The sequence below is a fragment of the Streptomyces sp. NPDC102402 genome (assembly GCF_044765765.1).
Taxonomy (GTDB): domain Bacteria; phylum Actinomycetota; class Actinomycetes; order Streptomycetales; family Streptomycetaceae; genus Streptomyces.
This window is the reverse complement of the sequence record NZ_JBIWKR010000003.1, coordinates 112,655-170,325: the sequence shown is the minus strand read 5'-3', so window position 1 is coordinate 170,325 and position 57,671 is coordinate 112,655. Positions and strand designations below refer to the sequence as shown.

The window sequence follows — 57,671 nt, the reverse complement described above, 5'->3', positions numbered from 1 at the left end:
GCGGGAGATGGGCGTGACCGTCCTGCACCTGCTCGAACAGCGCGTCCAGGAGCCGGGGCACGTCGGCATCCGGATCACCGTCGACGGCTCGGAGGTGCTCATCGAGGACCTGCGGGAGCAGGAACCGGTCAGCGCCCACGGCACCGTGGACGAGGTCGGCATCCCGTTCGCGGAGGGCCTGGCCCGCATGCTGGCACCGCTGCGCCTGTCCGCGGAATCGCTCGTCGACGCGCCCCTGTCCGGTCCCGTCGACTTCGCGGGCCTGCTCGGCATCGGCGACGTGGCGCGGCTCGACCTGGCACGCCTCTGGGCCCCTCGCGGTGAACGCGCCTTCCTGCGCGTGCCCATCGGCATCAGCGACTCCCACGAGCCGGTCCTCCTGGACCTGAAGGAGTCGTCCGAGCTCGGGATGGGCCCGCACGGCCTGTGCGTCGGGGCCACCGGGTCCGGGAAGTCGGAACTGCTTCGCACCCTGGTACTCGCCCTGGTGACCACGCACCCGCCGGAGGACCTCGCCCTGGTCCTCGTCGACTACAAGGGCGGCGCGACCTTCGCGCCGTTCGCGGACCTGCCGCACGTCGCGGGCGTCATCACCAACCTGGAGAACCAGGCAGGTCTCGTCGAGCGCGTGCACGCCTCCCTCGCCGGCGAGGTCAAGCGCCGGCAGCAGGCGCTCAAGGACGCGGGCAACGTCGCCGACATCGGCGACTACGCCGCGCTGCGCGCCGAGAAGCGGCCCGACCTGGACCCGCTGCCGCACCTGTTCGTCGTCATCGACGAGTTCGGCGAACTCCTCACCGCCAAGCCGGACTTCATCGATCTGTTCCTGTCCATCGGCCGCATCGGCCGCTCCATCGGTGTGCACCTGCTGCTCTCCAGCCAGCGCATCGAGGGCGGCAAGCTCAAGGGCCTGGACACCTATCTCTCGTACCGGCTGGGCCTGCGCACCTTCTCCGCCGACGAGTCCCGTACGGTCCTGGACACCACCGACGCGTTCCACCTGCCGCCGCTGCCGGGCTTCGGCTACCTCAAGGTCGACACCAGCCACTACGCGCGCTTCAAGGCCAGCTACGTCTCCGGGGGATACCGGGGCCCTGTCCAGCGCGCGGACGAGGAGGAGACGGGGCCGCTCGCCCTCACGTACGAGGCGTTCAACACCCTCTCCGCGACGGACGATCCCGGCCCGCAGGAGCAGGCGTCGCGGCGCCGTGAGACCGGTCCCACCGAGCTGGGCGTCGTCGTGGAACAGCTGGAGGGTGCCGCCGGACCGGTGCGCAGCATCTGGCTGCCGCCGCTGCCCGCCGCGATCACCCTGGACAAGGTCGCGGGGCCGCTGGACGCCGGCCCGCGCGGTATGCAGCTCGCCGGGCGCCGGGGACCGCTCCAGGTGCCGCTGGGCCTGCTCGACGACCCGACGAAGCAGTGGCAGGGCCAGTGGTTCCTGGACCTCACGGTGGCCGGCGGCCACGCCGCCTTCATCGGGGGCCCCCAGTCCGGCAAGACGACACTTCTGCGCACGCTCGTCCTCTCGCTGGCGCTGACCCACACCCCGCAGGAGGTCGGCGTCTACGGCCTCGACCTGGTGGGAGGCGGCCTCCAGGCGCTGTCGGGACTGCCTCACGTCGGCGGTGTCGCGGGCCGTGCGGACCGCGAACGCGCGGGGCGCACGGTCGAAGAGGTGCGGAACATGCTCGCCACCCGCGAGGACCTCTTCCGCGAGTACGGCATCGACTCCGTCGAGCAGTTGCGCACCCTGCACGCGGCGGGCCGGCTGCCCCAGCTCGCCTCCGCCGAGATCGTGCTCGTCATCGACGGGTTCGGCGCGCTGCGCGACGACTTCGACGACCTCGACAACGCCGTCGTCGACATCCTCAAGCGCGGCGGCGGCTACGGGATCCACGTCGTCGCGGGCATGCTCCGCTGGAACGACGTACGCATCGCCACCCAGTCGGCCTTCGGCACCCGCCTCGAGCTGCGGCTGAACGACCCGGGCGAGTCCAGCATCGACCGCAAGCTCTCCCAGACCCTGTCCCCGGACGAGCCCGGCCGCGTCCTCACCGACGGCAAGCTCTTCGCCCAGGCGGCGTTGCCCCGTACGGACGGGCTCGCCGACCCCACCGGCCTGGGTGCCGTCCTGGAGCGCACGGCCCGTACGGTCCGCGCCACGTGGAGCGGAGAGGTCGCCCAGCCGGTACGGGTCCTGCCGCAGGTCCTGGAGCCGCACCTGCTGCCGGGTCCGGCCGCCGAACCCCGGCGTGTGCCGATCGGCGTCGACCAGACGGCACTGGACCCCGTCTTCCTGGACCTGTTCGAGCACGACCAGCACCTGCTGGTCATGGGCGACAGCGAGTGCGGGAAGACGAACCTCCTGCGGGCCGTCGCCGCCGGCCTCATCGACCGTTACGGCGAGGACGAGCTGGTCTTCGCCGTCATGGACCCGCGGCGCAGTCTGCGCGGGGCCGTCCCCGAGGAGTTCAGGGGCGGATACGCCTACAACGCCAAGCTGTGCGCCGGCCTCTCGGCGGGGATCGCCACCGAGCTGGAGAAGCGGCTGCCCGACGACAGCACGCGCATCGAGGACCTGGAACCCGGCAACTGGGGCAGCGGCCCGCGGATCGTGGTCCTCGTCGACGACTACGACGTACTGACGACCGCCGGTCAGTCGCCGCTCGCACCGTTCCTGCCGTACATCCCGTCGGCGGTGGACATCGGCCTCCACTTCGTCCTGACCCGCCGGGTCGCGGGCGCGTCCCGCGGGATGTACGAGCCGCTGGTGCAGGGCCTGCGCGAGTCGGGCGCCTCGGCGGTCCTCATGGCGGGCGACCGCAGCGAGGGCCAGCTGTTCCCGGGCGTGTACGCCACCCAGCAGCCGGCGGGGCGCGGCGTGCTGATCCGCAGGGGCCACGCGAACCGCCTGATCCAGACCGTCCACACGCCCGCATAGCAGCCGGCACCCACGCCACGAAGGACCGAACGGACCACATGACCAAGGACGTCATCGCTCTCACCACACGCATGCCCGACCCGTGGAGCGTGCTCGTGGGGCTGCTCTCCGGGGGTCCCGACAAGCTGGTGGACACGCACGGCGACGGGGCCGTCGTGCAGCTCTGCGACTCCGAGGGCCGCCCCCTGGTCTCGGTCGAGGCGCCGTTGCTCGTCCAGGTGGCCGGCGAGGCGGAACGTCTCCTCGGGGCCACGGCGCCGCCCCTCCCGTTCTGGTGGACGGAGGCCCGCGCCACCACCGGTGTGACCGAGGCCGAGCAGATCGCGGGCACGTTCGCCGCCCGGCTCGCCCACCTCGCCGGTGGCTCCGCCTGGCCCCCGGAGGCCGCCCGTTCGCTGGCCGTGGTGCCCACCGACGGTGTGAGCGTCGCCCCCGCTCCGGCTGCTGCGGTCCCCGCCGTCGACGTGCTCACGGAGAAGGTCGCCGTCGTCATCCAGGACCGCCCTGTGGTCGCCCTGACGGCCTGGCTCGCGGAGGCCTACCGGGCTGCCACGGAGGCCGGCCTCGGGCTCCAGGTCGTCGCTCCGCCCGGGACGACGCTCTCCCCCGCCGTGCGCCACCTCCTGGGAACGTGGCCGTCCCGCTGGATCGTCCAGGACGAACGGGACGGCTACTACGACGGGCTGTCGGGGGCGGTGCTGCGCTGGCAGGACGGCCTCTTCGCGCCGGTCGAGGGACCAGGTGCGACCGCCGACGAGCCTGACAACCTGGTCGCCTCGTCCTACGGGGAGGTGTCGGACACCGGCGAGCGGCAACTGGCGGTCACGTTCCGCTCCGTCCACCCCGCCGACGACCGCCTGGTGCTCGGCGGCGGCCTGGAGTCGGTGTGGCGCGAGCTCACCGGTGCGCCCCCCGCGGGCTGGGGTACGGCGGAGCCCGCGAACCTCCCCTGGTCACCGCAGCGCCTCACGGACCTCGCCCACGAGCGGTCGCCCCGGCCGACCTGGGCCGTGGTCGTCGGCAGCCCGGACCGGCCCGGACTCGCCACCGTGCGCGTCACCCGGACCACGGCGGGGGTGGAGGAGGAGGTGACACTGGCGTTCGGCTACGGAGCCGACGAGGAGATACCGCTGGACGCGCTTCCCCGGGCCGCCGAGGTGCTCGCCACCCGCCACCGGCTCCAGTCGATGCTCGTACAACTCCGCAAAGCCCGCCGCGATCTCGCGGTGCCGCCCCGCTTCGAAGGCCCAGGCGTCCCGGTGGCCTTCGTGCTGGGCGCCGAGGAGGTCCGCGCGATACCCGGCGACCGCGCCCGGCGGACTCCGCTGGCCTCGAAGCCCGTTCAGCTCGGCCCCAGGGCACGCCCCGCGCTGTACTACCCCCTGCGGGACGACCCCTCGGACCTGACGGGCTGGCAGGACTTCGAGCGGCTGACGCGGCATCTGAAGGGTGCGTGACGGGGCCTGCCCCTGGGATGTATTGGGATGGTCACAGTGACCTGATTGCTGATTGCATCAGCGATGTCCGGTTGATAGACATGGCCATTCGTACGGTTGTTCAATCTGCTGGTGGGGGACCTGATGAAGTTCGACATGGGGGCATCGGTTCTGACGAACCTGATGTCGCGCTCCTCGGAGTCGAGCACGGATCTGGGCACGCTGATCAATCAGCTGATCCAGGCCGCGCAGCCGCTGGAGGGCAAGTTCAACGGTGCCGGCAAGGCCGCGTTCGACTCGTTCAAGAACCGTTCGGACGAGATCACCGCGGCACTGAACGGATCCCTGGCCGCGCTGCTCGGCGGGCAGTCGGGGATGGACGCGGCGTTCGGTGAGGGTGACCAGGAGCAGGGCGAGAACGCGAGGACGCAGATGGCGTCCGCGAACTTCGACGCCGCCCGCTTCTCCGGTCGCGGCTGACCGCCCCACCTTCCACCTTCAGGCTCGGATCTCATTCCACGGGGAGTAATCGACTATGGCCACGGACAGCGACCGCCGTTCGTACGACACGGGTGCGTCGACAGAGGCGCAGGGCAACATCCAGGCGGTCATCGCCCGCCTGGAGCAGGTGATCTCGGCGCGGGACGCCCAGGTGAAGGCGGCAATGCTGGACTTCGCCGCGGACGGGGTGGCGGACGAGTACCACGGCAAGGAAATCCGCTGGAACAACACCTCGAACGAGGTCAGGAACATCATCCAGCTGCTGAAGACGACGCTGGAGAAGAACGACGGAACCGCGCAGCAGACGCTCGCGCGCGCGAAGGCAGCGGTCGACAACATCGGCTGACGTAGGGCGCATCCGGGTTGGAGGAACGTTCCCTCCGGCCCGGACGGGACAGCGAGACGGTTCGGCGCAGGGGTACACGGGGGTGGGCGTTCATGACAGCGTGGGACATCAAGCCGCAGGGAGTGCAGGGCCAGTTGAAGGTCACCGGCACGCATGCGGGTGACCTGGAGAAGGCTCTGACGGCTCTGGTCACGACGATGTCGGAGGCGGCGACGGCTGCGGGGACGGCCGTGCCCGGCACGGACGCCGCACAACCGGTGCAGGGTCCCGTGCCGGTGGGGGCGGCCCCGCTGTCGACACCCACGCTGGGTCCGGTGGCCTCGGCGCTGAGCCAGTACCTGGAGCTGCGCCGGGGCTACCTCACGTCCATGTCGGAACGCATCCAGGCCGCCGTACTGGGAGCGGCGAAGGCCACCAACGAGTACGTGGCTGGCGACCTGGACGCGGCGAAGCACGCGCAGGACGCGGCCAAGGCCGTGCGGCTGGACCTGCTGAAGGACGCACCCGGGGGGAACAGGTGAGCGACGACAAGCCGATCCCTCTGGAAGGCATCCCGGTCTTCACCGGAAACCTGGCGACCCTGGACGTGAAGGTCACCGAGCTGACCTCGGCCGGATCGACGATCGCGACGGCCACCGGTGACATCCACAGCAGCTTCGGCGGCCTCCAGGCCTTCTACCAGGCGCCCGAGGCGGAACAGCTGTTCGCGACGACGAAGCCGGTCGAGACCAGCGGGCAGACACTGAAGGCCGACCTCAAGACCATCGCCGGCGCACTGAGCACGTACTCGGACGAGGTCTACCCGCTGGTCGAGAAGCTCAGGGAGATCAAGCGGGACGCGGGAGCGTTCCTCGTGAAGATCAACGCCGACGACAAGTGGCGCGAGGACGGCGACCTGGTCGAGGAGAACAACAACCGCCGCGACGAGATAGCCGAGACCCTGGCCGCGTTCCAGGACGCCGAGATCACCTGCCACAACAAGATCACCGCCCTGGTCTGCGCCGTCCCCCTGAAGAAGAGCGACGGCTCCGACAGCAAGCACCAGTACGGCTTCGACGCGGAGACCCTCAAGCAAGCCGAAGGCCTCCCCTGGGGCGACCCGCTCGTCGAGTCCACTCCGGGCTGGCAGGTGTGGGAACACGCCTGGGACTTCACCAAGGGCTTCTTCGTGGACGGGGTCTGGGGCACGGTCAAGGGCCTGGGCACCCTGGTGGGCTTCGACGGCTGGGACGCGGCCGGCCAGGCCTGGAAGGGCCTGGCCCAGCTCGGCACCGGCCTGGTGGTGACCGCCGTGGCGGGACCGGCCTACTGGACGGCGAAGGACGAGGACCTGCCCTCCTGGCTGCGTGACTCGCGTACGGCGATGAAGGAGACGGGCAAGGCGCTGGTGGCCTGGGACCAGTGGGGCGAGAACCCCTCCCGGGCAGCGGGCGCGGTCACCTTCAACGTCGTCACCACCGTCTTCACCGGCGGCGCCGGCGGCGCGGTCGCCGGCGGCGGCAAGGCCGCCCTCGCCGCCAAGGCCCTGTCCGCGGCAGGCAAGGTGGGCCGCTTCGTCGACCCGATGACGTACATCTTCAAGGGCGCCGGCTTCGGCCTGACGAAGATCGGCGACGCGATGACCGGCCTCAAGGGCCTGGGCACCATCGAGATACCACCCCTGCCCGACAACGTCTTCACCCTCCCCGAAGGCGCCGTACGCCTGCCCGACGGCACCATCGACATCCCCGCCGGCGCAACCCTCCCTGAAGGCGCGGTCCGACTCACCGACGGCACGGTCCGACTCCCGGAAGGAGTCATCGCCCTCCCGGAAGGCACCGTCAAGAACCCCTTCGACGAGGGCGCCGCCTACGCCGACATCAAGGGCAACCTCTACGACGAGAGCGGCAACCTCGTCCAACGCGCCGAGGACGCCCCCAAGGCCGCCGACAAGACCGACACGAACACCACCGACCCGGACCACGCCCGCGTGGAAACCCCGGTACGACAGCCGGTACTGGTCGGGGCGGGGGCACGCGTGGGCGACGACCTGGGCGCTGCGGGGCGGGCCGGAGACGACGCGCAGGGTGGCCAAGCTGTCAACCAAACGCCGGGCAGCAGCGTCGGCGACGGCATGCCGAGCAGCCACGCGAGCGATATGTCCACGAACAACCTGGACAACACCCCCCGCAGCGGAAGCCACGCCGAAGGCTCCTCGGGCACCGGCCACGGCGACGGAACTTCTGCTGCAGGAAGCCACATGGATGGCCACGGCGGCGGTGCCCACAATGAGCCCCCGTCCAGGGGCGGCGGCGCCCACTCCCCGCAGCCCTCGGGCTCAGGCGATCTGGGCGCCGCTGCCCACGGCACAGACAACGCGGCGCGGCCGACGCACCCCTCAGGCGGCCGAGAGCTGACCGCCGAGGAAATCAAGGTCAAGCAGGACGAATTCGTCAGGCTAGCGAACAGCCCTGACAAGTCCTGGTTCGATCTGTACTACCGGTCGGACGGTCATCGCCGTAGCGTGCGCGCCAAGATCGACGGGGTCGAGCTGCCCATACTCGCAAAAGACAGCAACGGATCCTGGATCTCCAAGCACGACCTGCCGTCGGCCCCGTCCGAGAGCCGGTACGGCCGTGACCCGCTGACCCGCGGGAGCACCCCGGCTGACCAGATCGACCATCTTGACGATGTCGCGAAGGACCGCAAGGTCTCCGTGGACCTGTCCAACGCCGAGCGTGCGCACAAGATGGCGCCGACCGCCCAGACACTGGCTGATGTGCAGCGCGCCCGGCGAGAGTTCTTTGATCATTTCGATGACCAGACATCCAACAACAGCAGCTACTCCGAGCGGCTGGGTGAGGACGCCGCGCGGCTGCACGTGGTGTCCGAGCGGTTCAAGGGTGCTGTAGAGCAGCCTCTACCAAAGACGCCGAACGGCGCCAACATGTTCGACCAGCTGTACCGGCGACCGGACGGCAAACTCGTGATCATCGAGGCGAAGGCGCCAGGTTCGGGACTCATCTGGCGCAGGGGCAAGGGCGCCGCCGCAGACCTAATGGTGCAACAGGGCACCAGACACTATCTGGAGACCATCATCGCCGAGATGGAAGCTCGTCCTTTGCTCTCGGTGACGGACAAGACAGGTGCGGTCTGGACCAACGCCGAACTGGCGGCCGAGCTGAGGCCGGCACTTGAGAACGGAAACCTGGAGTATGCGATGGTGAAGGCCGTCGAGGGCAAGGGCAGGTACGCCGGTGCCGTCCTCGAGTACTTCAAGGTCTGAATGCGACAGGGGAGATCCAGTGGTCACGAGCGTGTCTCGACAGAGCTATCCGACGGCTGCGATGGAGACAGTCGTTCCGGTCATGGAAAGGTCTCTGGCCACTTCGCTACAGACCATCGAGACCTCACACGGCACCAGGAGCGCTTCGCTCACGACCTCCTTGAACGTGGCACGCGTCCGCTGCGTTGGGGACCCGGATGCAGTGAAGGTTGAAACTTGGGAGTCCTGGCTGCTCAGCATGCAGGTGCACTCGGCGGTCTTCGCCGCCGCGTCCACCGACCAGAAAACGGTCATCTGCCAAATCGGCCAGGAGAAGCGGCAGCTTGCCACTACCGGTCCACAGCTCTACCTCAATGCGGGGACGTGGATCAACGCCTTCTGCCTGGCACTGATCTGCCGGGAGACAGCCCGTCTCGATATGCTGGCGCGAGTGCCCATGTCGCTGCTGCGTGACTGCGGTGGCGAACTTGATGAGTACGTCTACTCCTGGGTTGCCACCCTCCAGAGCTTCTGGCTGCGCCGCGACGACGTCAGCCAGCACTTGGTGCGGGCCGTGGACCTGAGCGCTCCGGAGGCAGCTCGTATCCTCGACGCCGAGACCATGGGCAAGCTGAAGTACCCCCCGATCATGATGTTCTATCGCTACCTGCGTAACGATGCGGCGGGATTCAATGAGGCCCTGAACGACGCTCTGCGCTGGCACAAGGAGTACTGGACGGCCGACGAGGACCGCACCCAGAACATCGAAGGGGTCGTGGCCATCGCTCCGCTGGCGGTGGCGTGCCTGGCGAAAGCTGAAGGCATTCCGATCGAGGTCGAGTCTGGCTATCTTCCGGACGCTCTCCTGGACTTCGCCTGGCGCGGCGAGTTCGACGCGTAATCTCCCCAAGGACCAACGCAGCGCGGCGGCTCCGATCTCGGTCGCCGAATGCACCTGCGAGGTGCGCAGTCACCCCCAGGTGCAACTGTTGGCATGAACACACACAACGTTGGTTGTGAGGTCAGGCCTGCCGTACCTCCATGATCAGCGAGCCTGCGGCGAAAGGCAGTCGCCGAAGAGCCTGAGCGCGGTCGGCGCCGACAATCTGGCGCCGCATCCGTGCGAGGCGACTTCGGAACCGCCTGGCAGGAGTTCGGCCCAAAGCACCCGAAAACAAGACTTGCAGATGTCGGACCGGCTGCGGGCCATCAACTGGACTGACAACTCCGGGGCCTTCGACCATCCGCATTCACGTGCTCTGCTCATGCGTGAGTACCTATGCCGGTCAGCTCTGCGGGCCAAGGCCTACGACGCCGAGACCTCCTGGCCGTTCTTCGACATCGCCGAACACATCGACGCCGAGATCACCATCTCGCCCCACATCGCTGAAGAACTGGAGGATCTCCTGGAGGAGCTCGCCCCCGCTTCCCTCAGGACCACCTGCCGCGGTGCCGTCCGCTGGGCGGCCCTGCGGGAAGCCCGCGACGACCTGTCGACGGATCTGCCGGATCCGTACGAGCCGCTGCTGGCCATGTACGAGCGCGGCGGCGGCTACTACCTTGAGGAGTATCTCGACCTCAACGGCGTGATGATCCCGTTGCGAGACGTGGAGAGCAACGCCTCCGCACCTGCATTCCTGACGCTCGCCCCGGCCGCTCTCGACGCGCTGGACGCCGAGGGGGGAGATGACGTACTACGCGAAGATCAGCGGCGGGTACCCTCGGCACAGCCCGCGCGGGATCTTCCGTCGGCGAGTCGACGATGGTCGGACGTACGACGAAGCCTTCACCCGCAATCTCCGCTGAGAGCCGACCGAATAACTGAGGCTGTACGATCTCGGCCACAACGACATCGACCATGTCCGCATCACCGGGATCGAGGCTGCCGCCTTCATTGAAGCGCTGACGAAGAAGCTCGTCGGCTCTCCATGAATCCGCAGACACACTCTCCGCTCAGGGATTGCCTCCGGGCTCCTCCGGCCGCTCAATCGTTCGGGCAGGAGGGCACTGTCAACCTTGAGCGCGCCCCGCCTCTTGACGAGGCAACACGCGCAGCCCATGGCGCGGAGTACGAGGCCGCCCGTGATGTTCCAGCCAGTAGCCGGACCCCCGCCGAAAGCATGGCGATCACCCGTGAACGCGTCCGGCTGGCCAATGAAGACCCCGTCTGGCGTGCCGAGCACTACGACAAGTGGGGCCCGGTTACAGGAACAGTGCAGCAGAACTGGTCGATGGTCAGCTCCTGCCGAAGCTGGTCGAGAAGCCGGGTGGCGGCCGGATGGCCGAGTCCTCGATTCTGCACGCGCACCCAGGCGGGTTCCATCTCGACACCCTGGAACGGGGCCCGTCCACGGTCCGACCCGACGACCTCAAGCAGCTGGACAAGGCCGCGGCCAAGCGCATGGCCGGCATGGAACTGACCAAGTGGGAGAAGCTCTTCGAGAAGGACCCAAGCTTCGCCAACGCATACGGCCTGGCCCATGCGCAGGAGAACTTCAACGTGCTCGACGAGGGCGCGGCGAACAACAGTAAGCTCGGTGAAGCCCTTGGTGAGAAAGCTGCCCGTCGGCACATGCTCAGGCAGGTGGAGTTCGAAGGAGCTCGCGAGCTGACCGACCTCCCGGAGACCGCAAACGGCTCGAAGAGGTTCGACCAGCTCTGGTGGGACATGGACGGCAACCTACTGATCGTCGAGGCCAAGAGCCACAGCGGGACCTTGGACTGGCGCCAAAGCAATGGCCATCCCAGCGGCGGCACTTTCATGGTCAAGCAGGGAAGCCTCGATTACGTTCGCACCATCGTGGACGACATGAAGGATCGTGTACTCGAATCACCGGGTGAAGCCAAGTACATCCGGGAGATCGAGGATGCCATCAAGGACAAGACACTGCGTTACGTCCTCGTGCAGGCCTCTGAAAACACCGGTACGTGTGCTGGAGCCGTACTCAAATACTTCAAGCTCTTCTGAGGAGAGACGCCTTGACTTCGCGCATCCCCCGTCATCCCTTCCCCGTAGAGAACGCGGAAGTAGCGCTCGCCTCGCTCAAGGAGAGCGCGGAGCGGTGGATCAGTGGTCTGGAAGCCGAGTCGAGTGGCTTGGGTGAAGCCTTGGACACCACGCTCATGGTGGCCAAGGTGCGCTGCCTGACGGACCCGCAGGGGTCGATCTTTCCCACGTGGGATGCCTGGGTGGACACAATGCAGGTTGGCTCGGCCGTGTTCGCCGCCGCGACCGCTGCCGAGGGGCAGGTACGGTGCCGGATCGCGTACAAGGACCGTACACTCCAAGCCACTGGCCCGCCGCAGTACGTGACACCGGGTACCTGGCTGACCGCCTTCTACCTGGCCGTAGTGTGCCGGGAGCGGGACAGGATCACGGCCCTGTGCCGCGTGCCACTGCCACTGCTCAGGGACAACAGTGCGCACTTCGACGAGTTCGAGTACGCCTGGATCGACGCGCTGCAGACCTACTGGCTTGGTGGTGACGGCCTCAGCGCGAAGCTGGTGGCCGCAGTCGACGGTACGGACCCGGCAGTCGCGACTCATCCGGAAGCTGCAGGCAAACTGATGTATCCGCCGATGGAGATGTTTCACCGGATCGTTCGTGGGGACCACGCCGGCTTCGACCGGGCCCTCACCGCAGCTCTGGAGTGGCACAAGGAGTACTGGACGGAGGAGGGACGGGCAGCCCGTATCTCAGGTCTCGTCGCCCTTGCTCCGCTCGCCATGGCCTGTTTCGCCCGGAACGAGGGCATCCCGGTCGAGGTCGAATCCGAATACCTACCCGCCACTCTCCTCGCCGGCAACTGGTGCGGCGAGTTCCCGACGTAGACGATTACCCCAGGCCAATGCAATGGCACCGGGCGACCTGACACCCCACGGGGACGTCGACGACGGAACATCGGGCGGCACCCCGGACAATGTGGGCGACAGCGGCCACTTCCCGTCCTCGGGCGGCACGGCTCCCAACGTCACTGGCGGTTCGACTGCGGACAGCGGAGCCCACCGCGCGGAGTACGAGGCTGCCCGGGACAAGCCGGCTGGCGAGCGGACACCCGCAGAGAGAGCTGCCATAACCCGCGAACACGTCCGGCTGGCGAACGAGGACCCCGCATGGCGGGCGCAGTACTACGACAAGTGGGGACTCGGTAAGCGCAACAACGCAGAGAGCCTGGTCGACGGCCAACTCCTGCCGAAACTAATCGAGAAGCCGGACGGCAGTTGGATGAGCGCCAACGAGTTGCCGTACGCCAACTCGGAGAAATTTCATCTCGAGGACCTCGTAAGGGACCGCGCCACAGCTGCCCCTCAGGCGCTTACACACCTCGACGATGTCTCGGCCAAGCGCAAATCCAGCATGGACCTGACCTCTGCCCAGAGGGCATTCGACGCCGCCCCGACCGATGAGGCTGCTCGAGCGCTCGCCGATGCACAGCAGCACTTCGACGCGACTGCCGGGCCGGGCGTCTCCAACAACAGCAATCTCGGCGAAGCCCTCGGCGAAGCCCTCGGCGAAGAGGCCGCCCGCAAGCACATGCTCCCGCGTTACGTCCTTTCCCAGGCTACTGAGAACACAGGCCAGTACGCTGGGGCTGAGCTGAAGCATTTCAAGCTATTCAAGGAAAGGAGTAAGGCAGTGGTCACCAGAATCCCCCGTATGCCCCTTCCCACAGGAAGGGCAGAAGAGGGCATCGCCGTTCTCCAGGAGAACACGCAAGAGTTGATCGACGATTTGGAGGAGGACTCCACGGATTTGGGCGACGCCCAAACCATCGCGCTCACTCTGGCCCAGTCTCACTGCCTGCTGGATCCACGTGCCGCGATCTACCCAACGTGGAATGCCTGGGTTACCGCGATGCAGGTCAGTTCCGCCGTTTTCGCCGCAGCAACCGCGACCGGCGAGCATGTGCAATGCCGCATCGCCCACAAGGACCGCACACTCCGGGCCACCGGCCCCCAGTGGTACGTGACGCCCGGAGCCTGGACCACTGCCTTCTATCTGGCGGTGATATGCCGTGAGAAGGACAGGATTACCGCCCTGTGCCAAGTGCCGCTCACCCTTCTGCGAGAGAACGGCTCGCAGTTCGACGCATACCAGTACGCCTGGATCGACACTCTCCAGACCTACTGGCTCGGCGGGCCCGACCTCGTCGATGAGCTGGTGCGTGCGGTCGACGGCACCGACCCAGAAACCGCCTCCGACCCTGAAACCGCGGGCAAACTCCAGTACCCACCGATGGAGATGTTCCACCGCTTCATCCGCAAGGACCACGCGGGCTTCACCCAGGCGCTCACCACCGCCCTCCAATGGCACAAGGAATACTGGGGCGAGGAGAGCCGCATCTACCAGGCCTCCGGCCTGGTCGCCCTCGCACCCCTGGCCATGGCCTGCATCGCCCACGACGCGGGAATCCCCATCGAGGTCGAATCCGACTACCTGCCCGCCACCCTCCTCGGACGCAACTGGCTCGGCGAGTTCCCCACGTAGGCGACCAGGACTGCAACTACCGGCCCTTCAAAGCCAGTTCTTGAGCGCGCTTTCACGAGTGGCTGGCTGATATAGCCATCACTTGGAGCTCGTAACACGTTGCGGTGACGGAGCCGGGCAAAGCGCTGGTGGCCTGGGACCAGTGGGGCGAGAACCCCTCCCGGCCAGCGGGCGCGGTCACCTTCAACGTCGTCACCACCGTCTTCACCGGCGGCGCCGGCGGCGCGGTCGCCGGCGGCGGCAAGGCCGCCCTCGCCGCCAAGGCCCTGTCCGCGGCAGGCAAGGTGGGCCGCTTCGTCGACCCGATGACGTACATCTTCAAGGGCGCCGGCTTCGGCCTGACGAAGATCGGCGACGCGATGACCGGCCTCAAGGGCCTGGGCACCATCGAGATACCACCCCTGCCCGACAACGTCCTCACCCTCCCCGAAGGCGCAGTACGCCTACCCGACGGCACCATCGACATCCCCGCCGACGCAACCCTCCCTGAAGGCGCGGTCCGACTCACCGACGGCACACGAAATCCTGGACTCAGCAAATTCAGCAGCACGCCGAAGCGAGAGCATCGGAGCCTAAAAGGATTCCAACAGCGTGATGCGTGATGCGGCCGAGGGATATGGCGAGAAAGCCGCCAAACGCCATTACCAGTTCGATCAGGTTTGGAAGCGTAAGGATGGCGGCTACGTCGCAATTGAGGCGAAGAGCAGTGTCCGCACGGAACTGGGCGCCCGAAATCTACCAAACGGACGGCGCGTCTCCCAAGGCACCAGGGATTACTTTTTGGACATAATTTCCGAGATGAAGAAACGAAGCGAGAATAATATCGACGAGCTCACCCTGGCGGACGACCTGGAGGCCGCCCTTGACGCCGGCAAACTAGAATACGTGGTCGTGAAGGGCGAAATAAACAGTGGCGAGTACGCTGGCTACCAAATGAGACAGTTCGATATCACTGACAGGAGCGCACCGTGACCAGGACCGTCCCCCGGCACAGCGAGCCCGGGCCCAACTCTGCACGGTGGGCCGAGGCTCTCGGCGAGAGTCTGGCCAAGTCGATCACCCGCCTCGAAACATCGCCGCGCATGATCGACGCCGCGTTTCGGACGGCCCTCCTCCACTTGGAGGCGCGTTGCACGATCGATCCACGGGCGGCGGAGCTGGAGACGTGGGAAGCCACGGTCTCTGCACTGCAACTGGGGTCGGCGATGTTCGCCGTAACAGGTGCGGCTGAGGGAACCGTGGAGTGCCGCATCAATCACGAGGTCCGGGCTATTCCTGCCGTGGGCCCGCGTTCGTATGCAGATGCAGGGAACTGGTTGACCACGTTCTGGTTGGCGATCATCTGCCGTGATCAGACACGGATGACACAGCTGTGCGACATCCCACTGGAGCGCTTGCGGTCCCCCGCGGGCCAGTACGACGAGTACATCTACCACTGGGTCGACACTCTGCAGACCTATTGGCTGCGGCGCCCTGGGCTGGTGGAGAAACTGGTCGCCGCGATCGAGGAGTCTTATCCCGGAGCGATCTCGGCCGCTCCCAGGGATCTCCTGCAGGGCGTGCTGTACCCACCGATCAACCTCTTCCACCGGTTCGTCCGTAAGGATGAGGAAGGCTTCAACCAAGCCTTGGTGGAAGCTCTTGAGCTGCACAAGGCGTACTGGACGGCCGACGAGGACCGCTCGAAGGACCCTGACGGACGAATCAGTCTGAGCCTCCTCGCGATCAGCTGCCTAGCGTACGACGGCGAGATCCCAATCGAGGTCGAGTCCGAGTACCTGCCCGCCACCCTCCTCGGGCGCAATTGGCTCGGCGAGTTCCCCACGTGAGCGACCAGACCTCCAGCGGCCCGGCCTCCAGCGCTAGCTTTTGACCGGCCACTCCAGCGTTTCACCGCTGAAGCCCTGGGTGAGCTCAACGGCCTCCGCCTTCTCGCCCCTGGTGATCAGGAACGCCGTGCAGATCTTCGCCGACTCCCCCGCGTTCAGCTTCTTCTCGGAATCCGGGGCCGGGCAGTTCGGCCAGGTGGCATCGCCCATGAGGACGAAAACAGCCTTGGTGCGGTCCCCTCGGTCCGTCCTGATGACCAGGCTGTTGTCCATCTCGTCGATCTTCATGGCCGTCTTGCCGCTCTTGTGGGCGAGCGTGGACCACACGTAGACCGGAGTCCTCGGGCCCGGCAGTTCGGCCGTGTCCAGGCCGGAGCTGTCCAGGTCGGCCGCCGTGCCCATCTGCACCTTCGTGGGCGTGACCGTGTACTTGCTGTCCGCCGACGTCGTCAGCATGCTGTCCTGCAGCGGGCTGGGCTCCCCCAGGCGGAAGGACGACTTGTCCTTCGTCGCGTCTGGGCTGGGACTGTTTCCGCCCTTGGCCGGGGCCGAGTCGTTACAGCCGGTCAGCGCCACAGCCAGCGCCAGGGCACCCGCTGCCGCAGGGACGTTCCGTATCCATGTGATCGCCATTGTCGTTCCCCCGTTGTTGCCTCGCTGTGCGACAGTCAGGCAGTCCACAGCCCAAACAAGCGATCATGTCAGAGCGGAGCCGCCGGCCTGGCGGCGGGGAGCGGCGACGTTCACACTGCGCTCCGGGGCGGTCACGACGCCGAGTCGGGGACGCTCTTCCAGATGCCCGACACCGCCCGGCGGGGACCTCGGCTGCAACGTCCCGACGGGCCGGGCCCCGCCCGATCCTGCCTTGACCGAGAGCTCAGCCTTTGTTGAGCTTGATGGCAACGGTCTTGCACGGCTTGTCGGCGAAGGTCTGGTTCCTCTCGCCCCACCCGGCTCGAAGGGCCGAAGCCGCCGACACGTCGTCCGGAGCAGCGAAGAACTCGATGATGATGCTCACCCGGACATCATGCCGAACCGCCCACGACCGTGACCGGCCGGATCTCCTGACCGGCCGGATCTCCTGACGTGCCGGATCTCCTGACGTGCCGGATCTCCTGAGGTACCGGAGCTGCTGACGTAGCGGAGCCCGAGTTGCGGCAGCGCCGCGCGGGCCGGGGCGTGTCTACTCGGGCAGGTACGCCGGAGCGGCGCCGGATTCGTCAGGCTTGAGGGACATCCGCACCAACGTTCCTGACTCGCTGATCAGTAGTTCCGGCACGTGGTCCTCGTAGAAGCGGATCTGCCCGATGACGCCCTCGGTGCTGCTGTGCCGCGCCAACTGCTCCAGCAGCGGCCCCAGGTCGGAAAGACACTCAGCGTGCACCTCCTGGCGTGCGGTGAGAGCCCATCCACCGTCTGTCCGGTGCAGCTCACCCACCAGCAGGCCCCCGATGCGCGATGCCGGCCCACGCTCGGCGAGGAGAGGGAACACGTCAGCGGGAGCCTCTGCCGTTCCCTCCGCCGGCCCGGCGCCCGTACCGCCCGTACCGCCCGTACCGGCAGCAGTGCCGAGGTGCCGTTCCAGGGCGTCCACGAACGCGCTCGGCACCGTGGCGCGGAGGTTCAGTGAGAGCTCGACTGCGTACATGTCACCCATCCCGGCACCCTATGCGTGCGCGGGGGGCGGGGAAAATGGGCGGCGGCCACAAGAAGGGTCTGCTAGGAATACGGATTCCTCCTCAGCCGACAGGACTTGGACGCCATGCCCCGCGCCATCACACTCATCCGTTCCACCGCCCTGTCCGACGTGGCCGAATACGCCTACGCCGCCACCGCTCCGGCCGACGCACGGCTGATCTTCCTCGCCGGGGCGTGCCCGCTGAACGAGGACGGGTCGACGGCGGCCGTCGGCGACTACGCCGGCCAGGCGGCGACGGCCCTCGAGAACATGAGGACCGCGCTCGCAGCGGCGGGGGCCGGTCTGGAGGATGTCATCAGCACACGCGTACTGGTGGCCTCCACGCGGCAGGAAGACCTGGTGGCCGCCTGGCAAGTGGTCCGGAACGCCTTCGGCGACCACGACGTCCCGAGCACGTTGCTCGGCGTCACCGTGCTCGGGTACGCCGACCAGCTCGTGGAGATCGAAGGCGTCGCCGCCGTACTCGACTCCTGACTGCGCGGCGGCCGGACCTCCACCTGACGCGCAGCGACGACAGCGCGTGCGAAGTCGCCCCAGGGCCCGAACGACTCGTACTCGGACCTCGGACGGCAGACCACGGATCGTGGCTCCTCGGTCCCCGGCTGTGGAGAGCACGCACGCCTCCTCGACCTCAGGAGCGGAAACCGATGACGCCGTGGCCTGGTCGTGCTGCTGCATGCCGCATCCAGTCGACGCACTGCATGACGGCCTCCACGACCTCGGGCTCCAGGGGCGGGGCCTGTCCCGACGCGTCGACGGCGCGCTTGGTGGCCTCGAACTGCTGGAGCGCTCGGGCGATATCGTCCGGCGCCCACTCGCCGCACCCCGGCGTGTGAGCGTAGGGCAGCGGAGCAGGCGGGGCGCCGTGGCTGAACGCGTCCACCGACACAGCGGTGACGCCCAGCGCCTTCAGCCCCTCATCGACGACGGACAGCCAGTCGCCCTTGTGCGGAGTGAAACAGTCGTTGGGCAGGAACGCGCCGGTGAGCGAGCACAGCCGCGCGTAGGCGTAGCCGTACTGGAAGGCGTGCCTCCGGTCATCGCTGAAGGGTCCGGCGTGGACGACCGCCCGCAGCGCCTCGTACGCCGTGGGGGCGCCCTTCTCGATCTCGTAGCCGTGGTAGTCGTCATCACGAACCAGGTCATCCCCGAAGTCATCGCGTATCACCTTCAGCAATCGGTCGTCGCGGGATCCGATCAGGGCGTGCGTAGCGGCCACGTCGAGCAGATAGACACTCAGAGAGGAACTCATGGCGATGAAGCTATCGAAGCGTTCGGCAGCGGACCCGGCCTCCGGGCTCCCCTGTCAGTGAGCCCGGTCGCTCTTCGGCCCGACGCCTTTGATCCTGGTCGGAGTTCCGTCCTGGGTGAAGGAGTGACGGAAGGTGAAGGCCTGCGGCGCCACGCCGTGTTCGTGGAGGTGTTCCAGTCTGGAGACCCCCTCCTGCCAGGTGGGTGTCATGTCGTCGGTGACCCACCAGAGCACGTGATTCGGGTGTCCTGTCCTCTCGAACCAGTCGTGACGCCTGTTCAGCGCCTCACGGTGCAGACCGGTGTAGATGGCGTCGAAGGCGGGGCGCAGGTCGGTCCAGAGCGAGAGGGTCGCGGCCAGTGCGGTGGTCTCCACCGTACGGCCCTTGCCGTACCAGGCAGGGGTGGAGAACTCCCCCCATACGCCCCAGTCCGCGTCGAAGAGCAGGCCCTGGACACCGTCCGCCGCTTCGGCGTGAGCGAGGTACCCGGGGTGCTGGCCGATCTTCCGGTAGACCGCCTCACCGATGTCGTAGAACTCGCGCGTGAGAGGTGCGGGATCGGCGAGAGGTGACTTCAGGACGCCGAATGTGTACAGCGCAAGACGGGGCATGCGTCTCTCCTTGGTCGGGGGTACCTGGTACGGGCGCACCGGGGTCCGGCGGCTCACGCGCGAGGGGACGAGGGGTCGCGTGGACGAGGGGACGAGGGGACGAGGGGACGAGGGGTCGCGGGGCGTGACCGGCCTGTCCCTTCGACGCCGTTTCGGCCCGGGGTACTCCTGGGCGACCGTGGGTGATCGCCGAGGACCACGTGAAGGTAGCTGCCTCCGCGGGCGTTGTCGAAGTTGCGTTATCTCGCTCAACGTGGCTTCCCACAGGCGCCGTTGAGCCGCTGATAGCGGTGACGGACGGGAGCGCTGCGCGGTACAGGTGATCCACTTGGGCCGAACTGTTCCGCACGGGAGCTGTGGCCGGAGCCTGGCCCGCGAGGCCGCCCGGCAGGGCATCGCCCCGCGGCTGTCGGCGTCGGCCACCGGCCGAGGCGGCGGAGGCCCGATGCGGTCATCGTGCCGGCACGAGCGGCTACGCAACTGGAGCGCGCCGGGCCCGTCAGGCTTGTGGGGCATCCGTGCCGGCGTTCCCGACGCGCTGCTCAGTAGCTCCGGCACATGGCCCTCGTAGCGGCGATCCGCCCGATGACGCCCTCCGTTCCGGAGTGCCTGGCCGACCGCTGCGGAAGCGCGACAGATCGGCAAGACACTCCGCGTGGACGTCCTGACGTGCTGTGAGGGCCCACAGCGCCGTGGCACGGAGATTCGGAGAGAGCCCGACGCGGCCCCGCCGGTGTGGCGCGGGTCACCGGAACCCAGCGGGCCGACCGGAGAGGTGGGTGGTGTGAGGTGTGATGAACAGGGAGATCGGGAGCGGATGCGGGCACGGATCAGGGCGGGTGACCGCGAGGCGTTCGCCGCGCTCTACGAGGAGTACGCGCGGGCGGTCTACAACCACGCCTACCGGCTGACAGGCGACTGGTCGACCGCCGAGGAGGTCTTGTCCGAGACCTTCCTGGCGGCCTGGCGCACCCGTCACGCCGTCGAACCGGAGGGCGACACGCTGCGGCCGTGGCTGTTCGGGATCGCCACGAACAAGGCGCGGAACGCCAACCGCGGCATCGGCCGACGCCTGGCCTTCCTGGCCCGCCGCCCCGCCCCGGAAGCGGTGGCGGACATCGCGGACGCCACGGCCGGACGCGTCGACGACGCACGGCGGCTCGCCGCGGTCCAGCGGGCGCTGGGTGGGCTCCGGCGCCAGGAACGCGAGGTGCTGGTCCTCTGCGTCTGGTCCGGCCTGGACTACGCCGAGACAGCCGAGGCCCTCGGTGTTGCGGTGGGCACCGTGCGGTCGCGGCTGTCCCGTGCCCGCACCCGGCTGCGCCGGCTCACCGACGAGGAGCTCGGCGGCACTCCGGAAGGGCACGGGAGAGAAGCGCCGGCCGGCGAAGCGGTCCGGACCGGAAAGGAACCCGGCTCCGGCCGCGGAGAGGTAGGGAGCAGGGCCGTGTTCGTGGCCCTGCCCATCCAGGAGGAAGCCCGATGAACGACCGTACCTCCGGCCCCGAGCAGGCCGAACGCGAGGAACTGGCCCGGCTGTTGCCGGCCCCGGCCGAACGGGACCTGCCCCCTGGCCGCCATCTCCACCACAAGGACATCCTGATGCGTCTGATCGACCAGGACGGCGACCACACCACCGCACGACCCCGCCCCCGCCCCCGCCTTCTGCGCCCTGCCGTCCTGCTACCCGCCGCCGGACTGGCCCTGGGCGCGCTGCTGCTGACCACGCTCACCGTGACCGGCCAGGACGGCGCTCCGGCACCGTCCGCCACGGGCACGGGTTCCCGGACCACGCCCCAGGACGGCGCGGCCGTACTGCTCGACCGGATCGCCTCGGTAGCCGGGAAGAGCGACGAACAGCCGGTCACCGGCGACCAGTTCGTGTACGTCAAGACACTGCAGGCCGGGAACGAGGGCAGATTCGGTGGTCCGGCGAAGCTGGGCAAGTCCCACCGGCGCGAGGTCTGGATGGCGCAGAAGGCGGGGCCGGTGATCGATGTCGGCCTGATCCACGAGGAGGGCTCGTACGTCCCGATCACCGTCGGGGTGCCGGACGGCGAGACCCCCGTCGGCTATCCGGCGGGCCTCGACCGGCCGACGTACGCGTGGCTGGCCTCGCTGCCCACCGACCCCGACGTCCTGCTCCGGCGGCTCACCACCGAGATCACCCGGGACCAGGACGCGCGCGACACCCCGGCCGAGGACCGGGACCAGGACCAGGACGCCTTCGACACGATCGGTGAGCTGCTGCGGGAGACGGTGATGCCGCCGAGGACCGCGGCCGCTCTCTACAAGGCGGCGGCGAGGATCCCCGGCGTGACCGTGGACCCCGACGCGGTGGACGCGGCCGGCCGGCACGGGATCGGCGTGGCCCGAGACGACACCCGGGTCGGCTGGCGCACCGCCTGGGTCTTCGACCCGACCACCCTGGAATACCTGGGCGAGCGCACCTACCTCATCCGGGACACCACCATGGGCAGGAAGGGCACTCTGCTCAGCAAGTCGGCGGTCCTGGAGCGCGGGGTCGTGGACGCCCTTCGCGAGAGGCCGTCGGCCGTGACGCCGTCGACGACCTGACCCCGCAGGGGCCTGCCGGGGCGCGACCGGACCGCCCCGGCACCGGCCTCGCTCCGTACGACGCACGCCGTACGGCACGCGCCGCACGCAGCACGGCACATGCCCCTCCTCACGCCCGGTCGCGGGCGGGATTCAGCCGGAGTGCCGAGACGAGGAAGAACACGCCTCCGAGGAAGGCGTATCCCGCGAGGTTCACCAGCGTGGGATCGCCGCTGCCGGCCTGTGTGACGAACGACGTGCCGGCGAGCACGGAGATGGCACCACTGATGATCATCGGCCACTGGCCGCCCAGTGAGCGGCGAACGGCGCCCGCGACGAGCTGGACGAGCCCGGAGGCGACAGCCCAGGCTCCCCAGATCTGGAGGACGTCCGGGATGCCGGACGTGACCGCGACCGCCAGGCCGATCACCGCCAGCGAGCTGATCGCGATGTTCACCAGCAGAGCGGGCGCCGTGGCGCCGTTCGCCTTGGCCGACCGGACGTCGACGATCGCGGCCGCCACGTCGAACAGGGGGTAGAGCAGCAGGAGTGCCACGCTGAGCGGCCCCAGGGTGTCGGCGGTCGCGAAGAGGAGGCCGGCCCAGACCGCGGCGAACGCGAAGCGCCCGAAGTACAGCTTGCGCAAGGTCGCGGGAACGCTGGGGGACGTGGTGCTGACGAGAGTGTCCACGGAAGGTGCCTTTCGGTGACGGCGCAGGGACGCACAACGGCCGACCCATCCATCACGCCATGAGGGAGAACGTTCGGTCTCGTTGAATTAGAGGCCTCCGCTCCAGACCTGTCAAGACCGAACGTTCTCCCTCGATTGCTTGGTAGTCTGGCCGCATGAGCCGGAGCACAGAAGGCGGCAGCACGTCCGAGGCGCGAGAACGGCTGCTCTCCACAGCGACCAGGATTTTCTACGCGGAGGGGATCCACTCCGTCGGCATCGACCGGATCACCGCGGAGGCGAAGGTGACCCGGGCGACGCTGTACCGGCACTTCGCGGGCAAGGAAGAGCTGGTCCTCGCATATCTCGACCAGGCCGACCAGGGGATCCGGGGACAGATCGCCGCCGCCCGTGCGAGCGGCGGACCGGCCGCCGACAGGGTCCGCGCCGTGGCCCGGTCCATCACCGAGGGCATCCGCTCCCCGGGCTTCCGCGGCTGCGCCTTCCTCAACGCGGTCGCCGAATACGCCGATCCCGCGCACCCGATCCACCGGGCCGTCCTGGCCCACCGGCAATGGTTCCTGGAGACCTTCACGGATCTGCTGGCAGAGACAGGCGACGCACCCGCCGAGCCGGACGCACGGCACCTCGTCATGCTCCGGGACGGCGCCATGGCAGCCGGCTGCCTCTTCGACCCCGGGCTGGTGTCCGAGACCTTCCTGCGAGGCGTCGAGGGAATCCTCCACGCACGCGGCGGGCCGGCTCCCGCGCCGGGCACCACCGCCTCCGGCGCCACGATCCCGACCCCCTGACCGAAGCGGGTCCCGGCGTCAAGGCCGGGCATCCTCCCGCCCGTTCAACACACCCCGCCGGGCCGGTACGGACGCACGGCTGGAACGGCGGTCCGGCGGTCCGGCGCAGTCCGGCGGTCCGGCGCAGTCCGGCAGCCCACCGGCTCCACAGCAGCCCGGCGGTTCGGCGTAGTCCGGCGGTCCGCCGGTTTCCACAGCACGGCGAAGAGGCGCAGGCACAGGCACAGGCACAGGCCGCCACCTCCGCCCGGTCGGCACACCCACGCCCACACACGCGCACGCGCACGCGCACACACCCGCGCACGCACACACACCGACCTTCACCGCCGCACGAGCGGCCCCGTACGGCACCGACCACCCCCACCCGGAATGTCGCCCTTTCCAGCATGTGCAACCGGGGGTTGACCATTCCCTCCCCCGCGCCTAGGTTTCTCGCAACCCGCTGGTACATCGATTAACCACCCCGGTTAACGTCCTGGTTGGAGACATCCCGCTGTGCGCTCACCCCTGAGTCGGCGCGGTTTCCTTGCCGCTGGTTCCGGCCTCGCCGCCGCTACCGCGCTGCCCGCAATGTCCGGCTGTTCCACGCTCGCCTCGGCCGATTCCGACCCCGGCACCCTCGTCGTCCACACCCAGCTCGGGACCACCGCCCCCGGCTCCCCCACCTACACCGCCGCCGTGAAGGCCTTCGAGAAGGAGAACCCGGGCCTCCGGGTCAAGAACCTGGTCAACGGCGACGACCTCCCCCAGGTGTACGAGACCTCGCGACTGGCCCGTAAGGAGCCGGACGTGGTCATGGTCAACCTGTACGACAAGACGCTCGCCTGGACCGATGTCGGCGCCACCGTCGACGTCAAGGGCTATCTCGACGACTGGGGCCTTCGTGACCGCGTCCTGCCCGCCGCCCTGACGGAGTGGACCGACGGCCAGGGCAGGCTCCGCGCCTTCCCGTACTTCGCCGCGAACTGGCCCGTCGCCTACAACACCCACCTGCTCGACCGGGCCGGCGTCGGCTCCGTCCCCACGACCGGGGACCAGCTGATCGGCGCCGCGCGCAAGCTGCGGGCCAAGGGCATCGCACCCGTCACCGTCGGCGGCAACGACTGGACCGGGCAGAAGCTGCTCGCCCAGATCATCCAGACCTTCCTCACCCCCGAGGAGGCCCGGAAGGTGTACACGACGGGGGACTTCAGCGGCAGCCGGGGCGCCCGTGAGGGCATCGACTACTTCGTGACGCTCCGCGACGCAGGCGTCTTCGCCGACAAGGCGCAGGGGCTGACCTCCGACACGATGACCACGCAGTACAACACGGAGGCGGCGGCCGTCCAGTCCGCGATGTCCTCCGCCCTGGCCAAGGTCCCCGCGAAGGCGGCCGGGCACACGGAGATCGGCGGCTGGCCGCTCGCGCCGGGTGCCGCCCACGAGAAGCCGACGATCCTGCGCTCGTACACCCTCATCGGCTTCTGGATCAGCCCGAACGGCGTGAAGAAGCTGTCCTCCGTCGAGAAGTTCCTCCGCTTCATGTACCGCCCCGACGTGGTGTCCCGCTTCATCACCGAGAGCGGCCGCGACATGGCACTGGTCACCGACACGGTCAGCAAGGACTTCCCGCTGGTCGCCAAGGCGCAGCAGCTCGGCGACCGGGTCGGCCAGGCGCTCCTGCCCGACCTGTACGTCCCGCCGACCGCCACCCAGCCGCTGATCACCGCGACCAGCACCGCCTTCACCCGGGGGACGAGCGCGGCCACCGTGCGCTCCGCCCTGGAATCCGCCTACCGCACGGCCTGATCCGCGCGCCCGAGCCTTCTGCGAGTCCTCCTATGACGATGCTCTCGTCCGCCCCGGGCGGCGCCTCGGTCCGCGGCCCGGCCGCTCCCACCCCGTCCGCCCCCACCACGAAGCGCCGCACGCAGGGCGGGACCGTCCTCGCCCTGCCCGCGCTGGTCTGGTACCTGGTCTTCATGGTCGGCCCGCTGGTCGCCATCTTCGTGATCGCCGCCCTGCACTGGCCGGGCATGCTCCAGCCGGTCTCCTTCGCGGGCACCGGCAACGTCCGCGCCGTGCTCGACGACCCGGTCTTCTGGGACGCGGTACAGAACACCGCCGTACAGCTCGCCGTGGCCGTGCCCCTGATGATCGTCGGCGCGTACATGCTCGGCTACTACGTCGCGCAGAAGCCGCCCGGCCACCGCGTCCTGCGGTACCTGCTCTTCATCCCCGGACTGATCTCCACCCCCGCCAAGGCGATGGTGTTCTACGCGGTCCTCTCCCCGGACGGCCTGCTCAACGGGGCGCTGGACAAGGTGGGGCTCGGCTCGATGACCGACGCCTGGCTCGCCTCGCCCTCCACCGCGCTCGCCTCCCTCATCCTCCTCGACGTGTGGAGCGGCATCGGGTTCACCGCCGTCCTGTTCGCCGCCCGCCTCGGCTCCGTCCCCGACGAGATCGGTGAGGCCGCGCAGCTCGACGGCGCCGGGCACTGGCGGGCCATGTGGCGCATCCACTTCCCCGTCATCCGTGACTTCGTCGGTGTCGTGACGATGCTCCAGTTCCTCTGGACCCTGTTCGGTTCGGCGCAGAACGTGCTGCTGCTCACCCAGGGCGGCCCGGGAAGTTCGTCGACGACGCTCTCCTTCCTCGTCTACCAGAAGGCGTTCATCGCGGCCGACCTCGGTTACAGCCAGACCGTCGGAGTGGTCCTCTTCCTGGTCGGCCTGGCCGGGCTGCTCACCATCCGTCGCGTCTTCCGCCAGAACTACTGATCGGAGCTGGTCCCATGAAGTTCGGAAGGTCCTGGCTGCCGGCGCACATCCTCGCCTGGCTGTACATGGTGCTGCTGGTCGTCCCCCTCTACTACCTGCTGGTCTCGGCGTTCAAGACGAACGACCAGATCTTCGGGAGCCCGTTCGCCCTGCCCACCTCCCTCTCCACCGCCAACTTCACCGAGTCGTTCTCCTCGGCGCACCTCGGGCCGGCGATCCTCAACTCGATGCTCGTGACGGCCCTCGCGCTTGTCCTCACCCTGGCCCTCGCGATACCGGCGGCCTTCGCCATCGCCCGTACGGAAGGGCGGCTCGGGGCCCTGGTCGAGCGGGTGTTCTCCCTCGGCTTCCTGGTCCCCACGTTCGCCGCGCTCTTCCCGACGTTCCTGCTGGCGGCCGCGACCGGGCTGTTCCACACCCGCGCCTTCATGGTGCTGTTCCTGCCGGCCACGGCGATGCCGCTCTCCGTCGTCATCCTGGTGCAGTTCATGCGGACCATCCCGCGCGAGATGGAGGAGGCGGCGCGCATGGACGGCGCGTCCACCTTCGCCGTCCTGCGGCACGTCTACACACCGATGTGCATGCCTGGCATCGCGACGATCCTGCTGCTGAACTTCCTGACCTTCTGGAACGAGTACCTCTACTCGCTCGTCATCATCGGCCCCGACCCGGACCTGCGGACCGTGCAGGTCGCCCTGCCCACGCTGAAGTCCCTCACCGGCACGGACTACGGCATCCTTACGGCGGGCACGGTGCTGACTCTCGTCCCGGTCTGGGTGGTCTACACCGTGCTCCAGAAGCGGATGCAGCAGGCCCTCGTCAGCGGAGCGGTGAAGATGTGAACCAGCCTCAGGAAGCACGTACCGTCGCACGCCCCACCATCAAGGCAGTGGCCGCCGCAGCCGGGGTGTCCACCGCCGCGGTCTCCCAGGCCGTCAACGGCACCGGCCGGATCTCGGAGGCCACCCGCCGCCGGGTCCTGGACGCGGCAGCCGAGCTGGGCTGGTCCCCGAGTGCCTCCGCGACGGCGCTGCGCCGGTCGCGTACGCGGACGATCGCGCTCGTCGTCCGGCGCCCCACCGACGTGCTGGGCTCCGACCCGCACTTCAGCGAGCTGATCACCGGTCTGGAGGGCGAACTCGCTCCGCGGGGCTACGGTCTGCTGCTCCACCTGGTCGCCGACATGGCCCAGGAGAACGCTCTGTACGAGCGTCTGGCCGCGGAGGGCCGGATAGACGGCGCGGTGCTGACCGACGCCCGTGCCGACGACCCCCGCCCGGACCTGCTGCGGGGCCTCGGCCTGCCCGCGGTCCTGCTGGGCGCCCCGGACGCGGCCTCTCCCGTGCCCCGGGTGGGCCTGGGCCGGCAGGGCGCGGGCGTGCGGGAGGCCGTGACCCATCTGCTGGAGCTCGGCCACCGGCGCCTCGCCTATGTCGCGGGGCCGGCCGAACTGCTCCACACCCGGCTGCGGTTGCACGCCTTCGAGGAGGCACTCGCCGAGGCGGGGCTGGCGCCCGTCGCCGTGCGGCACAGCGACTTCACCGAACGGGCCGCCGTCGACGTCACCGAGGAACTGCTCTCCCTGCCCGACCGGCCGACGGCCCTCGTGTTCCCCAACGACTCCATGGCCGTCTGCGGCATCGGCACGGCGCAGCGCGCCGGGCTCCGGGTGCCTGGCGACCTGTCGGTGGTCGGCTACGACAACCTCTCGCTCGGCCGCTGGGTCCACCCCCGGCTCACCACCGTCGACCAGCAGGTGCAGCGCGTCGGCGCCGCCGCCGCCCGCACCCTGCTCGCCGGATGCGGGGAGGACGTACCGCCGCCGGTGCTCGACGGCAGGCCCCGCCTGGTCGTACGCGAATCGACCGGCCCGCTGACACCCCCGACCTGAACCGCCGCACCACCCCGCACCCCCCGCACATCGAAGAGGACCCGAACACCATGCGACGCCACAGCGCCCAGCTCACCCACGACTCCGCCGTCCTCCCGTGGCTCGGCACCAACTTCTGGTCCCGCACCGGTGGTCCGCTGATGTGGCGGAACTACGAGCCGGGGACGGTGCGGGAGGAGCTGGCGGTGCTCCGGGAGCACGGTCTGAACATGACCCGGTCGTTCTTCTACTGGCCCGACTTCCACCCGGAGCCCGGCCGGATCGACGAGGAGCTCTGCGACCGCTTCCGGGACTTCCTGGACGCCCACCACGAGCTGGGCATGGGCACGGTCCCCACGTTCATCGTCGGCCACATGTCGGGAGAGAACTGGGACCCGGCGTGGCGTGGTGACCGGGATCTGTACGAGGACGTGTGGCTCGTCGGCCGGCAGGCGTGGTTCGTCTCCCAGATGACCCGCCGGTTCAAGGACCACCCGGCGGTCACGGGCTGGCTGATCACCAACGAGATGCCGGGTTACGGCCGGATCTACCAGGTCGATCCTCCGTCGAGCGATGTGGTCACCGCCTGGGCGCAGTTCATGTGCGACGCGGTGCGCGCGGCGGGCGGCACCCAGCCGGTGTCCCTGGGTGACGGTGCCTGGGGCATCGAGGTGACCGGCCGGGACAACGGTTTCTCGCTGCGGGAGACCGCCGAGTACGTCGACTTCGTCGGTCCGCACGTCTACCGCTCCGACACGGACCGGCCGCGCCAGCACTACCGGGCCGCGTTCGAGTGCGAGCTGGCCGCCGTCACGGGTCAGCCCGTCGTGCTGGAGGAGTTCGGGCTCTCCACCGACACGGTCTCGGCCGCGAACGCCGGGATCTTCTACCGGCAGACGCTGCACAACTCGCTGCTGGGCGGGGCCACCGGCTGGATGGCCTGGAACAACACGGACTACGACGACCTGTGGGAGCAGTCTCCCTACGACCACCACCCCTTCGAGATGCACTTCGGGATCACCGACAGCGCCGGGCGTCCGAAGGAGCCGCTGCGTGAACTGGCCGCCTTCGCGAAGGTCCTGGAGCAGGTCGACTTCCCGCGCTGCCGCCGCACCGACGCGGACGCGGCTCTCGTCGTGCCCGCCTTCCTGGAGCGGGGCTACCCCTACAGCCGGCCCGCCGACCGCCCGCTGATCTTCACCTCGCTGCACCAGGGTTATGTGGCGGCGCGCGGCGCGGACCTGCCGGTGGCCTTCGCCCGGGAGGCGGACGGGCTGCCCGACGACGCCTCGCTCTACCTGCTGCCCTCGACCCGCCAGCTGACCACCCGCACCCGCCGCGAGCTGGAGCGCCGGGCGAGGGAGGGTGCGACGGTCTACCTGTCCTTCTGCTCGGGCGAGTACCCGACGACGCGCGGCCCGTGGTTCCACGATCTCGACGGGCTGTTCGGGGTGGAGCTCCAGCTGTCCTACGGTGTCGCCGAGCCGATCGAGGACGACGTCCTGGAGATGACGTTCACCGAGGACTTCGGCTCGATAGCCGCCGGTGAGGTGCTGTCCTTCCCGGTCGCGGGCAACGAGGACAGCCGCGCCTACCTGCCGGTCGTCCCGGACGGTGCCCGGGTCGTCGCCACCGACGCGCACGGCCGCCCGGCTCTCCTGCGGTACGAGACGGGCGCGGGCCGCACGGTCCTGGCCACGTATCCGCTGGAGCACATGGCCGCCCGCACGGCCCGTGCCAACCCGGAGCAGACGCACCGCCTGTACGCGGCTCTCGCCGAACTCGCGGGTGCGGTGCGGCCGGTGACGGTCGACTCCCCGTACGTCAGTGCCGACGCCCTGGTCCGCGAGGACGGCGCGCGCTTCGTGTGGCTGGTGAGCCAGTCGGGCGAGGAGCTGACCGTGCGCCCGTCGGCGGACGGGGAACTGCGCGAGCTGTCCGGCGGGGACCCGGTGCGGGACGTGACCCTCGCCCCGTACGGCGTCCGCGTGCTCGAACTGCGCTGATCCCGCGCCGTCCCTACTCTCCGAGGTGAGTCACCCCATGTCCGAGCCGCTGTTCCGGGACCCCGAGGCGCCCGTCCCCGACCGGGTGCGCGATCTGCTGTCGCGGATGACGCTCACCGAGAAGGTGGGCCAGGTCAACCAGCGGATGTACGGATGGGACGCCTACGAGCGCACCCCCTCCGGTCACCGGCTGACGGACGCGTTCCGGGCGGAGGTGGCGGCTCACGACGGGATGGGCGCGCTGTACGGGCTCCAGCGCGCCGACCCCTGGTCCGGTGTGACGGCGGAGACGGGCATCGGCGCGGCGGACGGGGCGCGCGTCTCGGACTCCGTGCAGCGGCACGTCGTCGAGAACACCCGGCTCGGTGTCCCCGTCCTGCTCGTCGAGGAGATGCCGCACGGTATCCAGGCGCTGGACGGGACCGTGCTGCCGGTGAACCTGGCGGTCGGTGCCACCTGGAATCCGGAGCTGTACGAGGAGGCGGCGGCCGTCGCCGCCTCCCAGCTCCGGGCCCGTGGCGGCCATGTCGCGCTGGTCTCCGCGCTCGACCTGGTGCGGGACCCGCGCTGGGGCCGCGCGGAGGAGTGCTTCGGCGAGGATCCGTATCTGGCGGCGCGGTTCACCGAGGCGCTGGTGCGGGGGGTGCAGGGCCCGGCCGGTGAGCGCATCGGCCCGGACCGCGCCGCCGTCGTCCTCAAGCACTTCGCCGGGCAGGGGGCCACGGTCGGCGGACGCAACAGCGCGGCCACGGAGCTGGGCACGAGGGAACTGCACGAGATCCATCTCGTCGCGGCCCTGGCGGGTGTACGCGCCGGAGCCGCGGGCCTCATGGCCGCGTACAACGAGTTCGACGGCGTCCCGTGCGTGGCGAACCGCCATCTGCTGACGGAGGTGCTCCGGGAGCGGTGGGGCTTCGGCGGCCTGGTGATGGCCGACGGGCTCGCGATCGACCGCCTGGTGCGGATGGCGGGTGATCCGGTGGCGGCGGGGGCCATGGCACTGCGGGCGGGGACGGACCTGAGCCTGTGGGACGACTGCTACCCACGGCTGGCGGAGGCGGTCCGCCGGGGCCTGGTCGACGAGTCCACGCTCGACACGGCGGTGGGGCGCGTGCTGGCGCTCAAGTTCCGCCTCGGCCTCTTCGAGAACCCGTACACCACCGCGCGGCCCCCGGCGCCCGGGCGTCTGGAGCACCTGAGCGAGCGCATCGCCCGGGAGTCCGTCACCCTCCTGGAACACGACGGAGCGACGCTGCCTCTTGCCGGCCGCCGTATCGGGACCGTCGCGGTCATCGGGCCGAACGCCGACTCCGTGCCGCAGCAGATCGGCGACTACACCGCGCCCCAGCGGCCCGGCGTCGGCAGCAGCGTGCTCGCCGGTATCCGGGCGGCGGCTCCCGAGGACACCGCTGTCACGTACGCCCGGGGGTGCGGTCTGGTGGGTGGTGATCTGTCGGGCCTGCCGGAGGCGGTGGCCGTCGCGGCCGCCGCCGATGTGGCGGTGCTGGTCCTCGGCGGTTCGAGCGCGCGTGAGTCCGACACCCGCTTCGACGCCAACGGCGCGGCTGTCGTCGCCGCCGGGAACCCGGTGGAGATGACCTGCGGCGAGGGCGTCGATCTCGCCGAACTGGGCCTGCCGGAAGGCCAGGCGGCCCTCCTGGACGCGGTCGCCGCGACCGGCACGCCGGTGGTCGTGGTGCTGGTCCAGGGCCGGCCGCACGCCCTGCCGGACCTCACGGGGACGGCGGCGGCGGTGCTGAGCGCCTGGTATCCCGGCCCGTGGGGCGGAAGGGCGGTCGCGGACGTCCTCTTCGGGGCGGCCGAGCCGCAGGGGCGGCTGCCCGTCTCCGTGCCCCGCTCGGCGGCCCAACTGCCGGTGTTCTACAACGGCAAGGACCACGGCTACCGGGGTTACGTCGACCAGCCGGCCACCGCCCGCCACCCCTTCGGGCACGGGCTCGCCTTCACCTCGGTCGACTACGGAGCACCCCGGCTCTCCCGGGTGTCCGTGGCGGCGGACGGTCCGGACGGGGCGGTGCCCCCGCTCAGCTGCACGGTCCGCGTCGCCAACACGGGAGGCCGGCGGGTGCGGGAGACCGTCCAGCTCTACGTGCGCCGGGTGTCCGGCGGGACGTCATGGCCACGCGTGCGCGAGCTGCGGGGCTTCGCCCACATCGACCTGGCGCCCGGCGAGGACGCCGAGGTCGCCTTCCTCATCGGTGCGGGAACCCTGGCCTCCTTCACACACGCCCGCGCATGGGCCGTGGAACCCGGCGAGTTCGCGATCGGGGCGGGGCCGTCGTCGGAACGCACGCAGGAGGCCCGGCTCACAGTGACGGCGGGGGAAGGGCTCGGTTGACCGGACCGGCGAGGTCGGCGTCGGATCGGGCCGACGAGATCGTCGTCCGGCACACGGCTCAGGTGTGACCGGCCGGGCACCCCCTCCGGTCCCGGCGGTGGCACCTCACCAGTCCCGGGTCGCGATGAGCTCCTCCACGTCGGCCCCGGTGAAGCCGTAGGCCATGGCGATCGCCCGGAAGTCCTCGGCTATCTCCTCGCGGGCGACCGTCTCGATCTCACTCCCCGCCGCCTCGAACTCGGCTTCCAGCGTGTTGAATTCCTCGGTCGCCGCGTGCGTGAGCACGTACAACGCGGCGAGGTCCGCCGGGCGTTCCGCCTCGATGCGTTCACAGAGCCGGACCAGGACGGCCTTGCCCCGGTCGACGACGCGGTCCGGGAAGTAGCCGTCCCGGTACAGCCCGCCGAGAAACGCGTACTCCGCCATGCGCCGATCGCTGATCGCCATGCCCCGTCCCCGCCCTGCCGTCGGCCCGTCGGACCACCCCGTTCCTCCGGTGGCCCACAGGACCGATGGTGCACCATGCCACTGACAGTGCCGCGTGCGCCGGTGGCGGGCGCGGGGGTGGTCACTGCACGCGGGCGTTGGAGCGGCCGCTGTCCTCCTCGTCGTCGTCATCACCCGGGATGTGGACATCGAAGACGTTGATGTTGATCTCGACGACCTCCAGGCCCGTCATCGTCTCCACCGCGTCGGTCACATGGGTCCTGACCTTGTCGGCGAGTTCATGGATCGGTATGCCGTACTCGACCTCGATGTCGACGTCGACCGCGGTCTGCTTCTCCCCCACCTCCACCTTCACGCCTCGCCCTCCGCCGGAGGACCCGCCCACGCGTCCCACCACCGCGCCCATCGCCTTGGACGCACCCCGGCCCACCGAGTGCACACCGTCGGTCTCCCGTATGGCGATTCCGGCGATGGTGGCCACGACGCCGTCGGCGATGGTCGTCCTGCCACGCGTCTTCTCGCCCGAACTCCCACCCGGGGTTTCGAATTCAGCCATGACTGCCTCACAGAGAGTCGATGCGGCGAGGCTGCTCGCGTCCTCGCCGGCTCCTCACTTCACTGTGCGCCCGGCAGCCGCCCCCCGCCATCGAGGCATACGCAGCGCTCGCCACGGCTACACTCCGCGACCGTCCACGCCCCGGCCCCTTCGCCGGGCCGGGGCGTGCTCAGCATCACCCTGGACAGTCACCGTGACCGCCGGGTAACTTTTGACCAGGACTGAGCAAGCGCTTAGCCACTGCGACCGAAGCCGAAGCTGAAGCTGACACCAGGAGGCACCCCGTGCGCCGTACCGTGTACAACGAGGACCACGAGGCGTTCCGGGACACCGTCCGCGCCTTCATCGAGGCCGAGGTCGTTCCCGTCTACGACGAGTGGTTCGCGGCGGGCCAGGCGCCCCGCGACTTCTACTACAAGCTCGCCGAGCTGGGCATCTTCGGCATCGAGGTGCCCGAGGAGTACGGCGGCGCGGGCATGGAGACCTTCAAGTTCGAAGCGATCCTGTACGAGGAGACCACCCGCGCGGGCATCTCCTTCGGGGGCTCCGGCGTGCACGTCCTGCTCTGCCTGCCCTACCTCAAGGCGTACGCCACCGAGGAGCAGAAGAAGCGCTGGCTGCCGGACTTCGTCTCCGGCAAGTCCATGTACGCGATAGCCATGACCGAGCCGGGCACCGGTTCCGACCTGGCCGGCATGAAGACGACCGCCAAGCTCTCCGAGGACGGCACGCACTACGTCCTCAACGGCGCGAAGACGTTCATCACCGGCGGCGTCCACGCCGACAAGGTCATCGTCTGCGCCCGCACGGACGCCCCCAAGGCCGACGACCGCCGCCACGGCATCTCGCTCCTGGTGGTCGACACCAAGTCCGAGGGCTACTCGGTCGGCCGCAAGCTCGACAAGCTGGGCCTGAAGGTCTCCGACACCGCCGAACTGGCCTTCGTCGACGTGAAGGTCCCCGTCGAGGACCTGCTGGGCGAGGAGAACAAGGGCTTCTCCTACCTCGGCCAGAACCTCCCGCAGGAGCGCCTGGGCATCGCCGTCGGCGCGTACGGCCAGGCCAAGGCCGCCGTCCGCTTCGCCCAGCAGTACGTACAGGACCGCACGGTCTTCGGTAAGTCCGTCGCGTCCTTCCAGAACACCAAGTTCGAGCTGGCCGCCTGCAAGGCCGAGGTCGACGCGGCCGAGGCCGTCTGCGACCGGGCGATCGAGGCCCTGGACGCCGGCGAGCTCACCCCCGCCGAGGCGGCGTCCGCGAAGCTGTTCTGCACCGAGGTCGCGCACCGGGTGATCGACCGCTGCCTCCAGCTGCACGGCGGCTACGGCTTCATGAACGAGTACCCGATCGCCCGCCTGTACACGGACAACCGGGTCAACCGGATCTACGGCGGCACCAGCGAGGTCATGAAGTCGATCATCGCCAAGTCCATGGGCCTCTGAGAGAGCGGCTACGTTCTTCCTCCATGAGCGAAGCACTTGACTCCCTGCTCGATCTGCTCGACCTGGAGCAGATCGAGCAGGACATCTTCCGGGGCATGAGCCGTTCCGCGGTCGTGCCCCGCGTCTTCGGCGGCCAGGTCGCGGCCCAGGCCCTGGTCGCCGCCGGACGCACGGTCCCCGACGACAGGGGTGCCCACTCCCTGCACGCGTACTTCCTGCGTCCTGGGGACCCGGGCGCGCCGATCGTCTACAGCGTGGACCGCATCCGCGACGGGCGGTCCTTCACCACCCGCCGGGTGGTCGCCGTGCAGCACGGCAAGCCGATCTTCCACCTCTCCGCCTCGTTCCAGGTGCACGAGGACGGCATGGACCACCAGGCGGTCATGCCCTCCGCCCCGGACCCGGAGACGCTGCCGACGGCCGCGCAGATGCTGCCCCGGTACGCGGACCGCTTCACGGACCCCCGCATGGCCGACCGGCTGCTGGAGGCCCGCGCCGCGGTCGATCTGCGGTATGTGGACGCCCCGCCCTTCGCCACCGCCGGTGAACCGCGGGAGCCGCGCTCACAGGTCTGGTTCAGGACGCACGGCAAGCTGGCCGACGACCCGCTCCTGCACGTCTGCATGGCGACGTACGTCTCCGACATGACCCTGCTGGACTCGGTGCTGCTCGCCCACGGGCGCGGCGGCTGGTCGGTCGGCGACGTGGTGGGCGCCAGCCTGGACCACGCGATGTGGTTCCACCGCCCCTTCCGGGCGGACGAGTGGCTGCTGTACGACCAGGAGTCGCCCTCCGCGTCCGGCGGGCGCGGTCTCGGCCAGGCCAGGATCTGGACGGCCGACGGGAAGCTGGCCATCACCGTCATCCAGGAGGGCCTGGTCCGCGTCCCGAGGGACTGACGCCGACACATTCGGACATACTGCTCGTCATGAGTGACGCCACGCATGACGAGCAGACCGGTGGCAGCGAGTCCACGTTCACCGTCGTCGTCGCGGCGGCCGCCAATCTCGGCATCGCCCTGGCGAAGCTGGTCGCGGGCCTGATCAGTGGTTCGAGCGCGATGCTCTCGGAGGCCGCGCACTCGGTCGCCGACACCGTCACCGAGCTCATGTTGCTCACGGCGCTCAAGCGCAGCGAGAAGCCCGCCGACGAGGACCATCCGTTGGGCTACGGCCCCGAGCGGTACATCTGGGCGATGCTGGCCGCCGTCGCGACGTTCGTCGGCGGAGCGGTGTTCTCCCTGTACGACGGCGTCCACACCCTGCTGAAGGGCGAGGAGCTGGGTGACCCCCTCGTGTCGTACATCGTGCTCGCGGTCGCCTTCCTGATGGAGGGCTTCTCACTGCGTACGGGCATCCGGCAGGTGCGTGGGGAGGCCGCGCGGCTCCGGGTGGCCGCGCCGCGCTATCTGCGCCGGACCCCCGACACGGCGGTCAAGGCGGTGGTGATGGAGGACTCGGCGGCCCTGGCCGGGCTGCTGCTGGCGGCCGGGGGGCTGCTCGGCGGGCAGCTCACCGGCTCCGGGGTCTGGGACGGCGTCGCCTCGGTCCTCATCGGCGTCCTGCTGGTGTACGTGGCCTGGGTGCTCTGCCGCTCCAACGCCCAACTGCTGATCGGCCGCCCGCTGTCGGCCGGGACCCGGGCCGGGGTGCGCGAGGAGCTGCTGTCCGTGCCGCACATCGTCGAGGTGCTGGAGCTGACCACGCTGATCCAGGGGCCCTCGGAGACACTGGTCGCCGCGAAGATCGACTTCCGGGACACGTCGACCGCCGCGCAGATCGAGTGGGCGTGCGAGGAGGCGGAGCAGCAGCTGCGGGAGCGCTACCCGTCGATCCGGCGGGTGTATCTGGACCCGACACCGGGGCGTGCGCAGCGGGCGGCGGAGCGCTCCGGCGGCTGAGGCGGGGCGGGGCCACTGTCCGCTACCGGCCGGATCTGGCCAGGGGCGTCTCCGGTAGGACATTCGGTGGTGAATGGACCGCACCGCGACGGTGTCCGGGCCCGTCCGGCGCCCTCACTCCGGTGTCGGCCTCACTCACCGCCACACCGAGTGCGCCCCGGCGCGGGGCCTCCGCGCCACCCGGCCGTACCCGGGGCCGCACGATGCCGTGATCCCGGGGTCACAGCCCGCCAAATGGTGACCTTTCAGCTGTGCCCGGGCAACTGGCACACCTACATTCTGTTTTTTGCCTTTTTATCTTGCATGTCAATTTTTTGAGTACCTACACGTCCCGATTCAAATGATCCGGAGGTTCGAATTCCAGCCATGATCAGCAGATTCATTGCATCTGCGGTCAGGAACCGATGTCCTTCATAAGGTCGCCTCAACCAGCCCTGGCCGTAAGCGGGCAGGCGCATCCCCCACCACCGAGGACCTTTTGATGACGGACATATCGGAGGCCGGTCCCTGGGTACTGGCGCTGGCCATGACGGCCGCCGCCCTCGCCCTGGCGCTCCTCCACCTCCGCACGCGCCGGTCGAACGCGGCACTGCGCGCGGAGGCTCGCGCCGAAGCACAGGCCGCTGCCGGCAGGTACCAGGCCCTGGAGGCCAACGCGCGGTCCAGCGCGCAGGCGGCCGCGCAGGCCTCGGAGACCCGCTTCCGGTCGATGGAAGCCACCCTCATCGCCGAGGCGCAGGCGGCCGAGCGGGCCGGACTCGCCGCCCGGCAGCAGGGCGACCGGGTGAGCGGGGAGCTGGCGCACCTCGTCGACACCCGGCTGCCGGGCCTCGTCACGCACCTGAGACACCGTCATGTGCCCGTCCCCGGAACGCAGGACCCGGCACTCGCCCACACCGATCTCGGGGCCCTCCTGGAACGGGCCCTGAACCAGGTCGCCCAGGTCGTCGTCGACACCGAGGAGCGGGTCGACGCCGGCGCCCAGGCCGTGCTGCGGGCCACCACCGCCGAGATCCAGGCCAAGTCCTACCGCCTCCAGGAGATGATCGAGGAGGCGCAGTTCGCCTTCGACGATCCGGAGATCGCGAAACGGCTGGTGTCGATGGACCGCACGAACGAGGAGAACCTCCGGCAGATCCAGGCGACCGGAGTGCTCTGCGGGGCGTGGCCGGGGCTGACACGGAACGACTCCCACCTGGGTGACATCGTTGCCGGAGCCCAGTCCCGCATCGCGGGCTACCAGCGGGTCCAGATCACCAGCCAGCTGTCCGACCCGGTCGGGGTGGTGGCCCGGGCGGTGGAGCCGCTCGCCGTGATCGTCGCCGAGCTGCTCGCCAACGCGGTGCACCACACTCCTCAGGGCACGCGGCCCGTCGACGTCAGCCTGCACCAGGTGCAGGCAGGGGCGTGCGTCGTCATCGACGACCCCGGCGTGGGCATGACGGACGAGGAGCGCGAGTTCGCCGCGCGCATGCTGTCCGGTCAGCAGGGGGTCCTGCTGACCCATCTGGGAGACCCGCCGCGCGCGGGGTTCGCCACGATCGGCCGCCTGGTGCAGCAGTTCGGATTCACCGTCACGGTGGACAAGCCCTCGTCGTACGGCGGTGTGCGGGCCGTGGTGTTCGTCCCCGATCACCTGCTGATGCTGATGGATGAGGTGGCCCAGCCCATGTCGGCCATGTCCCCCGCCCTGCGCAAGCCGGAGCCGCCCAGGCAGGAGAGCCCCGCGCCGTCGCCGGCCGCCGGGCCCGCCGGCGCGATCGAGCTGCCGCGGCGGCGGCGCCAAAGGGCCGTCCAGGACACGGACCGGCCCGCCCCGCAGGGCCCGGCGCCCGCGATCACCCCGGACCAGGCGGCGCTGACGTGGGGCGCCTGGCAGACCGGCACCCTGCGCGGCTTCGAGGACGCGCACACCGACCAGGAAGAAGGCACGCAGTCATGACCGTCGTTCCCAAGCGCCCCCTTCTCAGGGACATGTCCTGGGTGCTCACCCCGCTCCTGGAGGTGCCTGGGGTCGTGCACGCTCTGGTCCTCTCCGGCGACGGGATGATCCAGGGCGCCACCCAGTCCCTCACCCGGGAGGCCGGGGAGGGCGCCTCCGCGATGGCGTCGGCCGTCCAGGGCGCCTGCAAGGAGCTGGTCAGGAAACTGGCGGGGCAGGAGGAGAGCCCCGTACTGCACCAGGTGGTGGTCAGCACGGACTACGGGTTCGCCTTCCTGATCCCCGCGGGCGACAACACGGTCATGGCGGTCTTCGCACAGCCGACCGTGGACATGGGCGTCATCGCCCACGCCATGCAGGTGCAGGTCTCGAAACTGGGCGACAAGGTGATGAACTCGCCTGCTCGGACCCGGGGATGACGCCGGCTCCCCGCCGGCGGCTCGTGCCGTCGTTCCTGGCCACCGACAGCGTCCAGCCGACGCGCAACACGCTGGACCGGCTGACCCTGCTGTCGTCCACAGGCGTCACCGCCGTCGACGACCTGACGCACGCGCAGCGCCGGCTGGTCGAACTCCTCCAGGGCGGCCCGCTGGCGCTGGTCGAGGTCGCCGCCCGCCTGGCACTGCCGGTGAGCCTGGTCCGCGTCCTGGTCGCGGATCTCGTCGACAGCTCGCACCTGCACGCCCGCGCCCCCATTCCCGAAGCGAGGGCACACGATCCCCAGCTGCTAGAGAAGGTGCTCGATGGACTCCGCAGTATCCGATAACACCTTCCTCGACAGCGACGAGCAGACGCTGGTGAAGATCGTGGTGACCGGGCCCTTCGGCGTCGGGAAGACGACGCTGATCAACACGCTCTCCGAGACCGCGCCGCTGCACACCGAGGAGGTCATGACCCAGGCCGGTGCGGCCGTCGACGATCTCGCCGGTGTGCGGGACAAGGCCACCACCACGGTCGCCATCGACTTCGGCCGCAGGACCCTCCCCGGTGATCTGGTCCTCTACCTGTTCGGCACTCCGGGCCAGAAGAGGTTCAAGCCGCTCTGGGAGGACATCGCCCGGGGCGCGCTGGGTGCGGTGGTCCTGGTGGACACCCGCCGTCTCGACGACTCGTTCGACGTCATCGACATGATCGAGCAGCAGGGACTGCCGTACGCCGTGGCCGTCAACCACTTCCCCGACTCTCCCGGCCACCCGCCCGAGGTGCTCCGCGACCACCTGGACCTGGAGCCGCACACCCCCCTGGTGGTCTGCGACGCCCGCGAGACGACATCGGCCGTGGACGTACTGATCGCGCTGGTGACCCACCTGCTCACCGCCCAACCCGTCCTGGAAGCCTCATGAGCACCTATCTGCCCCTGGCAGTCCCCCTGTACGGCCCTGACTTCGCTGCGGATCCCGGGCGCGTCTACGCCCGCCTGCGCGCGTTCGGGCCGGTCGCCCCCGTCGAGGTGTCCCCGGGCGTCAGCGGCTATCTGGTGACCGACCGCGACGCCGCTCTCGCCGTACTCAACGACCCCGGCGCCTGGTCGAAGGACCCACGGGCCTGGGAGAGCGGGCTCCCGGCCGACTCGCCGGTGAAGCCGATGATGGGGTGGCGGCCCAACGCCCTGTTCAACGACGGCGCCGCGCACCGCCGCTACCGGTCGGTCATCACCGACAGCTTCAGCCGGATCGAGCCGCACGACCTGCGCGGGCAGGTCGCGGAGATCGCGGACGGTCTGATCAAGGACTTCGCCGGCACGGGTGAGGTCGACCTGGTCGGCCAGTACGCCCGCCCGCTGCCGCTGGTGCTGTTCAACGCGATGTTCGGCATGCCGCCCGAGGACGGACCCCGCCTGGTGGCCGCCATGGGCGGCCTGTTCGAATCCGAACCCGAGCACGCCATCAAGGCGAACGAGGACTTCGGCCGGTACATGGAAGAACTCATCTCGCTCAAGGTGCGGGAGCGCGGCGAGGATCTGACGAGCTGGTTCATGGACCACCCCGCCGGTCTGGCACCGGAGGAACTCGCCCACCAGGTGATCCTCACCATGGCCGCGGGGCAGGAACCGACCACGAACCTGATCTCGAACGCGCTGTCGCGCATGCTGTCCAATCCGGACTACTACAGCAGCCTCTCCAACGGCGCCCGCACCGCCCGTGACGCCATCGACGACGTGCTGCGCCACGAGCCGCCGATGGCGAACTACAGCGCGCACTACCCGCGCCGCAACATGCAGATCGGCAGCACCTGGATCCCCGCCGACAGCCTCGTGCTCATCTCGTACCACGCGGCGAACACCACCCCCGACGGTCACGACGGCGGCGAGCGTACCGACGGGGGCGCGCACCTCGCCTGGTCCTCCGGTCCGCACGCCTGCCCCGTCAAGCAGCCCGCCCTGCTCATCGCGATCACGGCGATCGAGAGGCTCACCAGCCACCTCGGGGACCTCGAACTCGCCGTGCCCCGCGAGAGCCTGCAATGGCGCCCCGGCCCCTTCCACCGCGCACTGGCGCACCTCCCGGCCCGCTTCGGTCCCATCACGCCGCAGAAAACTGGAGTCACCCCATGGAGCAGCCCCTCGTCCTCGACCCCGCCGGCCGCGACATCCACGGCGAGTCCGCTCTCCTCCGTGAGCGCGGGCCGGCGGCCCGGGTCGTACTCCCCGGCGCCGTAGACGCCTGGGCCGTCAGCAGCCACTCGCTCCTCAAGGAACTCCTGACCGACGACCGCGTGACCAAGGACCCGCGCGCCTGGAGCCCCTGGCAGCGCGGCGAGATCACCCCGGACATGTGGGTCTACACCTGGGTGGCGGTCTCCAACATGTTCACCGCCGCGGGGCAGGACCACCGCCGCCTGCGCAAACTCGTCACCCCCGCGTTCACCGCACGCCGCATAGAGGCGCTGCGGCCCGTCATCCAGGAGATCGCCGACCGGCTGCTGGACGACGTGGCGACCGGCTCCGACGGCACGGTGGACCTGCGCAGCGCGTACGCCCACCCGCTGCCCATGCGGGTCATCTGTCATCTGTTCGGGCTGCCGGAGGAACTCCGGCCGCGGATGGCCCAGTTGGTCGAGAAGATCTTCGACACGACCATCGAGGACGCCGCGTCGAACTTCGCGGAGCTCCAGCAGATGCTGACCGACCTGATCGCGAGCAAGAGGCAGGAACCCGCCGACGACATGACCAGCGTCCTGATCGCCACCCGCGACGAGGACGGCACCCGTCTGAGCGAAGCCGAGCTGACCGACACCCTGCTGCTCATCATCAGCGCCGGGTTCGAGACCACCGTCAACCTCATCGGCAACGCGGTCCGCGCCCTGCTGGAACACCCGGAGCAGCTCCAGCAGGTCACCGAGGCCGGTGCGAAACGCTGGAACGACGTCATCGAGGAGACCCTGCGCTGGGAGCCGAGCGTGGCCCATCTGCCCCTGCGCTACGCCGTCGAGGACATCGACCTCCCGGACGGTCAGCGCATCACCAAGGGTGAGGCGATCCTCGCGTCCTACGCCGCGGCGGGCCGGGAACCGGCCCAGCACGGCCCGGACGCCGACCGTTTCGACATCGACCGGTTCGGCAGGGAGCACCTGGCGTTCGGCTACGGAGTCCACTTCTGCCTCGGGGCCCCGCTCGCGCGGCTGGAAGCCGACGTGGCCCTGACCACCCTGTTCGCCCGGTACCCGGACCTCGCCCTGGCGTCCCCCGCGGCGGACCTCACTCCGGTCGAGTCGTTCATCGTCAACGGATCCCAGCGCATCGACGTCACGCTGGACCGTCCCACTCCGGCCTGAGGACTGCGGCTCGCCGGACCCCGGGTCCGGCGGGCCGGCCGGTCCCGGTGTCCACCGGCCGGCTCGCCGGACCCGCCCCTGCCGTCGTTACTCCCGGTCCTCGGCGGGCAGGAGCCCGGCCGCGTCCAGCAGGTAGTCGGTCATCGGGTCGTAGTAGCGCGGGTCGGCCACGTGGTCGTCGAGCGGCACGGTGACCTGGAGGGTGCCCTCCGCCTCGCCGAGGAAGAGCGCGGGGTCGTTGCAGTCCGCGTAACCGATCGAGTCGATGCCGCGCTGACCGGCGCATCCGGCCCAGCCGTGGTCGGCCACGACGAGATCGGGCCGCGGCCTGCCCTCGCGCTCCAGGCCGTCCAGGATCGCCGCCATCGGGACCGGGGAGTGCGTGTGCCACAGGGTCGCCCCGCGCTCCAGCACCGCGACGTCGGCGAACTGGAAGACCATGCCCTCGTCGGCCATCAGGCCGCCGGGGATCCGGACGATCTCGCATCCGGCGGCCCGCAGGGCGTTCGCGGTCTGCCGGTGGACGTCGAGCAGCCCGCCCGGGTGGCCGGTCGCGAACAGCACCCGCTCCCCGTCGGCGGCCGCCTTGCGCAGCCGGGCCGCCATCCGGTCCAGGGCGTCGACCGTCAGCTCCGGGTCGATGGTGTCCTGGCCCTGCCGGTGCTCCGGATCGTCGCTGACGCCGCACCTCTCGGCCATCACGGCCAGGACGTCCTGCTCGTCGGTCCACCGGTCGCCGAGCTCCAGCCCCAGCCAGAAATGGCGGTTGCCGTTGGCGAGCTGGCGGTAGTGGGAGAGGTTGTTGTCCCGGGGGGTGGCGACGTCGCCCGCGATACGGGTGCGGACGAGGTGCTCGACGAGGGCGGCGCGGCTGGGTATCGGCATGCACCCATTGTGCCGTCGGGGGCGCGCTGTGTGCCTGGCGTCTTACCCGACGGACACGGTTCGGGCTCCGCCCGCCGGTCCTGCCCCGCCCGGTCAGGGGAGTACACCGGCTTCAGCGCCTCCGGCGGTGGTCCAGGTAGACCGCCAGGGCGCCGAGGGCCAGCAGGCCGTACGGCGTGGACCCAGGCCTTCCACCGCCGCGCGCCCGGGTTCGCCGGACCTCGCCGTGCTGGACGGTGAGGTCGCGGTTGGCCATGTCGTCGACGATGGCGCGCATCTGCTCCGCGGCCCCCATATGGGCGAGCGTTCCCTCGAGCGCGCGCCGCGCCGACTGCAGGGGCGAGGCCGTCTCGCGGGCTATGTGCAGCATGATGCGGGGAATCTCCCGCTCGAAGATGTCGACCAGTGTCAGCTCGGGTGCGAGGCAGCGCACGGAACCCTCGAGGTTGGCGAAGGACTTGCCCAGGAGGGATACGGCTGGACAGGAGGCGATGCCCCTCCTGGTGGCCTTCTCCAGGACGCTGGTGAGCATGACGCCGAAGTTCATGTCCCGCAGCGAGGCTCCCGCGATCTTCGGGACGAGGACCGCCATGTCCTGGGAGAACCCGGGGACGTCGGACCACGGTGTGGTGCGGCCCATTTCCACCCACGCCCTGGCCAGGCCGTGGCCGTCGTTCTGCGAGACCGCCATGAGGACGAGGAGCAGCCGCATGCTGGACCGCTGGTCGATGCGGCCGACCATCCCCCAGTCGATCAGGGTCGCCTGCCCGTCCGGGGCCACGAAGACGTTACCGGCGTGGGGATCGGCGTGGTAGAAGCGCTCGATGAAGTAGCCGCGGTACATGAAGGCGATCAGCTGACGGCTGACGGCCCGCCTGTCGTGGTCCGGCAGATCCAGGCTGTTCGCCCGGGCGACGGAGACTCCGGGTGCCATGGACTGCACCAGTACGCCCGGGGTCGCGGCCAGGACCCTCGGCACCGTCAGCCGGTCGAAGCCCCGCAGTGCCTCACGGGCGCGGTCCATGTTCGCGGCTTCCTTGGTGAAGTCGAGCTCCGGTTCCATGGCGTCGAAGACGTTCCCCAGCATGGACTCGACGTCGACGACCGCGCCGAACCGCGGGGCCGCTCTGGGGACCAGCGCCGCCGCACGCCGCAGCAGCGCCATGTCCGAGAGGACGGTGTCGCGGATGCCCGGTCGCTGCACCTTGATCACGCCCGGGGAGCCGCCGGGAAGGGTGACCCGGTACACCTGGGCCACCGAGGCCGTGCCGAGCGGCCGTACGGTGTCGATGTCGTCGAAGTACCGCTTCCAGTCGGCGCCGAGGTTCTGCTCCAGGACCGGTTCGAGCTCGTGGAACGGCTGTTCCCGCACCTCGTCGTGCAGGTTCCGCAGTTCGTCGATCATGATCGGGGACACCATGTCCGGACGGGTGGACAGGATCTGCCCGATCTTGACGTAGAAGGGCCCCAGGCTTTCCAGGGCGGTTCGGACGGCACGGGCGCGCCTGCGCTCGCGGTCCTCCTGGCCGTGCTCCTCGGGGTCGCGTTCCCTGTCGGCGCGGGAGCCTCCGGTTCGCGGGGCTTCACCGACGGTGTCGCGGCCCAGTTGTGTCAGCACTTTGACGACCACCCGCAGGCGATCGCCGGTGCGCGGGGTCATGGCAGATTCCTCACGGTGACGGCACGGCTGCCGGGAGAGCCGGCTCGCACCACCCTTCCACCGCACCCGCGGAGCGCCTGACCTCCGCCGCCGGGCGGCGGCGATCAGACACGTCGGAGATACGTCGCTACTTCTTGACGCCGAGGCCCTTCGCCGCGCCGAGCAGCGGTTCCATCGCCCTCAGGGCGCTCAGCAGCCCCTCGATCAGCTCGCTCAGCTGCTGGACCTGCTGCGGCAGCGCCGACAGTCCCTGCAGCGCGTCGCCGGCCGAACCGAGGGCGCCCAGGGGTGCGCCCGCATCGGGGAACGACGACGTCCGCTGGGTCCCGATCGCGGAGAGGGCGCCGGCCGCGGCGCCTCCCAGCCCGGCGACCGCGGGAGCCGCGGCCGCGAACCCGCCCGACGGGCCGCCCCCGGAGAGCAGGAGGAGCGCCGCGAGGTCGCGGTTCTTGTTCTTCTTCTTGCTGTCGTCGCCCTTCAACAGGGACATGACCAAGGCGTTACGCATCGCATCGCCGGGCATCGCGGCCAGGGCGTGGGACGACAGCCCGAGTGGCAGGTCGTCGTCCTCGTCCCGGTCCAGCAACTCGTCGTACGCCTTCTTCCAGTCGTCGGCGACATCGCCGTAGAAGTCTTTCAAGGTGTCGAAGGTGCCCACAGGTCCCCTCCTGCTTCAGGTTCTTGATTCGCGAATCCGTCGCGACGCGTGAGCGGCGCCTGAGCACCGCTGGAGGAACGGAACTTATCACCGGATCAGAGCACGATAAGTATTACTTTTCATAGCGATGCGGCACCCGAGAAATAGCCGGGCCGCGCGACCCCATCCGCCAGGGCCGAGGAATAGCGCGAAAGAGGGGAGACAATGGCATGGACAGGCCATCCAGCACTGTGATCAGCGTGTCATCCGAATGAGTGAGGATCTTGGTTCCACACTTCGTTCCGCGAGTGAACTCGGGTAGCGCGCAGGCGCCCGCAAGAATTCGGCACCCGAAAATCGGCCGAATCGGGCGATACGCAATTCAGCCACACACAGTTCAGCCAATGACGGATTTTCGGCCAGAACACCTAACCCGAACGAGCGACGTTTCCCTTTCGCCGGACCGATCGTTGGGTCTCCCGTGAGCCATTGGCCGTGAGCCATTGGAGTGAGCATTACGTCACCCTTGAACGAAGGAACGTGCCTGCCCGTGAACGTCACCACCAGAGAACCCTGGTTCCCGCACCAGCGCCTCGAAGCGCCTCTCCCAGCCGTCCGGCTCTTCTGCGTTCCCCATGGCGGGGCGGGCGGTTCCGCCTTCCGGTCCTGGCAGGGCAGGGTCGGCGACAGGGCCGAGGTGGTCCCCGTTCAGCTTCCTGGCCGCGACATCCGGCTGTCGGAACCTGCCGAGCCCTCGGTCACCGGGCTCGCGGAGCGGCTCGCGGGTCCGGTGGGCGATCGGGCCGACGGACTGCCCTATGTGCTTTTCGGCCACAGCATGGGGGCTTTGCTCGTATACGAACTCGGACTCATGCTTCAAAGCGCCCCCCATCCCCCTTCGGCTCTGGTCGTTTCGGGAAGTGTTCCGCCGCACATCTCCCGGCGCACCGCCCCCATGCACACGCTTCCGGACGACGAGTTCCTGAAGCGTCTCGGAATGCTCGGGGGAATTCCGGATGAACTGCTCACCAACGAGGAGTGGCAAGACCTCTTCCTCCCCGGGCTGCGCACCGACTTCGAGGCGGCCGAGACCTATCGGCCCCAGGATTCACTGCTGTCCGGAATTCCGCTCATCGCTCTCGGCGGACGCGACGACCCCGCGGCTCCGCCCGCCGATGTCGAGCGCTGGCGCGAGCTCGCCGCCGATGTCACCGTCCGGATTTTCGACGGCGACCACTTCTTCGTTTTCACGTCGGAGGAGCAGGTGCTCCCCTTCCTTACCGCCACCTGCCTGGCCGTCTGACGTGATTTTCCCCCATGCCCGGCCACAGCTGATCGAGGATCACCTTTCGTGAGCAACAGAACTGTACGAAAAGGACGCTACGGGGTGGACGGCCCCGGCTGGCTGTCCGGACTCTTCGCCGGGGTCGCGGCACCGCTGCTCGCGGTCGCGGCCGGCGGACCCCGGTGGCTGCTGCGCATCCCCCCGGTGGTCGCCGCCCCGGCGGGGCTCTACCTCCACTCGACCCTGCGGGGGAAGTTCCTGGTCTGGGAAGAGGAGCTCGACGCCCTCCGCCTGAGCGGGGACGAGCACGTCCTGGACCTGGGCTGCGGGCGCGGGGCGGTGCTGACAGCCGTGGCGCACCGCGTGCCGAAGGGGCGCGTGACCGGGGTCGACCTGTGGCGCTCGGTGGACCAGTCCGGCAACAACGAGCGGGCCACCACCGACAACATCCGCCGTGCCGGGATCGTTGCCGAGACCGAGCTGCTCACCGCCGACATGCGGAAGCTGCCGCTCGAGAACGGCCGGTTCGACCTCGTGGTGTCCAGCATGGCGATCCACAACATCCCCGGCGCCGCGGGCCGCAGGGACGCCGTCCGTGAGGCCTACCGGGTCCTCAAACCCGGCGGACGGCTCCTCATCATCGACATCCTCCACACCTCCGACTACCTCGACGCCCTGCACACGACGGACGCGGTGAACATCTCCCGTACCGGTGCCGGTCCCCGCATGTGGTGGAGCGGGCCCTGGGTCGGGACCAGCGTGGTGAGCGCGGAGAAACCTCCCGCCGACCCCGGTCCCGGCGAACCCTCCCACCCCGATCCGAGCGAAAACGACTGAGACGGCACGCACGATATGGATCTGACAGGAATGTTTCCGGGAGTACGCGGTCCGGGCCCGCGCAGCCTCGTCGACCTGCTGCGGTCACGGGCCGCCGAGCAGCCCGACCGACGCGCCTTCGTCTTCCTGGGCAGCGACGGCGAGGAGGAGTCCCACCTCACCTACGCACAACTCGACCACCGCGCACGGCTCGTGGCGGTGACCCTGCGGGAGCGGAGCGAGCCGGGAGACCGGGTCCTGATCCTGCATCCGCCGGGCGAGGCCTATCTGACCTCGTTCTTCGGCTGCCTCTACGCCGGGGTCATCGCCGTACCGGCCTATCCGCCGCAGCCGCGCAACCTCGCCCGGCTCCGGGCCGTCGTCGCGGACTCGTCGCCGGTCGCCGCGCTCACCGGTGACCGGCTCATGGCCTCCGTCGAGCGCCGCTTCCCCGACGCCCCCGAGCTGCGGGCTGTCACCTGGCTGCCGACAGGCGCGCTGAACGGCGATCCCGGGCGGTGGACGGATCCGCGCGCCGGCTCCGGCAGCCTCGCCTTCCTCCAGTACACCTCGGGCAGCACCGCGGCGCCCAAGGGCGTGATGGTCACCCACGGCAACCTGTTGCAGAACTCCGCGCAGATCCACCGGCGCCTGCGGACCACGGAGGACTCCTGCGTGGTGAGCTGGCTGCCGCCCTTCCACGACATGGGTCTCATCGGGGGCATCCTGCAGCCCCTCACCGTCGGGTTCCCCGGCATTCTGATGGCACCGGGGACCTTCGTCCTGGACCCGGTCCAGTGGCTGCGCGCGATCTCCGCCTACGGCGCCACGGTGAGTCCCGTGCCGCCGTTCGCCCTGGACCTGTGCACCGAGCGTGTGGATCCGGCCGAGCGGGCGCCCCTCGACCTGAGCACCCTGGAGACGGTCGTCGTCGGCGCCGAGCCGGTCCGGACCGCGACGCTGGACCGTTTCGCCGACCGCTTCGCCTGCTGGGGGCTGCGCCGGGAAGCCTTGCGTCCGAGCTTCGGGCTCGCCGAGGCCACGCTGATGGTGTCGAGCGGCGTCCACCTCTCCCGTTCGGTCGCCGTCGACGTCGATGCCGCGTCCCTGGAGGCCGGCTCCGTCGTGGACGGGAGCGGCGATCCGCGCCCCGGTCACGGCCGGAACATCGTCGGCTGCGGTTCCGCCGTCGACGGACAGCGGCTGCTCGTCGTCGATCCGGCCACCGCGGTGCCCTGCGGCCCCGGGCGGGTCGGGGAGATCTGGGTCGCCGGTCCGAACGTCGCCCAGGGCTACTGGGAGCGTGAGACGGAGAGCAAGGCCACCTTCCACGCCGAACTCGCCACCGGCGAGGGACCGTTCATGCGCACCGGCGACCTCGGCTTCCTGCGGGACGGCGAACTGTTCGTCACCGGCCGCAGCAAGGACCTGATCATCATCCGGGGCCGCAACCTCTACCCGCAGGACATCGAGCGCTGCGCGGAGAGCGGCCACCCGGCCTTGCAGTCGCACGCCTCGGCGGCCGTCGGTGTCGAGGACGGGGACGGCACGGAGCGGCTGGTGCTCATCGCCGAACTCCGGCGCGGAGTGGACGTGCCCGACGCGGCCGAGGTGGCAAGGGGCCTCGTCCGGGCCATCGCGGCGGAGTTCGATGTCCGCCTCCATGAACTGGTCCTCGTCCGCGCCGCCACCATTCCCAAGACCTCCAGCGGCAAGATCCAGCGCAGGGGTGCCCGGCAGGCGCTCCTCGACGGCACGCTCACCGTCGTCGGACGGTGGACCGCCGACGGGAAGGAAGCGGCGCACCCCGGGTCCTGCCACCGTTCCGCCGTGGAGGCGTACCTGACGGACCTGGTCGTGGACGTCGCGCCCGAGGGCACCTGCCGTCCCGGCCGGGAGCAGTCGCTGCTGGACCTGGGCCTGGAGTCGTTGTCCACCCTGCGGCTCATCGGCCGGATCCGGCGCGATCTCGGTGTCGACGTGTCCGACCTCGCGTACGGGGACGATCTCACCGTCGCCGTACTGGCGGACGCCGTCGTCGGTGAGCGGCCGGACGGTCTGCCGCTCATGGACGACGGCACGCTCCGTCCGGCCGCCACGCCGGAGGACACCGGCGCCGGACGCGTCGGCACCAACGAGCCGTTCCCCCAGACCGACACCCAGCAGGCGTACTGCCTGGGCCGCACGGACACCTTCGAGCTCGGCAACGTCTCCACCCATGCCTACCTGGAGTTCGACGCCCCTGAGCTCGACCTGCCACGCTTCGAGCTGGCCTGGCGGCGGGTGATCGACCGGCACGAGATGCTGCGTGCCGTCATGCTGCCCGACACCAACGAGCAGCGAATCCTCGCCGAAGTGCCGCCGTACGACATCCAGGTGACCGATCTGCGCGGCCGTGGGCAGCGGGAGGCCGAGGCCGAGCTCGCGGCCACCAGGGACCGCCTCTCGCACGAGGTGCGCCCGGCCGGCCGGTGGCCGCTGTTCGAGGTCGCCGCCACCCGGCTGGACAGCGGTCTGCGGATCCACCTCAGCGTCGACGCGCTGATCGCCGACTTCTCCTCGGGCAAGGTGCTGTTCCGCGACCTGTCCCGGTTCTACGACGACCCGGCCGTCGAACTCCCCCCACCTGCCGCCTCGTTCCGCGACCACGTGCGGGCGGAGGCGGAGCACAAGGACGGGTCCGAGTACCGGCGGTCACGCGACTACTGGTGGAGCCGGCTGGCCGCCCTGCCCCCGGCACCCGCACTTCCCACGGCCGCCCCCGCCCGGTCCGTCCGTCAGCCGCGGTTCACACGCCGGGAGACCGTGCTGCCCGGCACGGTCTGGCAGCCGCTCAAGGAGCGGGCGGCCGAAGCCGGGCTGACGCCGACCGGTCTGCTGCTCGCCGTCTACGCCGAGGTGCTGGCGGCGTGGAGCAACAGCAGGCACTTCACGCTGAACGTACCGCGCCTCAATCGTCCCGTCGCCGACCGGGAGTTCGACGAGGTGATCGGCCAGTTCGCTTCCTTCACCCTGTTGGAGGTCGACCACCGCGCGCCCGGAAACTTCCAGGACCGGGCGCGCAGGCTCCAGCAGCAGCTGCGGGACGATCTGAGGCACCAGGACGTCAGCGGGGTCGAGGTGCTCCGTGAACTGATGCGCCTGCAGGGCGGCTTCGACCGGGCGCTGATGCCGGTGGTCATGACCAGCAACCTCGCCTTCACGGCCGCCGGCAGGAGCTCGCTGGAGAAGCTGCTCCACCCGGTGTTCAGCGTGTCGCAGACACCCCAGGTGACTCTGGACCAGCAGGTGCAGGAGGACGAGGACGACGGCGCGCTCCTCCTGAACTGGGACGTGGTCGAGGAGTTGTTCCCCGCAGGTCTCGTCGACGGCATGTTCGCCGCGCACTCGGCGCTGCTCCACGCTCTCGCCACCGACGGGGACACCTGGTCCCGGAGCGCACCGCTCGCCCCGCCGGCCGTGGGGGACGGGGCTTCCCGCAGGGGCGTGGGCCCGGCGCGGGCGGTCCCCGCCGTCCAGGTGCAGAGCCTCTTCGAGGCACGGGCGGCCGCCCGGCCCGACGCCGTCGCCGTGATCGCCCCGGACAAGGTCCTCTCGTACGCCCAGCTCTCGTACGCGGCCCAGCAGGCCGGGCGGTGGCTGTGCGGGCACGGCGCCCGGCCGGACCGGCTGGTCGCGATCGTCATGGAGAAGGGCTGGGAGCAGGTGGTCGCGGCCTACGCCGTGCTCTTCTCCGGTGCCGCCTACCTGCCGATCGACCCCGAACTGCCCACTGAGCGCATCCACCACCTGCTCGACCGGGGTGAGGTCGGTCTGGTCCTGACGCAGTCGCACCTGGACAGCACGATGGACTGGCCCTCCGGGCTCCTGCGGCTCTGCCTGGACCGGCCGCTGCCCCCGGCGGACACCCCGCTGCCGTCGGCCGGCGGCCCCGACGACCTCGTGTACACGATGTTCACCTCGGGCTCGACCGGTGAGCCGAAGGGGGTCATGGTCAACCACCGGGCGCTGGTGAACTGCCTGGCCGAGACGGCCGATACCTTTGGGATCACCACCACCGACCGTGCTCTGGCGGTCGCCGCACTCCACCACGACCTCTCCGTCTTCGACCTCTTCGGTGTACTCGGCGCGGGCGGCACCCTGGTCGTGCCCGCCGCCGCCGAACGCCGTGACCCGGCGCACTGGGCGGAACTCGTCGGCACCCACGGGGTGACGGTGTGGAATTCGGTGCCCGCCATGATGGAGATGCTCCTGGAGAGCGTCGCCGGAAACGCCGGGCCGCTCGCCTCGCTCCGCCTGGCGTTCCTCGGTGGCGACTGGATCCCGCTGACCGTGCCGGGCCGGCTGGCCGCATCGGCGCCGGGAGCCGAGCTGGTCTCCGTCGGCGGGCCGACCGAGACCACGCTGTGGAGCATCTGGTACCGCGTCGGCGAGGTCGACCCCGCCTGGCGGAGCATCCCCTACGGCTCCCCCATCGCCAATGTCACCTACCACCTGCTGGACGACCGGCTGCGGGAGTGCCCGGACTGGGTGACCGGCGAGATGTACGTCTCCGGTGTCTCGCTGGCCGACGGCTACTGGCGCGACCCCGAACGCACCGGCGCCCTGTTCATCGAGCACCCGGAGACCGGGGAGCGGATGTACCGCACCGGGGACCTCGGCCGGTGGCGGCCCGACGGCACCATCGAGTTCATGGGCCGGGCCGACTTCCAGGTCAAGATCCACGGTCAGCGCATCGAGCTCGGCGAGATCGAGACCGCGCTGCTCGCCCACCCGGACGTCGCGTCGGCCGTCGTCACCGCGATGCCCCGTCCCGACCGGCCCGGCCACGACGGCCTGGCCGCCTATGTCGTCGCGGAGTCACGGACCGCGCCGCCGGGGGTGGCGGAGTTCGAGGAGTCCCGGCGCCGGGACATCCAGGTCCTCGATCCGGTGGCACGGGCCGAGTTCAAGCTCGCCCGGCACGGGCTCCGGCGGGAGCCCGGCCGCCCCCGGGTCCCCCTGGTCCACGCCCCGGAGGAACCGATGCGGCGGCGCAGCGACCGCGAGTTCCTCCCCGCGCCGGTCACGCTCGCCGAACTGTCCGACTGCCTGGGCCTGCTGCGGCAGGCCGAGGTGGACGGGCTGCCCAAGTGCCGGTACCCGTCGGCCGGGGGGCTCTACCCGGTCCAGACGTACGTGCATGTGAAGCCCGGGGCGGTGACCGGACTGCCCGCGGGCGCGTACTACCTCGATCCGCGGGAGAACTCCCTGGTGTCCCTCGCCGAGGACGCCACGGTCGGGGCCGAGGTGCATGCCGCGCACAACCGCGCCCTCTACGACGGGGCCGGCTTCAGCCTGTTCCTGATCGCCGACCGCGCCGCGATCGAGCCGATGTACGGTCCGCTCGCCCGTGACCTCTGCCTGCTGGAAGCCGGTTACATGGGCCAGCTCCTGATGGACCGGGCCGCGCGCTCCGATATCGGTCTCTGCCCGATCGGCGAACTCTCCTTCGGCCCGGTCAGGGAGCTCTTCGCCCTGGACGACAACCACGAGCTGGTGCACACCCTGGTCGGCGGCCGGGTCGACCGCAGCGCTCCCGCCCGTACGGTCGTCCCGGCCGAACCGCTGGCCGACCGGCTGCGGGGCTGGCTCCGCGAGCGGCTGCCCGCCCACATGGTTCCCGAACATGTGACGCCGCTGGAGAGCTGGCCCCTCAGCGCCAACGGCAAGGTCGACCGGCTCAGCCTGCCCGCTCCGAGGAAGCTCCGGGACGCGCCCGGGTTCGTCGCGCCCCGCACGCCCACCGAGGAGCAGCTCGCCGCCATCTGGTGCGAGCTGCTGGATCTGCCCCGGGTCGGGGTCCGGGACAACTTCTTCGAGCTCGGTGGCCACTCCCTGGCCGCGACGCGCCTGATCAGCCGGGTCCGCGACCGGTTCCGGATCACGATCAGCCTCCGCGAGGTCTTCACCGCCCGTACCGTCGCGGACCTGGCGGTCACGGTCGACCGTATCCGGGGTGGTGAGGTGGGCGGGCGCGTGTGACGTGCGTGCGGCCGCTGCCGCCCCGGGCCCGCCGTGGCCCGCGGGCGGCAGCGGCTTTCGCGCTGTCCGTGCGGGGCGGTCGGCCCGAGGTCCCGGCTACGAGGCAGCCGCCTCGAACGCCCCCCGCGCCAGCCGGTGCAGCAGGGCGGCGGTGGCCGTGCGGTCCGGGAGGGCTTCGGGGCGGGTCAGGTGGGGGGTGGAGTTCAGGAGGCCGAAGACCGCGTGGACGGTGACCCTGGCCTCGCTCTCCACGAGGGCCGGATAGAGGGCGCGGACGACCTCGACCCAGACCTCCACGTACTGCCGCTGGAGCTGGCGGACGCGCTTGCGGTCGGTGTCGCGCAGGCGGTCCAGCTCGCGGTCGTGGAGGGTGATCAGCGGGCGGTCGTCCAGGGCGAAGTCGATGTGGCCCTCGATGAGGGCGTCCAGGAGAGCGTCCGGGGAGCCGTCCCGGGAGGCGTCGTCCTCGGTGACGCGCAGCCTGCCGCCGGCGAGCAGGCGCTCGCTGATGCCGACGAGCAGCTCGGCGAGCATCGCGTCCTTGCCGGGGAAGTGGCGGTAGAGGCCGGGGCCGCTGATACCGACCGCGGCTCCTATCTCGTCGACCCCGACACCGTGGAAGCCGCGCTCGGCGAAGAGGCGGGCCGCCTCCCTGAGGATCTGCTCGCGGCGGGTGGGGGCCGCGACACGGGCGGCGGCATTGGTGCTCATGAGGATTCATTCTAGACAGGCGGGTTAGCGCTCGTTAACCTGAGCGTCACAGACGTTAACGCTCATTAACTCTCATCCGGTTCAGCGGTACGGGCAAGGGGGCTCGACAGGATGCAGCAGGCACCGGTCCTGGTGAGTGCGGCCGATCCCGCCTCGGAGGCCTGGCAGGCCAACGAGGCGGCGCATCACGCGCTCGCCGAGGAGCTGCGCACGCGGCTCGCCACGGCACGGCTCGGAGGGGGTGAGAAGGCCCGCGCCCGGCATGTCTCGCGCGGGAAGCTGCTTCCCCGGGAGCGGGTGGACGCCCTCCTCGATCCGGGTTCGCCCTTCCTGGAGCTGGCGCCGCTCGCGGCCGAGGGGCTCTACGGGGGCGCGGCGCCGGCCGCCGGGGTGATCGCCGGAATCGGGCGGGTCAGCGGCCGGGAGTGCGTGATCGTCGCCAATGACGCGACCGTCAAGGGCGGCACGTACTACCCCATGACGGTGAAGAAGCACCTCCGCGCCCAGGAGGTGGCCCTGGAGAACCGGCTGCCGTGCCTGTACCTGGTGGACTCGGGGGGCGCGTTCCTCCCGATGCAGGACGAGGTGTTCCCCGACCGGGACCACTTCGGGCGGATCTTCTACAACCAGGCCCGGATGTCGGGCGCCGGCATCCCGCAGATCGCCGCGGTGCTCGGCTCCTGCACGGCCGGCGGGGCGTACGTCCCGGCGATGAGTGACGAGGCCGTCATCGTGCGGAACCAGGGCACGATCTTCCTGGGCGGCCCGCCGCTGGTGAAGGCCGCCACCGGCGAGGTCGTCACGGCGGAGGAGCTGGGCGGCGGCGAGGTGCACTCCCGTACGTCCGGGGTCACCGACCACCTCGCCGAGGACGACGCGCACGCGCTGCGGATCGTGCGGAACATCGTCGCGACCCTCCCGGACCGCGGCCCGCTCCCCTGGTCCGTGGAGCCCGCCGAGGAGCCGAAGGCGGACCCCGCCGGGCTGTACGGCGCGGTGCCGGTCGACTCGCGTACGCCCTACGACGTACGGGAGGTCATCGCCCGGGTCGTGGACGGCTCCCGCTTCCAGGAGTTCAAGGCCGAGTACGGCCAGACGCTGATCACGGGCTTCGCCCGCATCCACGGCCACCCCGTCGGCATCGTCGCCAACAACGGCATCCTGTTCTCGGAGTCCGCCCAGAAGGGCGCCCACTTCATCGAGCTGTGCGACCAGCGCGGCATCCCGCTGGTCTTCCTCCAGAACATCTCCGGCTTCATGGTCGGCCGGGACTACGAGGCCGGGGGCATCGCCAAGCACGGCGCCAAGATGGTGACGGCCGTGGCGTGCACGCGGGTGCCCAAGCTGACGGTGGTCGTCGGCGGCTCGTACGGCGCCGGGAACTACTCCATGTGCGGCCGGGCCTATTCACCGCGCTTCCTGTGGATGTGGCCGAACGCCAAGATCTCCGTCATGGGCGGCGAGCAGGCCGCCTCCGTGCTGGCCACCGTCAAGCGGGACCAGATCGAGGGCCGGGGCGAGGAGTGGCCCGCCGAGGAGGAGGAGGCCTTCAAGGATCCGGTCCGCGCGCAGTACGAGCAGCAGGGCAACGCCTACTACGCCACCGCCCGGCTCTGGGACGACGGCGTGATCGACCCGACGGAGACCCGGCAGGTGCTGGGACTCGCCCTGACCGCGTGTGCCAACGCCCCGCTGGGTGAGCCCAGTTTCGGCGTCTTCCGGATGTGATGTGAGGACCTCCATGTTCAGCACTGTTCTGGTCGCCAACCGTGGCGAGATCGCGGTCCGGGTCATCCGGACCCTGCGCGAGCTCGGTGTGCGGTCGGTCGCCGTCTTCAGCGACGCCGACGCGGACGCCCGGCACGTCCGGGAGGCCGATACGGCAGTCCGGATCGGGCCCGCTCCGGCCGGTGAGAGCTACTTGTCCGTGGAACGGCTGCTGGACGCCGCCCGCCGCACCGGCGCCGAGGCCGTCCACCCCGGTTACGGCTTCCTCGCCGAGAACGCGGGCTTCGCCCAGGCCTGCGCGGAGGCGGGTCTGGTCTTCATCGGTCCGCCCGCCGCGGCGATCTCGCTGATGGGCGACAAGATCCGCGCCAAGGAGACCGTCGCGGCGGCGGGGGTGCCCGTCGTACCCGGTTCCTCGGGGAGCGGGCTCACCGACACGCAACTGGGCGCGGCCGCACGGGAGATCGGGATGCCCGTCCTGCTGAAGCCGTCGGCGGGCGGCGGCGGCAAGGGCATGCGGCTGGTGCGCGAGGAGGCGCTGCTGGCCGACGAGATCGCGGCGGCCCGGCGCGAGGCGCGCGCCTCCTTCGGCGACGACACCCTCCTGGTGGAGCGGTGGATCGACCGGCCCCGGCACATCGAGATCCAGGTCCTGGCCGACGGACACGGCAACGTCGTGCACCTCGGGGAGCGCGAGTGCTCGCTCCAGCGCCGCCACCAGAAGATCATCGAGGAGGCGCCCTCGGTCCTGCTCGACGAGCGGACCCGGGCCGCGATGGGTGAGGCCGCCGTGCAGGCGGCCCGGTCGTGCGGGTACGTGGGCGCGGGGACGGTCGAGTTCATCGTCCCGGGCAACGACCCCGCCTCGTACTGGTTCATGGAGATGAACACCCGTCTCCAGGTCGAGCACCCGGTCACGGAGCTGGTCACCGGGCTCGACCTGGTGGAGTGGCAGCTGCGGGTCGCGTCCGGCGCCCGGCTGCCGTACGCGCAGGCCGACATCGCGCTGACCGGGCACGCCGTCGAGGCCAGGGTCTGCGCGGAGGACCCGGCGCGCGGCTTCCTCCCGTCCGGCGGCACGGTGCTCGCGCTGCGCGAGCCGCAGGGCGGCGGGGTGCGGACGGACTCGGGCCTCAGCGAGGGCGTGCCGGTCGGCAGCACGTACGACCCGATGCTGTCGAAGGTCATCGCGTTCGGCCCCGACCGGCCCACGGCGCTGCGCCGGCTGCGGGCGGCGCTGGCGGGCACCGTGGTGCTGGGCGTCCCGACGAACGCCGGGTTCCTGCGGCGGCTGCTGGCCCATCCGGCGGTGGCCGCGGGGGATCTGGACACCGGTCTCGTGGAGCGGGAGGCCGACGGCCTCGTGCCGGACGGGGTCCCGGAGGAGGTGTACGCGGCGGCGGCCCTGCTGCGGCAGCCGCCGGCCGCGCCCGCCGGCGGCTGGGTCGACCCGTTCTCGGTGCCCAGCGGCTGGCGGC

49 protein-coding genes and 1 pseudogene (2 of these 50 running past the window's edge) are annotated in these 57,671 nt (G+C 70.1%); 38 read left to right on the top strand and 12 right to left on the bottom strand.

The annotated features are described in order from the left end of the window. The 14 genes and pseudogenes from eccCa to ACIRJR_RS10305 form a co-directional block, all read left to right on the top strand. Positions 1-2,944 carry the 3' portion of a type VII secretion protein EccCa gene (gene eccCa / locus ACIRJR_RS10370; RefSeq protein ID WP_403776873.1) on the top strand. 1,031 nt of this gene lie to the left of the window's left edge, so the window shows 2,944 of its 3,975 coding nt (coding positions 1,032-3,975); its start codon lies off the left edge, out of view; its stop codon occupies positions 2,942-2,944. Positions 2,945-2,982: 38 nt separating this feature from the next. After that, complete coding sequence (locus ACIRJR_RS10365) at positions 2,983-4,401, top strand: DUF6177 family protein (protein ID WP_403776870.1); 1,419 nt, start codon at positions 2,983-2,985, stop codon at positions 4,399-4,401. Positions 4,402-4,524: 123 nt separating this feature from the next. After that, positions 4,525-4,860, top strand: a complete 336-nt coding sequence (locus ACIRJR_RS10360) for a hypothetical protein (protein ID WP_403778667.1) — start codon at positions 4,525-4,527, stop codon at positions 4,858-4,860. Positions 4,861-4,915: 55 nt separating this feature from the next. Further along, positions 4,916-5,227, top strand: coding sequence for a pore-forming ESAT-6 family protein (locus tag ACIRJR_RS10355; protein ID WP_099172703.1), 312 nt, complete (start codon positions 4,916-4,918; stop codon positions 5,225-5,227). 92 nt (positions 5,228-5,319) lie between these two features. Beyond that, on the top strand, positions 5,320-5,748 hold the full coding sequence (locus tag ACIRJR_RS10350) for a DUF6507 family protein (RefSeq protein WP_403776865.1): 429 nt from the start codon (positions 5,320-5,322) through the stop codon (positions 5,746-5,748). Further along, positions 5,745-8,492, top strand: coding sequence for a hypothetical protein (locus ACIRJR_RS10345; RefSeq protein ID WP_403776862.1), 2,748 nt, complete (start codon positions 5,745-5,747; stop codon positions 8,490-8,492). Before ACIRJR_RS10350 ends, ACIRJR_RS10345 begins: the two co-directional genes overlap by 4 nt. 202 nt (positions 8,493-8,694) lie before the next feature. Continuing rightward, positions 8,695-9,372 carry an immunity 49 family protein gene (locus ACIRJR_RS10340; RefSeq protein ID WP_403776859.1) on the top strand — a complete coding sequence of 226 codons (678 nt, stop codon included), beginning with the start codon at positions 8,695-8,697 and terminating at the stop codon, positions 9,370-9,372. Between the two features lie 286 nt (positions 9,373-9,658). Next, complete coding sequence (locus tag ACIRJR_RS10335; RefSeq protein ID WP_403776856.1) at positions 9,659-10,369, top strand: hypothetical protein; 711 nt, start codon at positions 9,659-9,661, stop codon at positions 10,367-10,369. Positions 10,370-10,662: 293 nt separating this feature from the next. Then, on the top strand, positions 10,663-11,439 hold the full coding sequence (locus ACIRJR_RS10330; protein ID WP_403776853.1) for a hypothetical protein: 777 nt from the start codon (positions 10,663-10,665) through the stop codon (positions 11,437-11,439). An 11-nt stretch (positions 11,440-11,450) separates the two neighbouring features. Further along, positions 11,451-12,302: an immunity 49 family protein gene (locus ACIRJR_RS10325; RefSeq protein ID WP_403776850.1), complete on the top strand. Its 852-nt coding sequence runs from the start codon at positions 11,451-11,453 to the stop codon at positions 12,300-12,302. A 22-nt stretch (positions 12,303-12,324) separates the two neighbouring features. After that, positions 12,325-13,959 carry an immunity 49 family protein gene (locus ACIRJR_RS10320; RefSeq protein WP_403776847.1) on the top strand — a complete coding sequence of 545 codons (1,635 nt, stop codon included), beginning with the start codon at positions 12,325-12,327 and terminating at the stop codon, positions 13,957-13,959. 101 nt (positions 13,960-14,060) lie between these two features. Then, positions 14,061-14,474 (top strand): annotated as a pseudogene (locus ACIRJR_RS10315) (hypothetical protein); the annotation flags it as partial. A 76-nt stretch (positions 14,475-14,550) separates the two neighbouring features. Continuing rightward, a complete protein-coding gene (locus ACIRJR_RS10310) occupies positions 14,551-14,931 on the top strand; it encodes a hypothetical protein (RefSeq protein WP_403776843.1) in 381 nt (126 codons plus the stop codon). Continuing rightward, on the top strand, positions 14,928-15,788 hold the full coding sequence (locus ACIRJR_RS10305) for an immunity 49 family protein (protein WP_403776840.1): 861 nt from the start codon (positions 14,928-14,930) through the stop codon (positions 15,786-15,788). Before ACIRJR_RS10310 ends, ACIRJR_RS10305 begins: the two co-directional genes overlap by 4 nt. Before the next feature lie 33 nt (positions 15,789-15,821). Here the strand turns inward: ACIRJR_RS10305 and ACIRJR_RS10300 are convergent, their stop codons facing one another. The 3 genes from ACIRJR_RS10300 to ACIRJR_RS10290 form a co-directional block, all read right to left on the bottom strand. Beyond that, entirely contained in the window at positions 15,822-16,421 is a 600-nt protein-coding gene (locus tag ACIRJR_RS10300; RefSeq protein WP_403776837.1) for a hypothetical protein, read from the bottom strand. Positions 16,422-16,665: 244 nt separating this feature from the next. Next, complete coding sequence (locus ACIRJR_RS10295) at positions 16,666-16,806, bottom strand: hypothetical protein (RefSeq protein WP_403776834.1); 141 nt, start codon at positions 16,804-16,806, stop codon at positions 16,666-16,668. A gap of 165 nt (positions 16,807-16,971) precedes the next feature. Next, entirely contained in the window at positions 16,972-17,445 is a 474-nt protein-coding gene (locus tag ACIRJR_RS10290) for a hypothetical protein (RefSeq protein WP_403776831.1), read from the bottom strand. A gap of 105 nt (positions 17,446-17,550) precedes the next feature. Here ACIRJR_RS10290 and ACIRJR_RS10285 point away from each other — a divergent pair, with 105 nt between their 5' ends. Then, positions 17,551-17,961 (top strand): RidA family protein, encoded by a 411-nt coding sequence (locus ACIRJR_RS10285; protein ID WP_403776828.1) that lies wholly within the window; start codon positions 17,551-17,553, stop codon positions 17,959-17,961. Between the two features lie 157 nt (positions 17,962-18,118). Here the strand turns inward: ACIRJR_RS10285 and ACIRJR_RS10280 are convergent, their stop codons facing one another. Together ACIRJR_RS10280 and ACIRJR_RS10275 are read right to left on the bottom strand one after the other, a co-directional pair. Beyond that, entirely contained in the window at positions 18,119-18,739 is a 621-nt protein-coding gene (locus tag ACIRJR_RS10280) for a hypothetical protein (RefSeq protein ID WP_403776825.1), read from the bottom strand. A gap of 54 nt (positions 18,740-18,793) precedes the next feature. Further along, the gene (locus ACIRJR_RS10275) at positions 18,794-19,351 is read right to left on the bottom strand and encodes a DUF3291 domain-containing protein (protein WP_403776822.1); all 558 of its coding nucleotides are present in this window, start codon (positions 19,349-19,351) and stop codon (positions 18,794-18,796) included. A gap of 817 nt (positions 19,352-20,168) precedes the next feature. On the opposite strand from ACIRJR_RS10275, the gene ACIRJR_RS10270 reads away from it, so the two are divergent. Further along, positions 20,169-20,837: an RNA polymerase sigma factor gene (locus tag ACIRJR_RS10270; protein WP_403776819.1), complete on the top strand. Its 669-nt coding sequence runs from the start codon at positions 20,169-20,171 to the stop codon at positions 20,835-20,837. Further along, positions 20,834-21,928 (top strand): CU044_5270 family protein, encoded by a 1,095-nt coding sequence (locus ACIRJR_RS10265; RefSeq protein ID WP_403776816.1) that lies wholly within the window; start codon positions 20,834-20,836, stop codon positions 21,926-21,928. The genes ACIRJR_RS10270 and ACIRJR_RS10265 overlap by 4 nt, the downstream gene beginning before the upstream one ends. 109 nt (positions 21,929-22,037) lie before the next feature. Here ACIRJR_RS10265 and ACIRJR_RS10260 read toward each other — a convergent pair whose 3' ends face one another. Next, positions 22,038-22,598 carry a hypothetical protein gene (locus tag ACIRJR_RS10260; RefSeq protein WP_403776813.1) on the bottom strand — a complete coding sequence of 187 codons (561 nt, stop codon included), beginning with the start codon at positions 22,596-22,598 and terminating at the stop codon, positions 22,038-22,040. 155 nt (positions 22,599-22,753) lie between these two features. Here ACIRJR_RS10260 and ACIRJR_RS10255 point away from each other — a divergent pair, with 155 nt between their 5' ends. The 7 genes from ACIRJR_RS10255 (at position 22,754) to ACIRJR_RS10225 (ending at position 32,386) form a co-directional block, all read left to right on the top strand. After that, complete coding sequence (locus ACIRJR_RS10255; RefSeq protein ID WP_403776810.1) at positions 22,754-23,389, top strand: TetR/AcrR family transcriptional regulator; 636 nt, start codon at positions 22,754-22,756, stop codon at positions 23,387-23,389. Between the two features lie 495 nt (positions 23,390-23,884). Further along, complete coding sequence (locus ACIRJR_RS10250; protein WP_403776806.1) at positions 23,885-25,177, top strand: ABC transporter substrate-binding protein; 1,293 nt, start codon at positions 23,885-23,887, stop codon at positions 25,175-25,177. A 32-nt stretch (positions 25,178-25,209) separates the two neighbouring features. After that, a complete protein-coding gene (locus ACIRJR_RS10245; protein ID WP_403776803.1) occupies positions 25,210-26,151 on the top strand; it encodes a carbohydrate ABC transporter permease in 942 nt (313 codons plus the stop codon). A 14-nt stretch (positions 26,152-26,165) separates the two neighbouring features. After that, positions 26,166-26,993, top strand: coding sequence for a carbohydrate ABC transporter permease (locus ACIRJR_RS10240; RefSeq protein WP_403776800.1), 828 nt, complete (start codon positions 26,166-26,168; stop codon positions 26,991-26,993). Between the two features lie 47 nt (positions 26,994-27,040). After that, positions 27,041-28,042 carry a LacI family DNA-binding transcriptional regulator gene (locus ACIRJR_RS10235; RefSeq protein ID WP_403776797.1) on the top strand — a complete coding sequence of 334 codons (1,002 nt, stop codon included), beginning with the start codon at positions 27,041-27,043 and terminating at the stop codon, positions 28,040-28,042. Between the two features lie 50 nt (positions 28,043-28,092). Beyond that, on the top strand, positions 28,093-30,027 hold the full coding sequence (locus ACIRJR_RS10230) for a cellulase family glycosylhydrolase (protein ID WP_403776794.1): 1,935 nt from the start codon (positions 28,093-28,095) through the stop codon (positions 30,025-30,027). A 37-nt stretch (positions 30,028-30,064) separates the two neighbouring features. After that, positions 30,065-32,386: a glycoside hydrolase family 3 N-terminal domain-containing protein gene (locus ACIRJR_RS10225; RefSeq protein WP_403776791.1), complete on the top strand. Its 2,322-nt coding sequence runs from the start codon at positions 30,065-30,067 to the stop codon at positions 32,384-32,386. Between the two features lie 105 nt (positions 32,387-32,491). On the opposite strand, the gene ACIRJR_RS10220 is transcribed toward ACIRJR_RS10225, so the two are convergent. Together ACIRJR_RS10220 and ACIRJR_RS10215 are read right to left on the bottom strand one after the other, a co-directional pair. Next, on the bottom strand, positions 32,492-32,833 hold the full coding sequence (locus tag ACIRJR_RS10220; RefSeq protein ID WP_403776788.1) for a DUF5713 family protein: 342 nt from the start codon (positions 32,831-32,833) through the stop codon (positions 32,492-32,494). Between the two features lie 121 nt (positions 32,834-32,954). Continuing rightward, the gene (locus tag ACIRJR_RS10215) at positions 32,955-33,389 is read right to left on the bottom strand and encodes an Asp23/Gls24 family envelope stress response protein (protein ID WP_403776785.1); all 435 of its coding nucleotides are present in this window, start codon (positions 33,387-33,389) and stop codon (positions 32,955-32,957) included. A gap of 284 nt (positions 33,390-33,673) precedes the next feature. Between ACIRJR_RS10215 and ACIRJR_RS10210 the strand changes: the two genes are divergently transcribed. The 9 genes from ACIRJR_RS10210 (at position 33,674) to ACIRJR_RS10170 (ending at position 42,447) form a co-directional block, all read left to right on the top strand. Next, complete coding sequence (locus ACIRJR_RS10210; protein ID WP_403776782.1) at positions 33,674-34,831, top strand: acyl-CoA dehydrogenase family protein; 1,158 nt, start codon at positions 33,674-33,676, stop codon at positions 34,829-34,831. Between the two features lie 23 nt (positions 34,832-34,854). Beyond that, positions 34,855-35,730, top strand: coding sequence for an acyl-CoA thioesterase II (gene tesB, locus ACIRJR_RS10205; RefSeq protein WP_403776779.1), 876 nt, complete (start codon positions 34,855-34,857; stop codon positions 35,728-35,730). Between the two features lie 29 nt (positions 35,731-35,759). Then, positions 35,760-36,731 carry a cation diffusion facilitator family transporter gene (locus ACIRJR_RS10200; protein ID WP_403776777.1) on the top strand — a complete coding sequence of 324 codons (972 nt, stop codon included), beginning with the start codon at positions 35,760-35,762 and terminating at the stop codon, positions 36,729-36,731. 481 nt (positions 36,732-37,212) lie between these two features. After that, entirely contained in the window at positions 37,213-38,673 is a 1,461-nt protein-coding gene (locus tag ACIRJR_RS10195; protein WP_403776774.1) for an ATP-binding protein, read from the top strand. Then, positions 38,670-39,092 (top strand): roadblock/LC7 domain-containing protein, encoded by a 423-nt coding sequence (locus ACIRJR_RS10190; protein WP_403776771.1) that lies wholly within the window; start codon positions 38,670-38,672, stop codon positions 39,090-39,092. Before ACIRJR_RS10195 ends, ACIRJR_RS10190 begins: the two co-directional genes overlap by 4 nt. Continuing rightward, complete coding sequence (locus ACIRJR_RS10185) at positions 39,089-39,439, top strand: DUF742 domain-containing protein (RefSeq protein ID WP_403776768.1); 351 nt, start codon at positions 39,089-39,091, stop codon at positions 39,437-39,439. The genes ACIRJR_RS10190 and ACIRJR_RS10185 overlap by 4 nt, the downstream gene beginning before the upstream one ends. Beyond that, complete coding sequence (locus ACIRJR_RS10180) at positions 39,417-40,016, top strand: GTP-binding protein (protein WP_403776765.1); 600 nt, start codon at positions 39,417-39,419, stop codon at positions 40,014-40,016. Before ACIRJR_RS10185 ends, ACIRJR_RS10180 begins: the two co-directional genes overlap by 23 nt. Beyond that, complete coding sequence (locus ACIRJR_RS10175; protein WP_403776762.1) at positions 40,013-41,332, top strand: cytochrome P450; 1,320 nt, start codon at positions 40,013-40,015, stop codon at positions 41,330-41,332. Before ACIRJR_RS10180 ends, ACIRJR_RS10175 begins: the two co-directional genes overlap by 4 nt. Continuing rightward, the gene (locus tag ACIRJR_RS10170; protein WP_403776759.1) at positions 41,224-42,447 is read left to right on the top strand and encodes a cytochrome P450; all 1,224 of its coding nucleotides are present in this window, start codon (positions 41,224-41,226) and stop codon (positions 42,445-42,447) included. Before ACIRJR_RS10175 ends, ACIRJR_RS10170 begins: the two co-directional genes overlap by 109 nt. A gap of 87 nt (positions 42,448-42,534) precedes the next feature. Here the strand turns inward: ACIRJR_RS10170 and ACIRJR_RS10165 are convergent, their stop codons facing one another. The 3 genes from ACIRJR_RS10165 to ACIRJR_RS10155 all read right to left on the bottom strand — a co-directional run bounded on the left by ACIRJR_RS10165 (position 42,535) and on the right by ACIRJR_RS10155 (position 45,650). Next, positions 42,535-43,332, bottom strand: a complete 798-nt coding sequence (locus ACIRJR_RS10165) for a phosphatase (protein ID WP_403776756.1) — start codon at positions 43,330-43,332, stop codon at positions 42,535-42,537. Positions 43,333-43,444: 112 nt separating this feature from the next. After that, complete coding sequence (locus tag ACIRJR_RS10160; protein ID WP_403776753.1) at positions 43,445-44,992, bottom strand: ABC1 kinase family protein; 1,548 nt, start codon at positions 44,990-44,992, stop codon at positions 43,445-43,447. Positions 44,993-45,119: 127 nt separating this feature from the next. Beyond that, the gene (locus ACIRJR_RS10155; protein WP_403776750.1) at positions 45,120-45,650 is read right to left on the bottom strand and encodes a hypothetical protein; all 531 of its coding nucleotides are present in this window, start codon (positions 45,648-45,650) and stop codon (positions 45,120-45,122) included. Between the two features lie 529 nt (positions 45,651-46,179). Here ACIRJR_RS10155 and ACIRJR_RS10150 point away from each other — a divergent pair. Genes ACIRJR_RS10150 through ACIRJR_RS10140 form a run of 3 tightly spaced genes read left to right on the top strand, consistent with a single transcriptional unit; the run spans position 46,180 to position 53,754 of the window. Next, complete coding sequence (locus ACIRJR_RS10150) at positions 46,180-46,932, top strand: thioesterase II family protein (RefSeq protein ID WP_403776748.1); 753 nt, start codon at positions 46,180-46,182, stop codon at positions 46,930-46,932. A gap of 48 nt (positions 46,933-46,980) precedes the next feature. After that, positions 46,981-47,751, top strand: coding sequence for a class I SAM-dependent methyltransferase (locus tag ACIRJR_RS10145; protein WP_403776745.1), 771 nt, complete (start codon positions 46,981-46,983; stop codon positions 47,749-47,751). A gap of 30 nt (positions 47,752-47,781) precedes the next feature. After that, entirely contained in the window at positions 47,782-53,754 is a 5,973-nt protein-coding gene (locus ACIRJR_RS10140; protein ID WP_403776742.1) for an amino acid adenylation domain-containing protein, read from the top strand. 96 nt (positions 53,755-53,850) lie between these two features. Here the strand turns inward: ACIRJR_RS10140 and ACIRJR_RS10135 are convergent, their stop codons facing one another. Further along, on the bottom strand, positions 53,851-54,465 hold the full coding sequence (locus tag ACIRJR_RS10135) for a TetR/AcrR family transcriptional regulator (RefSeq protein WP_403776739.1): 615 nt from the start codon (positions 54,463-54,465) through the stop codon (positions 53,851-53,853). Between the two features lie 111 nt (positions 54,466-54,576). On the opposite strand from ACIRJR_RS10135, the gene ACIRJR_RS10130 reads away from it, so the two are divergent. Both ACIRJR_RS10130 and ACIRJR_RS10125 read left to right on the top strand, forming a co-directional pair. After that, positions 54,577-56,193: a carboxyl transferase domain-containing protein gene (locus ACIRJR_RS10130; protein WP_403776736.1), complete on the top strand. Its 1,617-nt coding sequence runs from the start codon at positions 54,577-54,579 to the stop codon at positions 56,191-56,193. 13 nt (positions 56,194-56,206) lie between these two features. Further along, positions 56,207-57,671 carry the 5' portion of a biotin carboxylase N-terminal domain-containing protein gene (locus ACIRJR_RS10125; RefSeq protein ID WP_403776733.1) on the top strand. 584 nt of this gene lie beyond the right edge of the window, so the window shows 1,465 of its 2,049 coding nt (coding positions 1-1,465); the start codon lies at positions 56,207-56,209; the stop codon falls past the right edge of the window.

Coding starts and splice junctions, on each gene's coding strand:
- ACIRJR_RS10280 (WP_403776825.1), bottom strand. CDS start 18,739: ATGAGTTCCTCTCTGAGTGTCTATCTGCTCGACGTGGCCGCTACGCAC.
- ACIRJR_RS10170 (WP_403776759.1), top strand. CDS start 41,224: ATGGAGCAGCCCCTCGTCCTCGACCCCGCCGGCCGCGACATCCACGGC.
- tesB (WP_403776779.1), top strand. CDS start 34,855: ATGAGCGAAGCACTTGACTCCCTGCTCGATCTGCTCGACCTGGAGCAG.
- ACIRJR_RS10355 (WP_099172703.1), top strand. CDS start 4,916: ATGGCCACGGACAGCGACCGCCGTTCGTACGACACGGGTGCGTCGACA.
- ACIRJR_RS10360 (WP_403778667.1), top strand. CDS start 4,525: ATGAAGTTCGACATGGGGGCATCGGTTCTGACGAACCTGATGTCGCGC.
- ACIRJR_RS10130 (WP_403776736.1), top strand. CDS start 54,577: ATGCAGCAGGCACCGGTCCTGGTGAGTGCGGCCGATCCCGCCTCGGAG.
- ACIRJR_RS10220 (WP_403776788.1), bottom strand. CDS start 32,833: ATGGCGATCAGCGATCGGCGCATGGCGGAGTACGCGTTTCTCGGCGGG.
- ACIRJR_RS10165 (WP_403776756.1), bottom strand. CDS start 43,332: ATGCCGATACCCAGCCGCGCCGCCCTCGTCGAGCACCTCGTCCGCACC.
- ACIRJR_RS10275 (WP_403776822.1), bottom strand. CDS start 19,351: ATGCCCCGTCTTGCGCTGTACACATTCGGCGTCCTGAAGTCACCTCTC.
- ACIRJR_RS10245 (WP_403776803.1), top strand. CDS start 25,210: ATGACGATGCTCTCGTCCGCCCCGGGCGGCGCCTCGGTCCGCGGCCCG.
- ACIRJR_RS10180 (WP_403776765.1), top strand. CDS start 39,417: ATGGACTCCGCAGTATCCGATAACACCTTCCTCGACAGCGACGAGCAG.
- ACIRJR_RS10365 (WP_403776870.1), top strand. CDS start 2,983: ATGACCAAGGACGTCATCGCTCTCACCACACGCATGCCCGACCCGTGG.
- ACIRJR_RS10135 (WP_403776739.1), bottom strand. CDS start 54,465: ATGAGCACCAATGCCGCCGCCCGTGTCGCGGCCCCCACCCGCCGCGAG.
- ACIRJR_RS10160 (WP_403776753.1), bottom strand. CDS start 44,992: ATGACCCCGCGCACCGGCGATCGCCTGCGGGTGGTCGTCAAAGTGCTG.
- ACIRJR_RS10320 (WP_403776847.1), top strand. CDS start 12,325: ATGGCACCGGGCGACCTGACACCCCACGGGGACGTCGACGACGGAACA.
- ACIRJR_RS10300 (WP_403776837.1), bottom strand. CDS start 16,421: ATGGCGATCACATGGATACGGAACGTCCCTGCGGCAGCGGGTGCCCTG.
- ACIRJR_RS10200 (WP_403776777.1), top strand. CDS start 35,760: ATGAGTGACGCCACGCATGACGAGCAGACCGGTGGCAGCGAGTCCACG.
- ACIRJR_RS10175 (WP_403776762.1), top strand. CDS start 40,013: ATGAGCACCTATCTGCCCCTGGCAGTCCCCCTGTACGGCCCTGACTTC.
- ACIRJR_RS10290 (WP_403776831.1), bottom strand. CDS start 17,445: ATGGGTGACATGTACGCAGTCGAGCTCTCACTGAACCTCCGCGCCACG.
- ACIRJR_RS10140 (WP_403776742.1), top strand. CDS start 47,782: ATGTTTCCGGGAGTACGCGGTCCGGGCCCGCGCAGCCTCGTCGACCTG.
- ACIRJR_RS10335 (WP_403776856.1), top strand. CDS start 9,659: ATGTCGGACCGGCTGCGGGCCATCAACTGGACTGACAACTCCGGGGCC.
- ACIRJR_RS10185 (WP_403776768.1), top strand. CDS start 39,089: ATGACGCCGGCTCCCCGCCGGCGGCTCGTGCCGTCGTTCCTGGCCACC.
- ACIRJR_RS10265 (WP_403776816.1), top strand. CDS start 20,834: ATGAACGACCGTACCTCCGGCCCCGAGCAGGCCGAACGCGAGGAACTG.
- ACIRJR_RS10285 (WP_403776828.1), top strand. CDS start 17,551: ATGCCCCGCGCCATCACACTCATCCGTTCCACCGCCCTGTCCGACGTG.
- ACIRJR_RS10270 (WP_403776819.1), top strand. CDS start 20,169: ATGCGGGCACGGATCAGGGCGGGTGACCGCGAGGCGTTCGCCGCGCTC.
- ACIRJR_RS10255 (WP_403776810.1), top strand. CDS start 22,754: ATGAGCCGGAGCACAGAAGGCGGCAGCACGTCCGAGGCGCGAGAACGG.
- ACIRJR_RS10240 (WP_403776800.1), top strand. CDS start 26,166: ATGAAGTTCGGAAGGTCCTGGCTGCCGGCGCACATCCTCGCCTGGCTG.
- ACIRJR_RS10195 (WP_403776774.1), top strand. CDS start 37,213: ATGACGGACATATCGGAGGCCGGTCCCTGGGTACTGGCGCTGGCCATG.
- ACIRJR_RS10225 (WP_403776791.1), top strand. CDS start 30,065: ATGTCCGAGCCGCTGTTCCGGGACCCCGAGGCGCCCGTCCCCGACCGG.
- ACIRJR_RS10350 (WP_403776865.1), top strand. CDS start 5,320: ATGACAGCGTGGGACATCAAGCCGCAGGGAGTGCAGGGCCAGTTGAAG.
- ACIRJR_RS10215 (WP_403776785.1), bottom strand. CDS start 33,389: ATGGCTGAATTCGAAACCCCGGGTGGGAGTTCGGGCGAGAAGACGCGT.
- ACIRJR_RS10230 (WP_403776794.1), top strand. CDS start 28,093: ATGCGACGCCACAGCGCCCAGCTCACCCACGACTCCGCCGTCCTCCCG.
- ACIRJR_RS10190 (WP_403776771.1), top strand. CDS start 38,670: ATGACCGTCGTTCCCAAGCGCCCCCTTCTCAGGGACATGTCCTGGGTG.